Raw genomic sequence first — 57,671 nt, forward strand, 5'->3', positions numbered from 1 at the left:
AAAAGAAGATAAAAAAGAAGATAAAAAAGAAGATAAAAAAGAAGATAAAAAAACTTCGGCACAAAAAGAGCTTTTTATTCTTGATGTTAAAAAATTAGATAATGGTATTTTGCTTGATTTGAGTGAAAAAATTAGCCAAAAAGATATAAAAAATTTTACTTTAAAAGGTGATAATTTTCGTTATGTTGCAGATTTTGATGGAATTTTAAAAGGGCCAAAGAGAAATTTTGAATTTAAAGATTTTGATATTATTGTATCACAATTTAATCCAACTAGCATGCGTTTAGTTTTGAGTTCTAAAAAAGAGTTAAAAGTAAAAATAGAGCTTAAAGATCAAAGTCTTTTTATGGGACTTGAAAAAATAGAAAAAAAAGAAGAACCTAAACCTATAGTTAAAAAACAAAGCGAGATTAAAAAAACAGAAGTTAAAAAAGAAGTTGTTAGAAATGAACCTTTATATATTTTAAAATCAAGTAAAGATAAAAGTGGTGTTAATTTAAAATTAAATAATGATATTGATATTGAAGATATTAAAATCAACTCTTTTAAAGATGGTAAAATGTATCGCTCTATTGTGAGTTTTGAAGCCATTCTAGAAGGCGATAGAAAAAAAATTGATATTAATAAAAATCAATCTATCACAATAGTGCAGTTTAATAAAACTACAGTAAGAATTGTTTTAAATTCTACTAGTGATTTTAAGACTAGTCTTGATTTGGATGATGATGAGCTATTTGTAGGATTTGAGAAAAAGATTAAAAAAACGCCAGTAAAAAATACTTCAAAAGCAGCAAAAGCTACTATCAAAAAATCAGGCAAAATTATAGTAATTGACCCAGGTCATGGAGGTAAGGATCCAGGAACTTTAGGAGATAAGGGTGTTAGAGAAAAGGATGTAGTTTTAAGTGTGGCTTTAAAACTTGGAAATGAGCTAAAAAAAAGAGGATATAAAATTTATTACACAAGAAGTACTGATAAATTTATAAACCTTAGAGATAGAACTTCCATGGCTAATGAGAAAATGGCAGATTTGTTTATTTCTATCCATGCAAATGCAGCACCAAATAAACAAAGAGCTAAGACTTTACAAGGAATTGAAACTTTCTTTTTATCTCCTGCAAGAAGCGAAAGAAGTAAAAAAGCTGCTGAAGCAGAAAATCAATCAGATTTTGAAGAAATGAATTATTTTTCCAAGCAAACATTTTTAAATTTTTTAAATCGTGAAAAAATAGTTGCTTCAAATAAATTAGCTATCGATGTGCAGAAAAAAATTTTGAGCAATGTAAGAAAAAAATATAAAGTTGTTGATGGCGGGGTTAGAGAGGCTCCGTTTTGGGTTTTAGTAGGAGCACAAATGCCAGCGATTTTGATTGAAACAGGTTATATTAGTCATCCTAGTGAAAGAAATAGATTGACAAATAAAAATTTCCAAGAATTATTGGCCATTGGCATTGCCAATGGAATTGAAAGTTATTTTTATAAGAATCAATGAAAAAAGCAAATATTATTATAAAAAATAATGCGCCTTTTTCTTTGGATTTTGATGATTATTATTTTAATTCTAGTGATGGTTTAAGTGAAAGCAAATTTATATATACAAATGCTTTTGACTTTGAAAACAAACAAACTATTGTAGCAGAACTTGGTTTTGGTATAGGCTTAAATTTCTTTCTTACATTAAAGCGTTTTTTAAAAGAAAAAAAACACAATCAAAGACTTTTTTATCTTAGCTTTGAAAATTTTTATATAGAAAAAGATAAATTAAGAGAAATTTATAAAAAACTTGGTTTTTATGAGGAATTTAAAGAAGTTTTAGAGCAATTTTTAAATTTTTATCCTCCATGCAAGGATGGAGTTTATAGGTTTTATTTTCAAGATTGTTTTTTAGATTTGGTGTTTGGTGATGCTAAAGAAAATCTACAAAATTTAGACTTTAAGGCAAATATTTGGTATTTAGATGGTTTTTCACCTTCTAAAAATCAAGATATGTTTGATGATAATATTATAAACGATGTTGCTAAAAACTCAAAAATAAATGCTAAGATTTTAACTTTTTCTTCTGCTAGTGTTTTAAAAAAGGCTTTAATTAACAACAATTTTCAAGTGCAAAAGATAAAAGGTTTTAGAAAAAGAGAAATGATACAAGCCATTTTTAATGGTTTAGAATTTGAAGATAAATTTGCATATTTTAATACCCCATCTTTAAAAAAAGAGATTCAAAAAATAGCTATTATTGGAGCAGGTATAGCCGGAGCAAGCATGGCTTATGAGCTTTCTTTAAGAAATGTTCAAGTAGATGTTTTTGAAAAAGAAAATTCATTAGGAAAAGGCGCTTCTGGAAATATCAATGGAATTTTAAGCTCTTTGATTTTAAAACCCGATGTTTTATTGGGCGAGTTTTCACAATATGCTTTTTTAGAAGCAAGTAGATTTTATAGACAAATTTTAAATTTAATTCCACAAGGGGTTTATGAATTTGCTCATAATGAGCTTATGCAAGAGCGTTTTGATAGTCAAAAAGATAATGTTTTATTTGAAATTATTAACAATCAAGCCTTTTTAAAAGATGGATTTTGTATAAAACCTCAAGAGCTTGTGAAGACACTTTTGCAAAAAAGCAAGGCTAGAGTATTTTTTGAGTATGAATTTAAAGATTATTCTTATAAAAATGAAAAGTTTTTTTTAAATTTTAATAATCAAAAAATTTTAAAAGATTATGATGTGTTAATCTATGCTCAAGGTGCTGATGTTAAGAATTTTTTAGAGTATAAATATATGAAATTAAGTAGTGTAAGAGGTCAATGTACTCATTTAAAACCATTTTTAAAAAACCCGCATGCCTTATCTTCTAAAGGATATATTTGTCCTATTAATGAGGAGCTTAATTTACAACTTATTGGCGCAAGTTATGATAGGCTTAATCAAGATACAACGCTTTTAAAAAATGATGATTTACAAAATATTGAAAATGTAAAAGAGTTTTTACATGATGAAAATTTAGAGATAATGGGCGGTAAAGTAGGATTTAGATCATATTCTAGTGATAGATTTGCCATAGCAGGTCAAGCCTATGATGAAAATTTTTATATGCAAAATTATAAAGCACTTTTATGGCATAAAAATAAAAATCAAGTCATGCCAAATGATTTTATTCCTTTGTATTTTTCTATTGCTCATGGATCTAGAGCTTTTGCTAGTGCTATTGTTTGTGCTAGAGTGATGAGCTCATTGATTTTTGATGAGCCAAGAATAAAAAAAGAATTTTTACATGCCTTACATCCTGCAAGATTCTTAATTAGAAAGCTTAAAAAAGGACTTATTTAATCCTTGATTTATTAATTTTATATATTGGTATATTAAAATTAATATTTTAAGGAGGGTATATGAAAAGAAAAATTTTGCCAAATAATAATCAAAAATTTTTCAATGACGGACAAATGATTATTTCCAAAACAGATACTACAGGAAAAATCATATATTGCAATAGAATCTTTATTTCTCTTTCGGGCTATAGTGAGGAAGAATTATTGGGAAAACCTCATAACATAGTGCGTCATCCGGATATGCCAAAAGTTGTTTTTGAATTACTTTGGGAAAGACTTAAGAGTAAAAAAGAGATTATAGCTTATGTTAAGAATCTATCAAAAGATGGATCATTTTATTGGGTTTTGGCTTTTATCAGTCCTTCGTTTGATTCCAAAGGAGAAGTTGTTGGGTATTATTCTATGCGTTTAAAACCCAAAAAAGAAGCAGTTGAAAAAATAGAAAAATTATACAAAGAGCTTTTGATTGAAGAGCAAAAAGGTGGAAAAGGTGCATCAAGGAAGAAACTTGATGATTATTTAAATACAAAAGGGATGAGTTATGAAGAATTGGTTTTATCAATATAATATCAATCAATCTGTAAATTATTTTGCTTTATTTTTATTTTGTTTGATGGCAATCTTGGAAATAGTAGAAAATAATATTTTTGGTTTTATTTTTTGTGTGATTGGAACTTTAGTGGTGTTATTTGGGCTTGCTAGTGCTTATTATAGAAATAAAGAAGTTTTAAGGATTACTCAAGTTTTAAATGAGCTTACAAAAGGAAATTTGGAAGCAAGAATTACTCATATAGCTGTTCCAAAATCTGGAGTAGGAAAATTAAGTTGGGTTGTGAATGATTTAGCTGATCAAATGGAGGCTTTTAACAGAGAAATTCTTAATGCTATTTTAGCTGTAAAAGAACAAAGATTTTATAGAAAAGCAAGATTAGAAGGCTTAATGGGTACTTTCGCATATAATGCTAAAATTATTAATGAAGCTACTTTAGAAATAGAAAAAACTCAAAATTTATCCATAAGAAGTATTGTCGTTGAAAATGTTTCTAAGGATATGTCAGATTCTTTGCAAAAAGAATTAGCTTTGATTAATGTGAAATTAAATGATAATGCAAGCACTATGCATGATATATATGAGCAGGCAAATGATATTTCTACTCATTCTTCAAAAAGTGCCAAAAATGCAGAATTAATTTCAGTCGATTTGCAAAATTTAGGTGAAAATATCACTCAAATTCATACTTTAATGGATACTTTTTCACAGCAAATTAATAATGTTTCTTCTTTTATATCTATTATAGAAGATATTACAGAGCAAACCAATCTTTTAGCATTAAATGCAGCTATTGAGGCAGCTCGTGCAGGAGAGCATGGTAGAGGTTTTGCGGTAGTTGCAGATGAGGTAAGACATTTAGCTGAAAAAACTCAAGAGGCCGCCAAAGAAATTTCTGTGATGATTAAAGTATCAATAGAGCAAATGAGTAATATTAAAAACATAACTAATGAAGCTTATAAAGTTGCTAAAAAATCTAACTCAAGTTTAGAAGAATTCCAAGAGGTGTTTACCGGTGTTGATGAAAAAGCTAAAATTTTATTAGATGAGATTTCTAAGACAAGTGTTGATACTAATAAAATATTGCTTTATTTAGAGTGTTGTTTAAAAACATATTTAGCTTGCTCTTGTGTGATTAATTCCAAAATAGAAGATATAGAAGATAAAAATTTAGCCAAATTTGATTCTACAAGTAATATTTATGTTTTAAATCAAAATTTAAATTCTTATATAGAAAAATTATTTGATTGTATAAGAAACAATCAAATAGTCAAAGAGGAAAGAAAAATTTATGCACATATTAAGCAAATTCAAGATATAAATGAAAAAATGATAAGCGAAATAGAGCATAAAAAACATATTTAATAAGAGGTTAAATGAAAAAATACATTTTTTTAAGTTGTATATGTTTAAATGTGCTTGCTTCTAATTTAGAAGAAAGCTTAAGTGAGGGTGATGTTAATATAACTAAAGAACAAAAAACAAATGCAATTTCTAAACAAGTATTTTTTCAAAAACCACAAGAGTATCAAGCTCAAAATGTTGATTTTGGTACTTTTGCTAGTAATTCTTTAGCGCAGGTTTTAAATTTAAGCTCAAAGGACAAAACAGAAGCTAGTTTAGATTATAACGCTTTAAATGTAAATATTAAAAATATCAACTCAATTTTAGATTATGATAATGCTACTTTACTTTTAGAAAAACAAGCAAGAATAGGGCAGTTAGAGCAAGCTTATTCTTTGGGAATTATTAATCGTTATGAATTTGATGAAATCAATTTGGGTTTTAATTATTTTAATGATCAATATAAACAAGCTTATGCAAAAAATAGTTTTGGTGCTGAATTGCAATTTAGTCAATATTTTAAAGCATATGCCAATCATTATGATATAAAAGAAAATAATAGTGATGATAGTACAGAGTTTGGGGTTATATTTGATTTACCTTATTTAAGTGTTTTAAATGTAAATTCTAACATGAAAGAAACACAAAATCAGTATAACATTACTTATTCTCCAATTTCTATTTTGGATTTATCACTTAATTATCAAGATGAAAAAACAAGTGCAAAAGATCAAACGGCAATGTGGGTTAAGTTTAGACTAAATTATGAGCAAAGTTTAAGTAAGCAATTTTATAATAGCTTTTATCGTAAAAATAGTATAGCCGAGTTTAATCGCTATGATTTTGCTACTAGGACTTATTAATTGCTCATAAAACGAGTAATGTCATTGTAAGTTACAAATACCATTAAGCTTAAAAGCAAAGCCATGCCAAAATAACTAAGATATTCAAAACATACTTTTGGTACTTCTTTTTTAAAAATTAATTCATAAAGATTAAAAAGTATATGTCCTCCATCTAGTGCTGGTATCGGAAGTAAATTTAGTACTCCAAGATTGATGGAAATTAAAGCTGTGATTAAAAATAAAACTACTATACTAGTATTTGCTGCTTTGGAGGTTATATCCACCATAGTGATGATTCCACCCATATTTTTAGCATCTAATTCCCCACTGATGATTTTAGCAAGACCTTTAAAAATAAGCAAAGAAGCTTCTATGCTTTCTTCATAAGCATATTTTAAACTGCTAATTCCTGAGTGATAAATAGTAACAAACTCACCCTTAGGTGCTATACCAATAAGAGGTTTTTGAACTTTTTGATAAAACTCATTATAGCCTTGGTCAATTTGCGGTGTTAAAGTGATATTGATAAATTTATTATCGCGTTCTATGTCAAGCAGGGTTGGTTTTGCGTGAACAAGTTTGCCAATTTCTTCAAAACTTTGAATTTTAACTCCATCTATAGCTAGGATTTTATCTCCAATTTGTAAATTTGCTTTTTGTGCAGCTGAGTTTGGCGCTATATCTCCAACAACAGGTGCAAGTTTTTGAACCCCTAAAAAACCTATGGCTATATAAAGTAAAAATGCTAGAAAAAAGTTAAAAAATGGTCCCGCAAAAAGTATATAAATTCTAGCTAAAGGATTTAAAGTGTTATAGCTATTTGGCTCATAATTTTTTTCACTAGGATTTAAATCATCTTGTCCTTTAAGTTTAACATAACCACCAAAAGGTAGAGCAGATAAGCGATACTCTGTATTTTTGTAAGTTTTTTTAAAAATAGCTTTTCCAAAACCTATGCTAAAAATTTCTACATCAACCCTCATATGTTTTGCAGCTAAAAAATGTCCTAATTCGTGAAAAAAAATTAAAAAAGATATCACTAAAAGTGTTATTAAAAAACTAAAAGAATAAAATTTAAAGCCAATAGCTAAGATAATAAATAAAAATAAATATGATTTCAATTTATACCTTTTTTAAATGTTTTACATAAGCTAGTATGTATTCAAAAGCTGAATAAAGTGTAAGCACTAAAGCAATAAATAACAATGTATTAGCAAAAGGCCATTGCATGATTAAAAATATAATAGCTATCATTTGAAAAGTTGTTTTTATTTTGCCTGCAAAAGAAGCACTTACATCAAATTTTTCACTTATCATAACCACTCTAAAGCCGGTGATGAAAAATTCTCTTACTAAGATAATGTAAACCATCCATGGATCAGCTTTTTGCGTAAGTAATAACCCTAAAAATGCAGCTAGAATAAGCATTTTATCTGCTAAAGGATCTATAATAGCTCCAAGTTTAGTAGTTTGATTCCAAGTTCTTGCAATATAGCCATCGAAAAAATCAGTTAAAGCAGCTATGCTAAAAATAACACAAGCAAAATAATTTACCCAACTAGGATGGATATTTTCAAAATCATTAATAAGTAAAAAAAACAAAAGTGGAGCTAATAATATCCTTATAAAAGCTAAGATATTGGGTAAATTCATACTTTTAAAATCCTTTATAAAGCACCCTTAAGGTAATATTACTTAAAGGTGGTGCCACCATCTACGATCAAAGTATGGCCTGTGATCCAATTTGCCTTATCAGAGCATAAAAATAAACATGCGCCAGCTAGATCTTGTGGCTGTCCAATGCGGTTTAGCGGACTAAGATTGATAGTTGCATTTTTTACCTCTTCATAATTTGTAAATGCTTTAAGCGCGTCAGTATCAATTGGTCCACCGCTAACTACATTTACACGGATATTTTTAGAACCAAGCTCGGTTGCAGCATATCTTGCCATAGCTTCAACCGCTGCTTTAGCTGTACCATGACCAGCATAATTTTCAATATGAACTAAATTTCCTGTTGAAGAAATAGATAATATACTACCCCCACCAACTTTTTCCATTCTTTTTGCCGCTTCTTGTGCTCCAACAACAAAAGCATTTACGGTTGCTGTGAAAATATTATTAATACCTTTTGGCTTTAATTTCATAAATTTAGTATATCCACCTACAACGGCACGACCTGAAATGATAGCATTAGAGATGAAAAAATCTATTCTATCAAAATCTTGATCGATTTTTTCAAACAACTCTTTATATGTTTCTGGTTCAAGTATATTAAATTCATAAGCCTTTGCTTTGATTTTATAATTATTTTCTAAATCTTTCACAATTTCTTGAGCTAAATCTGCATTAGAATTATAAGTAAAAGCTACATTGGCTCCTGCTTTTGCAAACTCATATACAATAGCTTTACCAATCCCTCTTGTTCCACCGCTAATTACTAAAGTTTTATTTTGAAAAAAAGTATCCATTAAAATCCTTTTATGTTATAGTTTTTCATAATCGCTTCTATTTTTGTTAAATTGCAATCACTAGGTTTGCAAAGTGGCAAACGATATTCTAAAGTAGGGGTTAAACCTGCTATATACATTGCCGCTTTAATAGGTATAGGATTGCTTTCACAAAATAAAATTTTATTAATATTATATAACTCATCATTGATTTTTTTAGCTTCAATGTATTTTTCTTTTAAAGCTAGATGAGTTAATTTTGAAATCATATCAGGAAGTAAATTTGAAGTAACTGAAATCACACCCTTACCGCCATTTGAAAGTATAGGATAATTAATCGCATCTTCCCCGCTTAAAAGTATCATTCTAGGTTCATGCGCTAGCAAATCAACGCACTTATCAATGCTTCCACTAGCTTCTTTTACTCCGTAAATATTTTCACAATCTCTAAATAATCTTATAATAGTTTCTGTTTGAAGCTCACACCCTGTTCTTCCTGGGACATTATATAAAAGTACAGGTATATCTATACTTTTTGCTATTTCTTTATAATGAAGATATAAACCTTCTTGTGTGGGTTTGTTATAATATGGAGTAACGCTTAAAATTCCATCAGCTCCATGCTCTTGTGCAAACTTAGCTAAACTTACAGCTTCATGTGTGGCATTGCTTCCTGCTCCTGCTAAAACCTTACAAGAACTTCCTTTGCATGCATCTAGTGCTATTTCTATACAAATTCTATGCTCTTCATGGGTTAAGGTGGCACTTTCTCCGGTTGTTCCAACAGGCACTACTACATCAATTCCATTTGCGATTTGTCTTTTGATAAGTTTATGGTAAGTTTGCTCATCTAATTTTCCATTTTTAAATGGAGTTATTAAAGCTGTCATTGCTCCTATGATGATGTTATTGTCCATTTTCGCCCCTTTTTAAGATTATTGTTGTAGATTTGTCTTCATTGAAGTATTTTCTAGCACAATGAATTAAATCATCTTTGCTTAGATTTTCTATATTTTTTTCATAATCAAGCAAAGGTTTTAAATCACCCTTTGCAAGATAAGATCCATAAATATTTGCAACGCTACTTGCATTGCTTAGTGAAAAAATAAAATCACTTTTTACGGTATTTTTGATTTTTTCCATGATAGCATCATCAAATTTGGCATTTTTTACATCTTCAAGAATTTTCAAAAGCTCTTTTTCAACATCTTCTGCTTTTATACCTTCATTACAAACACAAATAAATATAAATAAATTCTCATCTATATTTTCACTTGCATAGGCATAAAATTCATTGATTAGTTCTAATTTATCAATTAAAATTTCACTTATTAAAGAACTTTTTCCATTTCCTAAAAGCTCACTCAATGCGCAAAGTTTTGGCATATCTTCATGATTAAATGCAGGAATTTTGTATGCAAGTGCTAGTAGTTGCGTATCGCTTTCTTTGTGCAAGATCACGCGTTTAGCACCATCTTGTTCAGGTTCTTTTTCATGAACTATAGGGATTTCTTTGGTGTTTTTTATATCTTGAAAATGTTTTTTAGCAAGATTGAAAACTTCATCTTCATTAATATCGCCACTCACAAGCAAAATAGCATTTTTGGGTTGATAAAAAGTTTGATGAAAATCTTGTATATCTCCTATTTTCCAATTTTGTATATCTTTAAAAAAGCCTATTGGAGTCCAATGATATGGATGATGTAAAAAGGCATGATTGTATAATCTAAAATATAAATATCCTAAAGGATTATTATCAGTTCTCCAACGCCTTTCTTCTAAAACTACATTTCTTTCAGGCTGAAACTCATCATCTTTTAAATTTAAATTACGCATTAATTCAGCAAAAAGCCACAAAGATTTGTCTAAATTTTCACTAGAGCATTTTATAAAATAATGCGTATAGTCAAAACCAGTACTTGCATTATCCACTCCACCAAAACCCTTGACTATCTCATCAAATTCGCCTGCTTTTAAATTTTTTGTACTTTTAAAATTTAAATGTTCAAGCATGTGAGCTATGCCGCTTTTTCCCATTTTTTCATTTCTTGAGCCAACTTTATAAAAAATATCTACACTTATAACCCCGCTTTTTTTATTTACAGGTAAAGTGTAAATTTCAAGTTCATTTTCAAGGGTGATTTTTTTATAATTAATCATTTAAAATTAACTCCTATAGCTTGACTAATATGATTAAAACCATCTTGTTTTAAAAGTTCAATTAATCCTTGATTGATATTTTTAACAATGCTTGGTCCTTTGAAAATCATAGCTGTATAAATTTGAACCAAACTAGCCCCATTTTTAATGCGTTCATAAGCAAGTTCAGCACTATCTATACCACCGCTTGCTATTAAAATAGTATCTTGATAAATTTCTTTAGCTACTTCTTTAAAAAATGTCGCACTTTTTTGAGTGATTAATCTACCACTAATTCCACCAAAGGTTCTTGTATTATCAATTAAAGAATAATCTATACTAGTATTTGCCATGATAATACCATCAGCTTTTGCACTAATAGCACTTTTGCAAAGTGAAATTGCACTATCTATACTCATATCTGGAGCAATTTTTAAAATCACAGGTTTTTTTGTGATTTCTTTTGCTTGATTAAATAGGGTGTTTACAAATTCCTCACTTTGTAAATCTCTTAAATTTTTGGTATTTGGAGAGGATATATTAATCACAAACAAATCGCACAAATCTTTAAATTCTTTTAATAAAATAATATAATCATTAATAGCTTCTTCATTTGGAGTGATTTTATTTTTGCCTATATTTGCTACTAAAGGTATGCTAAAAGGATAGACTTTTTTTACTTCTTTTGCGATAGCATCTTTACCTTTATTATTAAAACCCATAGCATTTTGAATACTTTCTTGTTCAACAAGTCTAAAAAGTCTAGGTTTTTCGTTGCCATTTTGAGGTTTTGGGGTGAAAGTTCCATATTCTAAAAAGCCAAAACCTAAAGCACTTAGCGGTCTTATCATAGTTGCATTTTTATCAAAGCCACCTGCTAAACCCACAGGATTGTAAAAATTTAAATTAAAAATTTCTTGATTTAAAATTTCATCATTTATTATACAATCTTTTGCAAAAAAACTAAGCCCTCCAGGAAATATACAATCTAGCGTTCGCATACTAAATTCAGCTAAAGCATGGGCATTTTCTGGATCTAATTTATATATTAAAGGTTTTAAACTTTCATAAGTCATATTTTTCCTTTTTTTTACAAAATAGCATATTTTACTAAAAAAATGATAATTCTTAGTTTTCATTTTCTTTAACTTTATCAGTTTTTTGTACTTTTTGTTTTAATTTTTGATAAATTTCACAATGTTGCATTAAATAAGCATCATTTCCTATAGAAGCTATTTTTCCTTTATCAAGCACAGCAATTTTGTCAGCATTTTCTATAGTGCTAAGCCTATGAGCGATGATGAGTATTAAGCGATCTTTTTTTAAGCTTTCTATAGTTCTTACTATGGCTTTTTCGCTTTCATTATCAAGTGCTGAAGTTGCTTCATCAAAAATTAAAATTTGAGGATTTTTATATAAAGCCCTTGCTATGGCAATGCGTTGTTTTTGTCCGCCGGAGAGATTTTTTCCATGTTCTTTTAATTCAGTATGTATACCACCAAGCTCTTGAACAAAATCATAAGCATTAGCTTGTTTTAAAACCTCTATCACGCGTGTTTCGTTATATTCTTTAGCATAAGCAATATTTTGAGCTATAGTGTCATTAAATATATAAATATTTTGAGTTACTAAAGAAATATTTTCTCTTAAACTAACAATATTAAAAGAACTAATATCTTTTTGATTGATTAAAATCTTACCACTATCTTTTTCAAAAAAATACATCAAAAGATTGATAATAGAAGATTTTCCTCCACCACTTGATCCAACTAAGGCTAGAATTTCTCCTTTATCAAAAGAAAAATTTACATCTTTTAATACCATTTTATCTTTTTGATAGCTTAAAGAGACATTTTTAAAATGAATATTTTGGATGTTTTCTGCAAGTTTTTCATTACCACCTTTAATTTGTGGTTCTAAATCAGTTAGATAAAAAGTTCTCTCACTAGCTGCTACTGCATTTTGCAATCTTGTATAAAGTGAAGAAAGTCTTTTAATAGGAGTATAAGCCATAAATAAAGCTGTAGTAAAGCTAAAAAAAGAACCTATAGTTAAACTTCCATCAATTACTTCTTTACCACCTATTATAATTACTATTGCAAAGCCAATTGAACCCATAGATTCCATTAAAGGGCTACTTAAAGCTTCAATTCTAATGCCTTTTAAGGAAAGTTTGCAAACTTCGCTATTAGTTTGGCTGAATTTTTGCATTTCATTTTTACCTGCATTAGAAGCTTTAATAAGTTCTATATTAGAAAAGATTTCACTTAATCTTGAAGTAAGATCAGAATTTTTTTCTTGAGTATTGCGTCCTATTTTTTTGATTTTTTTAGCAAAAATAGCAAGAGGGTAAATTGCTAAAGGTAAAATAACTAAAGCAAAAAAAGCAAGTTTTGGACTTTGATAAATTACCACACTTAAAAGTCCAATCGCGGTTAAACTTTCTCTTAAAATTTCAGGTATTATAGTAGAAACTATATTTTGTAAAGCTCCAATATCAGAAGTACATCTGCTGATTAATTCTCCACTTCTGTATTTATGAAAAAAGCTCATATCTAAGCGCAAAAGATTGCCAAGAACTAATTCTCTTAATCTTCTTAAAATATCTGTCCCAACATAAGATATATAATAAACTTGCATATAAGCACCAAGATTTTTTAAAGCATAAATTAAAACAACAAGCAAAGGCATATAATAAAGCAAATCAACATTTTTTTCTATAAAAATTTTATTTAAAATAGGCTCTATGATATATGCACTAGCTGCCGTTCCACCACTAGTTAAAAGCATACCAATAATAGCTAAAACAAAATAAAACCAATAATCTTTATAATAAGGCTTAAAGCGAGTAAAAACCTCTTTAAGCTTCATTTCTTTGTAATTTTTATCCATTTTTCTCCCATACCACACCATTTGGTGTATCCATTAAAAGAATATTCTCTTTAGCTAAATCATCACGAATTTGATCTGCTAAGGCATAGTTTTTTTCTTGCTTTGCCTTGTTGCGTAGAGCGATTTTTTCTTCTATTTCCTGGCATTTTTCTTCACTAATGCCAAATTGAAAATATTTTATAGTATCTATAAAACCTATACCAAAAATAAAAGCGAGTTCTTTTAAGGTTTTTTCTAATTGTATTTTATAAGCTTTGTCTTTTAGGTTTTGATCTAAGTAAATATTACTTTCATTGATAAACTCATCAAGTAAAGCCAAGGCTTTAGAGGCATTTAAATCATCATTTAAAACTTCTAAGATATTTTTAGCTACTTCGCTTTCTATGGTAGTTTTTTCATCTATAAAAGCATTTAAATTTAAGCGTTTTTTTAAACGATAAAATTTATCAAGTCTTTTTTTAGCAGCTTGTAAGTCTTCTAAAGCGTAGTTAAAATGCGCTCTATAATGCACACTTAAAAGATAAAATCTCAAAACCTCTCCGCTAAAAAGTTTTAAAGAATCTTTTAGAAAAAAGCTGTTTCCTAAGCTTTTGCTCATTTTTTCACCATTAATTTGCACAAAGCCATTATGCAGCCAAAAATTAGCCAGCTCATGATTGTTTTTACAACGACACTGACAAGCTTCATTTTCATGATGAGGAAAAAGTAAATCTATGCCTCCTGCATGAATATCAAGTTTATCTTTAAAAATACTTTCTATCATCACAACGCATTCTGTGTGCCAGCCTGGTCTTCCTTTGCCAAAACTTGCAGGATAAAATTTTTCATCAAATTTCCATAAAACAAAATCGCTATCATTTTTTTTAGCCACGCTTTCTTCTAGGCGTGATTGATTATCTTCTAAATTTCTTTTAGAGATATAAAAATATTTATCATCTTTGCTGGTATCAAAATAAATTCCATCTTCAAGTTTATAAGCTAGGTTTAATTCCGAAAGTTTTTCTATATATATAATCATTTGCTCAATATAAGCTGTAGCCTTTGGTTTAAAATCAGGTTCTAAGATATTAAGCGCTTGCATATCCTCATCATATCTTTTAATATAAAAATTTGTAATTTCTTCTAAGCTTTTACCACTTTCTTGCATTTTTTTTAAAATTTTATCATCAATATCAGTGTAATTTCTAGCAAAAATCACTTCATAATCACTTGCTAGTAAAACTCTTCTTAAAAAATCAAAACAAACACTACTTCTTGCATGTCCTAAATGTGCATCATCATATACAGTAGGTCCGCATAGATAAATGTTTGCTTTTTTTGCCTCATTTGGGATAAATTCGCATTTTTTCTTTAAAACACTATCAAAAAAAACCATTAAAATAAACCTTTAAAAAAATGATAAATTCCAATTAAAAATTGTATTAAAATATCTTTAATTTCAAATAAGCCTAGAGCAAATAAACTTAAAAATACTATACTAATAAGCCAAAATTTAACCCTAAAAATACCCCAAAGATTTTTAAAGCCAAATTCTTTAATATTAGCATATAATAAATAAAAAGCACTAATAGATGAAGCTAATGCAATGCCTAAACTCTTATAAGCTTCTTCTTTGATAAGTAAAATAATCACTATGCTAAAAAATGCTGATATAAAAAGTGTTTTAAAGGCGATTATAGCGGCTATTTTTTGTTTAAATTTAGCATAAAGCCATAAAGAAAAAAGTTTTTGCAAACCAAAAGGTAAAAGTCCTAAAAGATAAGCTTGTAATAAAAATGCAGTGATTTTTGTATCTTCTTGATTAAAATTTCCTCTTTGAAATAAAAACTCTACAATTTCTTTAGCTAAAATAATCCCTACTATACTAGCTAAAATCAAAAGCACGCTTAAATACTCAAAAGCTTTTTGCATAAAAGCTAAGGCTTTTTGTTCTTCATTTGCTTTTAAATGTCTTAGTATTTTTGGGAAGCTTACTTGACTTAGAGCGATTGCAAAAAGAGCTAAAGGAAGCTGAAAAACTCTGTTAGAATAATACAAATACGAAATACTTCCAGACATTAAAAAACTAGCTATAGTAGTATCTAATAATGAACTAATTTGATTTGCCGAAGAGCCTAAAAGTCCATGGGTAAAAGTAGAATGAAATTTATCTAAACTAGTCTTTGTTTTTTTAAGTTTTATGCTTAAATACATACTTTTTAAAATTCTAGTGTTTTTTAAAGCAAAAATATGCCATATAAGTTGAGCTAAACCACTTAAGACAGTCGCATATGAAAAATAATACAAGGCCTCTAAAGGCTCATCTTGATTGACAAAAAAACCTGCAATCACAACAAAAAGATTAAAAAATGAAGCAGAAAAAGAAGTGATGAAAAAATTTTGCTTATAATTTAATAAAGAGCCTAAAAAAGTTACTAAAAAAATAAAAAACAAATACCAAAAATTAATAGAAACTAAAGGCGCAGCTAGGATAATTGTTTCTTTACTAAAGCCAAAAGCAAAAATCTTTGTAAAAAATTCAGCAAAAAAACTCACTAAAATACAGGTTAAAAACACTATAATACTAAATTGCAATAAAACATTTATACAAAAAGCACCTTTTTTACTTGCTTTTAAAAAACTTGGTAAAAAAGCTTGTCCAAAGGCCCCTTCTGCAAAAATTCTTCTAAAAAAAGCAGGCATTTTTAAAGCCACAAAGAAAATATCGCTATAAATTCCAGCTCCTAAGTACAAAGCTAAAACAATATCTCTTAAAACGCCCATAATCCTAGAAAATAAAATTCCTAAGGCATTGATGATGAAATTTTTAAAAACAATATTTTTTCTCATTAGTTTTCATTCTTTAAACATTAGTTTGAGTATTATAAAATTTTTAATAGAGCTAATTTTAACTAAATTTTGATTTTATTTTTGCTAAAATCAAAATTTTATATATAATAAGGAAGCTTAAGCTATGGAAGAAAAGAAAATTTTATACACTAAAGACCCTTGTAGAGAGCTTTTAATATTTGCTTCTGAAAATAAATGTGAAGTTGATGAACTTGATTTTAGGTTGTTAAGTTTTAGTACTTCTTATACTTATGATAATCAAGAATGGATAAAAGTTAATGAAAAAGAGTTGAAAATTTTTGAAGAAGATGAGAAATTTTTAAATCATGAATTAAATATAGAACAAGAATATAAAATAGAAATTTATTTTAAAAAATTTGCACGCATTTCAACTTTTGAAGTTAGTTTATATACTAATGAGCTTTGTACTTTATTAAAAGCTAGCGTTAAAGCTAGTGAAACTATTGCTTTTCATGACAAATTAGCTCTAGAGCTTTTAGAAGCTATTTATAAAGCGATGATAAAAGAAAAATATTTGCTTGGGTTTAGAATTTTTGATTTTAAAAAGCAAATTATTGATTTTAATGCTAAGGTTAAAGAGAAGCAAAAATTTGATTTTGAAGTTGAATTTGAAGTATGTAAAGGAATTAATCCGCAAGAGCCTACAAATGAAGAAATAAAATATCATTATTTAGAAAATCTAAAAAAGTATAATGATGTGATGAATAGAAACTATGTAGCGCCTATAGGAAAAGATGAGGTGGCTATTGAGAGAATTAAGCCAAAAGAGGGTAGTGATGGCAAGGATTTAAGATTTAAAATTTTAAAAGCACTTCCACCAAAAATAAATAAAGAAAAAGTTATTTGTTCTGATAAATTTGAAGTTAAAGAAGATGATGAGAGTATAAAATATATTGCTAAAAAAGATGGTTTTATTATACAAAGAAAATCCATTTATGAGATAGAAAATTATTTAGAATTTAGTAAGGTTGATTTTAAAAGTACAGGTTCTATTTGGGCGGGTTTTGATAAGCAAGTTATTATTGTGATTAAAAATACAAACACTCTAGAAGATGCAATAGGTCCTAGAATTACTGTTGAGGCTCAGGAATTAGAAGTTACTGGTAATATGGCTCAAGATTCTGTTTTAAGAGGTAAAAAGATAATTCTTAAAGGCAATATGCATCATAAAAGCACTATTATAGGACAAAAGGTTGAGGTTAATATCTTAAGAGGATATTGTGAGGCTGAGGAGGTTTTTGCTGAAACTTTGGAAAATGGCTCTATCAAGGCTAAAAAAGTAAATATTAAAAAGGCTATGAGTGGAGAGATTATTGCTGATGAAATTTACATACAAGAACTCGGCGGAAATTGTTTATGTAGTGCTAAAAGTTTAATCCATGTTGAAAAAATTCAAGGCAGTGGAAATAAATTTATAATTCAAGATCTTAAAGCTTTTGGAGAAGAAAAAAGCGGAGAAGAGATACTAATACATGTTGATGGATTGAAAAAAGAACAAGAAAATTTAGTTAAAGAAATAGAAGAGACTAAACACACAATCAATATAAGTAAAGACTCCATACGAATTTTACAGCAAAAAGTAAAAGAATTAATGAGTGTAAAAAGAGCTATACCGCAAGCTTATAAAGCTACTATTAAAGATTTTAATCAAAAGATTGAAAATCTAAGTATTTTTGCCAATAAAATAGAATCTTTAAAAGAAGAAGAAAAAGCAAATATGGAAAAGCTTAAGAAAATTCAAGAAAAACTTTTAAAATCTAAGATTATTAATAAAAGTGGAAAATGGATGGATTTAAATGAAATTAAATTCATTTTGTTAAATCCTAGAAAAGAATTAAGCTATTATCCTCATGATGAAGAAAAAATTCAATGTTTTGAGCTTCAAAAAATTAATACAGAAAATGAGATGGAACTTTTTGAAATTCGTGCTATTAGTAATTACAAGGAAGAAACTAAATGATAGTGGCAATTGAAGGAATAGTGAGTAAAAAAGAACCTACTTTTGTAGTTTTGAAAACTTCAAGTGGGGTAAGTTATGGTGTTTTTGTTTCGCTTTTTTGCTCAAGTAATTTTGAAAAAGATCAAAAGGTTGAGTTTTTAATCACTCAAATTATCAAAGAAGACTCTCATAAATTATATGGATTTTTAGATATAAATGAGCAAAAAATGTTTGAGTTGTTGATTAAAATTAGTGGTATAGGAGCAACTACTGCTATGGCACTTTGCTCAAGCTTAGATACTAATACTTTTTATGCGGCTTTGCAAAGTGGCGATGAGAGTGTATTTAAAAAGGTTCCTGGTATTGGTCCAAAGAGTGCAAAAAGAATTATAGCTGAGTTAAGTGATGCAAAAATCAATATAGAAAATTCCAATCAAGACCAAGCACAAGCTTTGGCAGCTTTACTTTCACTTGGTTTTAAACAAGAAAATATTTTAAAGGTTTTAAGAACTTGTGAGAGTAAAAATACTAGTGAGCTTATTAAAGAGGCTTTGAAAAAATTAGCATAATAAAAGGAAAAATATAATGATATATGGTGTAATTTTTGGCGCAAATTCTTATGAGCATGAAATTAGCATTGTAAGTGCTGTGGTATTAAAAAAAGTACTCAAAGCACAAAAAAAATTTATATTTTGTGATAAAAATAAGGAATTTTTTCTTATAGATGAAGAAAAAATGAATGCAAAAACTTTTAGCAGCGGTGCTTATAAAAAAGAAAAAGCCTTGGTGTTAAAGCAGGGTGGGTTTTTTATAAAAACTATGTTAGGTGAGAAAAAACTTGACATTGATATAGCGATAAATATCATACATGGAAAAGATGGTGAAGATGGCAAAATAGCTGCTTTGCTTGATTTTTATGGTATAAAATACATAGGCCCACGCATAGAAGCTAGTGTTTTATCTTTTAATAAGGTTTTAACTAAACTTTATGCACAAAGCGTAGGGGTAAAAACACTTGATTATAAGGTTTTAAATTTGCATAAAGAGCAAAATGTATCTTTGGATTTTCCTTGTATTTTAAAGCCTGCAAGATTAGGTAGTAGTATAGGTATAAGCATAGTTAAAGATGAAAGCGAGCTTAAGTATGCCAAAGATGTTGCTTTTGAATTTGATGAGGATGTTGTGATAGAACAATTTGTAAGTAATATTAAAGAATATAACTTAGCAGGTTGTATAATAGATGAAAAAATGGAATTTTCTATTATTGAAGAGCCTAGAAAAAATGAAATTTTAGATTTTGAACAAAAATATTTAGGTTTTTCAGAAAGTTCTAAAGTAAGTGAAGCAAATATTAGTGAAGAATTAAAACAAAAATTAAGGGATAATTTTACTAGAATTTATAATCCTTTATTTAAAGGAGCTTTGATTCGCTGTGATTTTTTTGTGATAGATGATGAGGTTTATTTAAATGAGATCAATCCAAATCCAGGATCTTTAGCAAATTATTTATTTGAAGATTTTACTAATGTAATTAATAGTTTAGCTAAAAATATAGAATTTGAAAAGCAAATTAAGATTGATTATGCTTTTATTCATAGTATTAATGGACAAAAAGGTAAGCTATAATCATGGCTACTTTTAGCAAAGATGAAATTTATACTGCAACTGAAGTGGTAAGAAATTTCAGCACTATGCTTGAAAAAACAAAAAAAAGTGAAAATGGTAGAGTGGTGATTGTGAAAAACAATAAATTTGAAGCTGTACTTTTGAACTTTGAAGAATATGAGCGTTTAAATGAAGCTGTGATGCTTTTAGAAAAGATTTACAAAGATAAAAAAGGCTAGAAATGGCAAAAACTAGAGTATATTCTAATGGGTATTTTTATAATTTAAGTTATGAAATCATCAATCCAAAATGCGAAAAAACAATTCTTGTTTTGCATGGTTGGGGTGCTAATAAAGAGCTTATGAAACAAGCTTTTGAAAAGCCTTTGAGCGATTTTAAGCAAATTTATTTAGATTTACCTGGTTTTGGAAATTCAAGTATAGATGCACCTATGGATTCTTATGCTTATGCAAAGGTTGTAGAAGACTTTTTAACTACAATTGAGCAAAAAGCAGATTATTTAATGGGGCATTCTTTTGGCGGAAAAGTTGCGACTATTATGTGCCAAAATGCTAATTTTCAAGGTTTGATTTTGCTTTCTAGTGCAGGCGTGGTTTTACCAAAAAGTTTTAAAGTGAAGTTTAAAATAGCCTTGTTTAAAATTTTGAAAAATCTCCCTTATGGGGATTTTTGGAGGAAATTTTTTATTAGTAAAGACGCTCAAGGCATGAATGAAGTGATGTATGAAACCTTTAAAAAGGTTGTTAATGAAAATTTAGAAAATGAATTTCAAAAGCTTAAAAATCCTATTTTGATTTTTTGGGGTAATGAAGATAAGGCTACACCTTTAAAAAGCGGAGCAATTATCCATTCTTTAGCACAAAAAGGGAAATTTTTTGCATTAGATGGGGATCATTTTTTCTTTTTAAAACATGCTGATTTTATAAATGAAAAAATACATGAGGAATTTTTAAAAAATGATTAGTATGATAGCTTTTTTAAGTTTGAATTTTTTACTTGGATTTTATCTGATTTTAGCCTTACAATGGTACTCTTATAAATTTTCACGCATAATTTTACACTTTTCCAAACCCTTATGGCATTTGTATTTTTTAATAATTCCTTATTTTGCTTTTGTGTTTTCTTTGTATAGTGGAAATTTTTATTTATATTTTATAGTTTTTGCTCTATCTTTACTATATGGTGGATATTTATATAAAAATTTAGATAAAAAGCTAGTTTTTACTGCTAGGATTAAGCGTTATTTTTTATTTTTGTCACTTTTTAGCTTGATTTTTATACCATTTTTTTGGATAGGTTTAGAAGCTTTAGTAGTTACATTTTTATTAAGCTTTTTTGTGGAAAAAATTAATCAGAAAAGTTTTATAAAAAAAGCAAGTAAAAAGATTTGTGATAATCCAAATTTAAAAATCATTCTAATAACTGCAAGTTTTGGAAAAACAAGTATAAAAAATTTTTTATACGAACTTTTAAAAGATGAGTTTAAGTGCTATAAGACTCCAAGAAGTGTTAATACTTTTATGGGTATAGTAAAAGATATCAATGAAAATTTGGAAAATAATACTGAAATTTATATCGTAGAAGCTGGTGCAAGAGAGCAAAATGATATTTTAGAAATTACAGAGTTTTTAAATCCTCAAATTTGCATAGTAGGTGAGATTGGTTTGGCGCATTTGGAATATTTTAAAACTCAAGATAATATCCGCAAAGCTAAGTTGCAAGCTTTAAAATCCAAGCGTTTAGAAAAATACTTTTTACACTCAAGCACCTTATATGAAAATGAATTTTATGATGAGTATTTAAGTGATGTTAGGGCAAGTTTGGAAGGATTGGATTTTAAAATAAGATTAGATGATAGTATTTATGACTTTCATGCAAATTTACTAGGTGCTTTTAATGCTTATAATATTAGCGTGTGTATTTTGCTTGCACATTATTTAGGAATTAAAATAGAAAATATTACAAAAAGCGTATCGAATTTAAAGGCAGTAGAACATCGCTTGCAAGTGATTTCTAAAGAGCCTAAATTTATCATAGATGATGGCTTTAATGGAAATTTTAAGGGTATGAGTCAAAGCTATGAGCTTTGTAAAAGCTATCAAGGAAGAAGAGTTTTAGTAACTCCTGGTATAGTTGAAGTTAATGAAGAAGAAAATATAAAATTATGTAAAATTATTAATGAATGTTTTGATTTTGTGATTATTACTTCAGAGGCTAATAGCGCGATTTTACAAAAACATATCACATTAGATTTTTATGTATTAAAAGAAAAATCTCAACTTGTGCAAACTTTATCAAGATTAACTCAAAATGGGGATTTGATTTTATTTTCCAATGATGCGCCAAGTTTTATGTAAAACCATTTAGCTCAAAAAGGCCAAATGGTCTCCATAAATTTTGTCCCCCAAGGCTTGCGTGTAGATTTGTCTATATCGCCTTCGGTTTTATAAAGAATCTTTGCATCAGCTATATATTTACTATCTATCATATTATCTTGAGAAATATCATAAGGTCTTATAACCCCACTTAGTTGAATGATTTGTTTTTCTCCGTTGATTAAAAGCTCACGACTTCCTTCTATAAAATAATTTCCATTAGATAAAACCTTAATTACTCTAGCAGAAATTGTAGTTTGGAAATTTTCACTTCTAGTTTGGCTTCCTGTGCCTTGATATTGTGAAGTACTTGCTGTGGTATAGCCTATATTTGTATAGTCATTAACAAAATCTCTAACTTTGCTAAGTCCAGCACCTGTAGTTATTTGTCCACCGCCTAAATTTACATTGTTGTTTTTGCTTGTAGATTTAGAGCCTTGTGAATTTTGTGTAGCATTTTCTCTAATGACTACGGTTACCAAGTCATTTACATTCATTGCTTTTTTATCAGAAAATAAAGGGTTATCTCCTTTACCAAACAGCGATCCAGGATTGCTTTGAGTATTATGATTTTGCTTAGGAGCTAGTTCTTCTACATAAGTAGGTGGTTTCATATTAATATGTGGATCAACTGTGGCACTACAGCCAAACATTACAAAAGGTAACAAGTAAAAATTAACATTTTTAAATTTCATAGCTTTATAACCTTATATTATTATGATGAATTTTAAAATAATTATATTATAAAAAACAATTATTTTGTTAAATAAAGAGGAAAAAATGAAATCTATGTTTTTATTAAACTGCATTGATGAAAAATTTTTGCAGCAGTGTTTAGAAAAGGTACGAGGTAAAATAGCTTTTTACTTTCCTGTTTTTTGTGAAAAAAATAAAGAAAAAATTACTTCATTTTGCACAAAAAGAAATCTTAAAATAGATTTTTTTAGTAGTTTTGAAAAAAATGAGTATCAAGGTAAATTCACTCAAAATTTAAATGATTTTTTTAAAAAGATTATTGAAGATTTTGAGAAAACAAAAAAAGAAAATGATTTTACTATAGTAGTTGGAGTAGATGATTTTGGCTTGATGGGGGATTTAAGTTTAAATATAGCCTTAGCTAAAGAGCTAAACGCTCCATTGTATGCAAAAAGTCAAGATGAAAATCATACTATGTTAAATTTTTTACTAAGCCAAAAGCTTAGTGACTTTGTTTTGTTAAAAGAAAATGAAGATTTTATTCAAGATTTATTACAAGAATATACTTATAAAACTCAGGCAAGATTTTCTTATGAGCTTTTTGAAAAAGCAAAAGCAGATAAAAAAATAGTAGTTTTACCTGAAAGTTTTGATGAAAGAGTATTAAAAGCTAGTGAATTTTTAATACAAAATGAAATTGTTGATTTGATTTTGCTAGGTGATAGCAATGAAATTTGTGCGAAAGCCAATAGTTTAAATATCAATATCGATGGTGTGCGTATTATAAATCCTAAAAATTCTCAATATAATGAAGAATTTGAAGAGCTTTTATATGAAGCTAGAAAAAGCAAAGGTATGAGTAAAGAAGAAGCTAAAAAACTCGTGCAAGATAAAACTTATTTTGCGACTTTACTTGTACATACTCAAAAAGCCCATGCTATGGTAAGTGGTGCAAGTACAACTACTGCTGAAACTATTCGTCCTGCTTTGCAAATTATCAAAACAAAACCTGATGTGAGTTTGGTTTCTGGTATGTTTTTTATGTCTTTAGAAGATAAGGTTTTGGTTTTTGCTGATTGTGCTGTTATGCCAAATCCAACCCCTGAACAACTTGCTGAAATTGCTTATGTGAGTGCAAATAGTGCTAAAGCTTTTGGACTTGAACCTAAAGTGGCTTTACTTTCATATTCTAGTGGAGATAGTGGGAGTGGAGCTAGCGTGGATGCAATTAAAGAAGCTACTAAAATAGCTAAAGAAAAATATCCTCAACTTGAGCTAGAAGGTCCTATACAATTTGATGCAGCATATGATATGCTAACAGCAAAAAGTAAAATGCCAAATTCTAAAGTAGCAGGAAAGGCAAATGTATATGTGTTTCCTGATTTAAATGCGGCAAATATTTGCTATAAAGCAGTACAAAGAACAGCAAATTCTTTAGCTATTGGCCCGATTTTACAAGGTCTTAAAAAGCCAATTAATGATTTAAGTAGAGGTTGCTTGGTGGAAGATATTGTTAATACTGTGATTTTAAGTGCTATTCAAGCACAAGAATAAGGAGAAAAATGAAAATATTAGTTTTAAATTCAGGTTCATCTTCAATTAAATTTAAGCTTTTTGAAAAAGATGAAGCCCTAGCATCTGGTTTAGTGGAAAAAATAGGCGAGCAAAGCTCTAAAATAGAACTAAAAGATCTAAAAAGTGGTCAAAAATACCAAAAAGAATTAGCAATTAAAGATCATGAGCAAGGTATTGAATTAGTAAATGAATTATTTTCTCAAAGTGGAATTTTACATGATTTAAATGAGCTTGATGGGTGTGGACATAGGATAGTTCATGGAGGTCCAAATTTAACTAAACATTGTTTAGTAGATGATGAAATTTTAAAAGAAATTGATAGGGTTTCTCATATAGCACCTTTACATAATCCTGCACATTTAATAGGTATTAAAACTATGATAAAAGCAGCTCCAAAAGTTCCCAATGTGACAGTTTTTGACACAGCTTTTCATCAAAGCATGCCTGATTATGCTTATATGTATGCTTTGCCTTATGAGTTTTATGAAAAACACCAAGTTAGAAAATACGGCTTTCACGGTACTTCACATTCTTATGTAAGTAAACAAGCTGCACATATACTTGGTAAAAATATTAATGAATTTAATGCAATTAGCGCTCACCTTGGAAATGGTGCGAGTGTTTGTGCTATAGAAAATGGAAAATGCGTAGATACTTCTATGGGTTTTACTCCACTAGAAGGTTTGATTATGGGAACTAGATGTGGTGATATTGATCCTGCTGTATTGCCATTTTTAGCAAAAGAATTAAATTTAAATCCATCTGATTTAGATACTATAATGAATAAAAAAAGTGGTGTTTATGGAATTTGTGGGTTTAATGATTTTAGAGATATTGAAGCACAAATTGAAGAAAATAACGAAAAAGCAAGACTTGCTCTTGATATGTTTTGTTATCGTTTGAGTAAATATATTGGCTCATATTTTGCGATTTTACCTAGAGTCGATGCGTTGATTTTTACAGCTGGTATTGGAGAAAATGATAATATTGTTAGAGCAAAAGTTTGTCAAAGACTAGCGCATTTGGGATTTGATATAGATTTAGATAAAAATACACAACTTAGAAATGGTGAGATTAGTAAAAAAGACTCTAAAATTAAAATTTTAATTATTCCAACAGAAGAAGAATTAGAAATAGCTAAAATTACCACAGAACTTATTAAAAAATAAATAACCTTGAGTTTTAAACTCAAGGTTTGTTTTAAAATGCAGGAACTACAGCACCTTGGTATTTTTCATTGATAAAATCTTTTACTTTTTGACTTTGCAAAGCCTTTACTAAAGCTTTGATTTTAGGGTTGTCTTTATTATCTTGAGTGGTTACTAAGATATTTGCGTAAGGACTTTCTTTGCTTTCTATTAAAATAGAATCTTTTACAGGATTTAAATTTGCTGATAAAGCATAGTTTGAATTAATCACTGCAAAATCAACATCATCTAAAGCTCTTGGAAGTTGTGCTGCTTTTAACTCTTTAAATTTGATATTTTTTGGATTATCTTTAATATCAAGTGGAGTTTTTAATGCGATATTTTTAAAACTAACTAGTTTAGTACTAGCGATAATATCTAAAGCTCTGCTTTCATTTGTCGGATCATTTGGTACAGCTATAGTAGCATTTTGTGGAAGATCTTGGATATTTTTATATTTTTTAGAATAAACAGCCATTGGTTCGATGTGAACTTTTGCAACGCTAATTAATTTTGTGCCTTTATTGGCATTAAACTCATCCAAATAAGGTTGGTGTTGGAAGAAATTCGCATCAAGTTCTTTACTATCTGTACTAAGATTTGGTAAAACATAGTCATTAAATTCTTTAATTTCTAATGTGTAACCTTCTTTTTTTAATAAATCTTTAGTTTGTTCTAAAATTTCAGCGTGAGGAACAGGTGTTGCACCTACAGTGATAACTTCATTAGCAAATAAACTTGCACCTAAAATTGTGCTTGCAGTGAGCAGTTTTAACAATTTCATATTAACTCCTTTTTTATAGTTTTTTAAAATGTTTGATTATATTGTAAAAATATTAATAAGATGAGAAAAGTTTTATTTTTGTTTGTTTTTATATTCTTTAGAAAAGCATTTAAGTTCTTTTATAAATTTTATATAACCACCTTTATACCAACTTTTTTGAGCATTAATAAGGGCTTTTCCAATTTTATAAGAATAAGTATTTTGATTTTTAATACCTTCGCTTTTGTAATCATCATAGCTTGATAAAGGTGGAAGTTTAAGGTAAGGTTTTGTTTTTAAATCTTTTTGGTATTGTTTAGCTAGTTTTGTGTGTTTGTAATAAATCTTTAGTAGAGTAAAAGGTAAAAAAGGAATTTTTTTCTTATTCTTAGCACACTCTATAAAGGCATAACCTAGTTTGTATGATAAATGATATCTTGTGCGTTGGATGGATTGCTTGTTGTCTTTGTGAAAAGAGCCTATATATTTACTTCCTCCAAGTTTTAACCATTTTTCATAATATTCTTGCCATTTAGGCCATGTTTGATTGCAAAATTTACTATTCCAAAAACGACTGTTGGTGCCACAAGCATGAACTATAGAAGCATTTTGTGTAAGATTTGTAAGATAATGAGTACTTCCCGTGTATTTGTCTTTTAAATCTTTGACTTTAAAGTGATTTTCATAAACCATTAAGGAAAAAATTCCTTGATCTTGCCAATTTTTAGTATTTTGTGAAAGATAATTATAAATGAATTGATAACACTGTAAAGGATTTGGTATAAGATCGTTAAAGACTAAAATTCCTGTTTGATATACACGCTTATTGAAATATTTTTTTTCTAAAGGCAGTGCTGTGTGAATTAATGTTTTACCTAATCTTGCACCAAAATGATATTTTCTAGCTCTTAATTTACTAAGTTCATCTATACTTTTTAAAAGTAAAACATCAAAATCAAGATAGATAATACTTTCGCATTCATCTAAAAACTTAAAAGCTTCAAATCTTGCAAAAGCCATATGTGTCCATCTTTTTAAGAAAAATAAATTATTAATATCGTTTTGATTTTTATCAAGGGTGGTTAAAAAATCTTCTTGAGTAAAAGGAATAAATTTAATTATTTTATTTTTAACAATTTTTTGCATGATATTTTGATCATTCAAGCTAAAACCATCATGTAAAATGTAAAACACATCTACCTTTTCACCCATAACATCCATGATATTAATGAGCAAGGTTCCTATGGTAAAGCTTGAATTTTTAGTCGCAGCTAGTAAAATACCAAGTTTATGCTTCATTGTTTATCTTTTGGTGATTTTATAAAGAATATTTCCTATAAATTGTATGATTTGCACTAGTATAATTAAAATCACAACAGTTTGAATCATAATATCAGTTCTAAAGCGCTCATAACCATAGCGAATAGCCACATCACCCAAACCACCACCACCAACAGTTCCTGCCATAGCAGAAAAACCAATAACAATAATCAAAATTAAAGTAATACCATTAATAATACTTGGTAAAGCCTCGCTAAACATAACTTTAAAGATAATTTGTGCTTTACTAGCTCCATAAGATCTTGCTGCTTCAATGATAGCAGGATCAATTTCTTTAAAAGCACTTTCAATCATTTTGGCCAAATAAGGCGCAATTCCTATGGTAAGTGGTACTATGGTAGCAGTTGTTCCTATGCTAATACCAATGAGATATTTTGTAAAAGGACTTAAAACTATAATAAGTACTAAAAATGGAAAAGATCTTAAAATATTGATAATAAAATCAAGCACGCTATAAATGCTTTTATTTTCACATAAGCCACCTTTATCAGTAATAGTAAGCACAATTGCAGGGATAAGCGCGATTAAAAAGGCTAAAAAAGTGGCTGTAAAACTCATATAAAGAGTTTCTAGTAATGCTGGATAAAGTATATTTTCAAAATTTCTTAAAATTGTTTCTAAGTTCATTACACAAGCTCCCAAATAACGCCATTTTCTTGTAAATAATTTAAAACTCTTTCTTGATCTTTGGCTTCTATATTGATCACCAAATTTCCTAAAGCATTGTTGTTTAGTTTTTCTATCTTACCCCAAACTATATTAAAATCAATATTTAAACTTCTAGCCATATGAGTGATAATGCTTTGGTTTGCTTTTTCTTTGCAAAAGTATAAGCGCACATTAACTCCATTTAATGGTAAAAAATCACTTTCCCCTAGAAATTCACGCATTTTTTCACTTGGCTTTAAGAATAAATCCTCGATTTTCCCTTGACCTATGATTTGTCCATGCTCTAATAATACAGCCTTTTGTGCTATTTGTTTTACTGCTTCCATTTCATGGGTTACTAATACTACGCTGATGTTAAATTCTTGATTGATTTTAGCAATAAGTTCTAAAATATTATTTGTAGTATTTGGATCAAGTGCAGAAGTAGCTTCATCGCTTAGTAAAATTTTAGGATTTAAAGCAAGGGCTCTAGCTATGGCTACCCTTTGTTTTTGCCCACCACTTAGTTCATTTGGATAAGCCTTGCTTTTGGCTAAAAGCCCCACAAGATCTAAAAGCTCATTAACTCTTTTTTGAATTGTGCTTTTGTCAAAATTATGAATTTCTAAAGGCATAGCTACATTTTCAAATACATTTTTTCTACTCATAAGTGCAAAATGCTGAAAAATCATTCCTATATCTTTTCTAAATATTCTTAACTCTTTTTCTTTTAAGGTAGCTATTTCTTTACCAAAAACTTCTACACTACCACTTTGATAATTTTCCAAACCATTAATACATCTTAGCAAAGTTGATTTTCCTGCCCCACTGTGTCCAACAAGAGCATAAATTTCTCCTTCTTTAACTTCTAAAGAAACATCATTTATAACTAATTCTTTACCATAATATTTTTTAAGATTTTGTATTTTTATCACTTATTAGCCTTCTAAATTAGAAATTTCATCATTGATTTTTTCAAGTTGAGTTTTAATGCTTTCAAGTTGAGTTTTATTTTGCTCAACAACCGCAGCTGGTGCGTTAGAGATAAATTTTTCATTTTTCATCATAACATCTAGCTTGTTAAATTCTTTTTCAAGTTTTGTTTTTTGACTATTAAGTCTATTTAAAACACCGCTTAAATCAAGATCTTGAGTTGGTATAAATACTTCTAAATTCTCGCTTACATCTCTAATGGATTTTTCTAAATTTGTATTGACAAACTCGATGTTTTCACATTTTGCAAGTGTTGAGATGAAATTGGTGTAATTTTTTAACTCAGCCATTAAACTCTCATCGTTTAATTTTATACAAGCTTTTTGAATTTTTACATTTGCAAGCTCTACTAAGGTTTTTGCACGGCGTAAACTCACTATACTTTCTATAATGATATTGAATAATTTTTCTATTTTTTCATTTCTAGAATTAAATTTAGGATATTTTGAAATCATTATAGAATCATGAGTTTGGATAGAAGTTTTACTTAACTCATGGTATAAATACTCACTAATAAATGGCATAAAAGGATTTAAAAGTTTTAATGCTTCTTTAAAAATACTTCCAAGTTCTTTTATACTTGATTTTTCAGCCTTGCTAAGCTCAATCCCCCAATCACAAAATTCATCCCAGAAAAATCTATACAAAGTATTTGCCGCATCATTAAAACGGTAGTTGTCTAAATTTTCTCTTGTTTCTTTTACGCATACTTCAAAACGAGATAGCATGTATTTTGCCAAGTTAGTTTGAATTTTGCTTTTATCTAAATCTTCAAATTTTTCTTCATTTAAGAGTAAAAATTTACTTGCATTATAAAGCTTGTTGGTAAAATTTCTAACTTGTATGAGTTTGTCATTGCTTAACTTTATATCTCTACCTTGGATAGCTAAAAGAGCAAGAGTAAAACGCAAGATATCAGCACTATATTCATCCACGCTTTGCACAGGATCAATGACATTACCTAAAGACTTACTCATTTTTCTACCTTGCTCATCTTTAACCAAAGCATGCAAATATATATCTTTAAAAGGAAGTTCGCCTAAGGCATTAGTGCTTTGAAACATCATTCTAGCAACCCAGAAAAACAAAATATCAAAACCAGTGATTAATAAAGAATTTGGATAAAAATCTTTTAAATCATCTTCATGCCAAAGTGTATTTTTACCCCAGTCTTTATTACCCCAACCTAAAGTACTCATAGCCCAAAGACCTGAAGAAAACCAAGTATCTAAAACATCAGGATCTTGTTTGAAATTAGTGCTTTGGCATTTTGGGCATTGGCTTGGAGTTTCTTCGCTTGCCCATTCATGAGAGCATTCACAGTAATACACAGGAATTTGATGACCCCACCAAAGTTGTCTTGAAATACACCAATCTTTTAAATCCCTCATCCAAGCATTAAAACTATTAATCCAATGCGCAGGGTAGAATTTACTTCCACCAAGATTAACTTTTTCTATACTTTCTTTTGCGATTTCATTTTTTACAAACCATTGTTTAGAAATATATGGCTCAACCACATTTTTACAACGATAGCAATATCCTACTTGATTAGTATAATCTTCTATTTTTTCAACAAAACCTTTTTCTTGCAATTCTTTTATAATAACATCTCTTGCTTCTAATCTTTCTAAACCTTTAAAATGCAAGCAATATTCATTTAAGATACCTTTTTCATCAAAGATGGTAATAAATTCAAGTTTATGTCTTAAGCCTACTTCATAGTCATTATGATCATGTGCTGGGGTTACTTTCACAAAGCCTGTACCAAATTCCATATCTACATGCTCATCAGCAATAATAGGAATTTTTCTATCTATTAAAGGTAAAATGACATTTTTGCCTATTAAATGCTTAAATCTTTCATCGTTTGGATTAACCATCACAGCGCTATCACCAAAATAAGTTTCTGGTCTTGTGGTGGCTACTACGATATATTCTTGAGAATTTTCTAAGAAATATTTTAAATAATATAATTTTCCTTTATTTTCTTTGTGTTCTACTTCTATATCGCTTAATGCTCCATCATGAGTGCACCAATTTACCATGTAATTTCCACGCACAATAAGCTTTTTATCATAAAGATCCACAAAGGCTTTTTTTACTGCATTTACTAAACCTTCATCCATAGTAAAACGCAAACGACTCCAAGCGGGAGTGATACCCAAAATTCGCATTTGCTTAACTATGGTACCACCGCTTTGCTCTTTCCATTCCCATACCTTTTTTATAAATTCTTCTCTACCGAGTTCTTCTTTTTTAATGCCTTGAGCTAAAAGTTGTTTTTCTACAACATTTTGTGTTGCAATCCCTGCATGATCAAGTCCTGGCTGATAAAGAGTTTTGTAACCATCCATTCTTTTATAACGCGTTGTGATATCTTGTAGAGTACAAGTTAGAGCATGACCTATATGCAAAACACCTGTTACATTAGGTGGTGGCATCATAATACAAAAGTTTTTACCTTTTTCTTGAATTTTTTCATTACCATTGATTTCAAAATATCCGCGTTCTTCGCAAATTTTATAATATTCTTTTTCTAGTGATTTATCATACATAATTGCTACCTTGAGAATGAAAATAAATTGTTATGTTAGCTTAAAATTGTTAAAGAAGTTTTGAAATTTAGAAATTAGTTATAAAAACTAATTTCTACTTTACGATTATTTTGTCTTTGAGAATCAGACTTATCTTTAGTAGGATAGGTGTCTTTTCCCAAAGATTCTATTTCTATAACCTCAGTAAAACTAAAGAAATGTTTAGCCACATTCATTGCTCTATTTAATCCTATCATATAGTTTGCAAAAGTACTACCTCTATCGTCTGCATAACCTTGAATTTTAACTCTTTTGAGTATATCTTCTCTTGCTAGATTTTGATTGATTTTTTCAAGTAGATTTTCATTGCTGTATTCACTATATCCATTTCTTTCAAATAAAAATTTTAAATCAGAAATTTTAACATCTACATAATTGTATTTTTTCTTATTTTTAGCAAAAACAATATCTTTATTATATATGCTTAGTTTCATATTGTCATTTGAAAGCATATCGATAAAAATAGTTAAATTGTAATCTTGAGAATTAATTTTAACAGGATTAATCATTTCTTTTAACATATCAACCCTATAATCACTTAAACTTTTTCCATCCAATACATAAACTTTAACAAAATCATTACTTAATCTTGGTTCATATCTGCTAGTTTTACCTTTTGTAATGTATTCTTGCATAGTATTTTTATATTTTGTTGTTTTTTCTTTTTTTACACTTGTTTGTTTGTTGTTTTCAACGAGAACTTTTTGTTCTTCTTGGGCTACTTTAGGAGTAATAGTTTCATTTTTAGAAACTTCAGCTATATTTGTTTGGGTTGTTGGTGCGACTTCTTGAGTGCTTGTATTTTCATCTATGATAGGATTATTTTGTACCGGAGTTTCTTCTTTTAAAGACTCCGGATTTATTTGCTGTGATGGATAATAAGTATTATCACTTATATTATTTCTTTCTTGATTGTATTGAGTACTTGGCGGAGTGTAGCTTTGATAAGAACTACTTTTTTTATAATCATATACATAAGTATTTGAATCATCTTCAAAATACCACATATAAAAACCAATACTAGCGCCTATTAGCACCACAAAAGCTATACTAAAAGCAATAATACTTTTCATTTTTTATCCTTTGTGAAGTCCTCAAAAGGACTTTGATTATTTATAATTTTTAATAGAATTTTCTAAAATTTCACTTGCTTTTTCAATACCTGCAAATTCTTTTACTTTTACCCATTTGTTTGGCTCAAGCATTTTATATGTTTCAAAGAAATTTTTGATTTTATCTAGGCTTGCTTTTGGTAAATCATCTAAACATTTAATATTATCATATCTTGGATCTATTTTACTTACAGGAACAGCAAGTAATTTTTCATCCATACCGCTTTCATCTTCCATTAATAATACCCCTATTAAACGACAAGGAATCACAGCTCCTGCTTGGATAGGATATTCATTTAATACTAAAACATCAATAGGATCGCCATCGTCTGCAAGAGTATTTGGTATAAAACCATAGTTTGCTGGATAAAACATAGCTGAATACATCACGCGATCAACCATGATGGCTCCGCTTTCTTTGTCAAGTTCGTATTTAATGTTTGATCCATAAGGAATTTCAATAACTGCATTAAGTTTATTTGGTACTTCTCCAACTTTGATTTTGCTAATATCCATTTTTTATCCTTTATTTTAATAAATCATTGATTAAATTTTTCATATCGGCTACGATAGCTTCAATACTTCTTTCACCATTGATTACATGGTGGATATTTTCTTTAGTATAAAAATTTGTTATTTCTTCTAAAGGTTCTAAATAAACTTTCATTCTATTATTAAAAACTTCTTCGTTATCATCAGCACCTCTAGCACGCCCTAAAACTCTTTCTCTAGCAACTTCTTCGCTAACTTTAACTTCTATCACACCTTTTAAAATTACTTCACTTTGATTTTTTAATACCTTATCAAACTCAAGCATTTGTTCAACACTTCTTGGATAACCATCTATTAATATAGTATTAGTTGGTGCATTTTTTAAAGCAGTGATGATAGTATTAACTACCACTTCCAAAGGAACCAAATTTCCTTTAGAAATAAAACTATCAATAGTCTTTCCAAGTTCGCTTCCACTAGCTACTTCTGCTCTTAGCAAATCACCTGTAGAATAATGAGTAATGCTTGCATCATCTGTAGCTATGATGCTTGCATCAGTTGTTTTACCACTACCTGGTGCACCTATGATTAAAAATAATTGTTTCATTTAGTATTCTCCCTTAATCTTATACCTAGTTCTCTCATTTGTTCATTGCTTACTTCACTTGGAGCTTGAGTCATAAGACATTGCGCTCTTTGTGTTTTAGGAAATGCTATAACTTCTCTAATACTTGAAGATTTTGTTAAAAGCATGATAAGTCTATCAAGGCCTATTGCTATACCACCATGTGGTGGTGCTCCAAAACTTAATGCATCAAGTAAGAAGCCAAATTTCTTTCTTTGTTCTTCTTCATCAATATTTAAAAGCTTAAATACTTTTTGTTGGATAGGACTTTTGTGAATTCTTATACTACCACCACCTAATTCTACACCATTTAACACTACATCATGTGCAATAGAATTAATTTCTTCTAAGTCTTGCTCATCAATATTTTTTGGCATAGTAAATGGATGGTGCATTGCAGAATAGCTTCCATCATCATTTTGCTCAAACATAGGAAAATCAATAACCCACAAGAATTCTAATTTATCCTCATCGATAATTTTCATTTCATCAGCAAGGAATAATCTAAATCTACCCATATAATCAAGCACAGTTTTTTTAATCCCTGCGCCAAAAAATACTACATCACCAACTTCTAATTCACATCTTTGGATTAAAGCATTTAAGTCCTCTTCGCTAAAGAATTTACAAAGTGGACCCTTAGGACCATCTTCTTTCATTTGTATAAATGCAAGCCCTGCTGCTCCAAATTTACGCACAAATTCTTCAAATCTTTGCATTTGGCGTTTAGAAAAAATCGTATCGCCTTTTGGAACTCTTAAAGCTTTAATACGATTTTTCTTCGTGTCTTTTGCGATATTTGCAAAAATTTCATTATTTGATTTTGCAAAAATATCAATCACATCAATAAATTTCATATCAAATCTTAAATCAGGCTTATCAGAGCCATAATTTTCCATAGCTTCTTTGTAACTCATTTGCCTAAAAGGTATGCTAATTTCTTTTCCGCAAGCTTTGAAAATATCTTTAAGTAAATTTTCTGCCATGGCTATGATATCTTTTTGCTCACAAAAACTCATTTCTATGTCTATTTGAGTAAATTCAGGTTGGCGATCTGCTCTTAAATCCTCATCTCTAAAACATTTTGCAATTTGAAAATATCTATCAAATCCTGAACACATTAAAAGTTGTTTGAAAAGTTGAGGGCTTTGAGGTAGGGCATAAAATTCACCTTGATGTACGCGTGATGGTACTAAATAATCCCTTGCGCCTTCTGGGGTAGCTTTGGTTAAAATAGGGGTTTCAACTTCTAAAAATCCCATTTTTGCTAAAGAATTTCTTGTTGCTATACAAGCAGTTGATCTTAGAGCAAAATTATCATAAAGTTTTTTGCTTCTTAAATCTAAAAATCTATATTTCAATCTTAATTCTTCATTTACACTTTCATCGCCTATAGCAAAAGGTACTACAGCACTTTCATTTTCAATAGTAAGTTTATTTATAACAACTTCTATTTCTCCGGTTTTTAATTTTGGATTTACAAGTCCTTCACCGCGTGGGCGAATTTTTCCTTGTGCTATTAAAACATATTCATTTCTTACTGATGAAGCTATATTATGTGCTTCTTGATTATCTGCTGGATCACATACTAATTGTATAAGTCCGCTACGATCTCTAAGATCGATAAAAATTACACCTCCATGATCACGGTAAGAATTTACCCAACCACATAATGTTACTTCCTCGCCAACATTTTGTATGTTAAGCTCTGTATTATAATGAGTTCTCAAAATTTTTCCTTAGCTTAATTTTGTTCAATTTTGTTATTATAGTATTTTATTCTTTTGCTTAGCTAAGTTTTGTTATAATTTTTTTATGAAAAAATGTATAAATATAGAAAAAATTCAAAAAGTAGGCTTATTTTGCAGGTTAAATACAAATTTAAATGAGCAAATTGCTTTTTTAAAAACAATTTTTTTGCAAAAAAATATAGAGCTTGTGTTATTAGATCAGAAAAAAAATAATCTTAAAGATTTACAGAAATTAGATTTTTTAATTTCTCTAGGTGGGGACGGCACGCTTTTGTCTTTATGTAGGCAAGCTTATCAAGCAAAAAAGCCTATTTTAGGGATAAATGCAGGAAATTTAGGTTTTTTAACTGCTTTTTCTTTTAATGAAGTAGAAAGTTTTTTTAAAGAGTTTTTTAAAAATGATTTTAAAATAGAAAAAGCTAAAATGCTTCAAATAATGCTTTGTAAAAAGAATAAAATCATTAAAAAATTTGCTTTTAATGACGCGGTTTTTTCTCGCGATAATGCTTTAATGGCAAATGTGGAAGTTTTTTTTGAAAATAAACTTTTTAATGCTTATTATGGAGATGGTTTAATCATAGCTAGTTCAAGTGGTTCAACTGCTTATAATATTAGTGCAGGTGGACCTATAGTACATCCTTGGAGTGAAATTTTTGTTCTAACTCCGGTTTGTTCTCATTCTCTAACTCAAAGGCCTATAGTTTTGCCTTATGGTTTTGAGCTTGAATTAAAAGTTGAGCATTGTTTATTGTATTTAGATGGGCAAGAAGTGGTTGATCCTAAAGAATATGATAGAATTCTTATAGGGCTTAGCAAGAAAGAACTTAGTTTTATACATAAAAAAGATAGAGATTATTTCCAAGTTTTAAAAGAAAAGTTAAATTGGGGTAAGTGATGATAGAAAGTATTTTAATCAAAGAAAATTTAGGTTTTAAACAAGCAAAATTAGACTTAGAAGCGGGACTTACTGTCTTTACTGGTTTAAGTGGTGCTGGAAAGTCTGTGCTTTTTAAGGCCATTTTGGCAGCTTTTGCTTTAAGTGAGAGTGAAGCTAAAATGGTGGAAGTTTTATTAAACGATGAGCTTGAATTAGATGAGTTTGGCATTGAAAATGAAGAATTAAATGTATTTAAACTTTTAAAAGATAAAAGCTCGCGTTATTTTGTCAATAATCAACTTATTTCAAAAAAGAATTTAGCCTTACTTTCTAAGAAATTTGTAAAATATCTTTCAGCTAAGGAAAATAATGAGTTTTCAAATGAAAGATTTTTAAACTTACTTGATTTTATGCAATCAAAAGAAGATAAGAAATTTAAAGATTTTTTAAATGAATATAAAAATGTTTATAAAGAATATATAGAAAATAAAATTAAATTAGAAAAAATTCAAGAAGAAGAAAAAAAGGTAGAAGAATTAAAAGAATTTACAAGCTTTGAAATACAAAAAATCCAAAGTATTAACCCAAAAATAGGCGAATTTGATGAGTTGATGAGTTTAAAAAAAAGGCTTTCTAAAAAAGACAAAATTGATGCAGCTTGGAACAGGGCAAGCAAAATTTTTGAATTAGAATCAGCAGTGATTGAAGCTTTGCAAATTAGTGATGTTGATAGTTCATTTTTTTCAGAGTGTTTAAATGAACTAAGGGTGGTGTGGGAAAATCAAAGTTTTGATGATTTTGATTTTGATATAGAAGAAGTGCTTGATAGGATAGAAAAACTTTCTTCTTTGATTTCAAAATATGGAAGTATAGAAGAAGCTTTAGAAGCTTTAGAGAAGAAAAAAGCAGAATTAGCTCATTATGAAAATTTAAGTTTTGAAAAAAAAGAATTAGAAGAGAAAGTGCAAAATGCTAAAATACTTTTAGATGAGAAAAGCCAAAAATTAAGTACTTTGCGCAAAAAAAGATTAAAAGAGCTTGAGAAATTACTTAATTTTTATCTTGAAAAACTTTATATGAAAGAGATTAAATTAGAGCTTAAAGATTGTGCTTTGAGTATTTTAGGTAAAGATGAAGTGAATTTAAATATAAATGAAGCTAGTTTGAAAAATTTAAGCTCAGGTGAGATAAATCGTTTAAGACTTTCTTTTATTGCAACTGAATGTAATGTTACTAATAAAGCTAGCGGGATAATATTTTTAGATGAAATTGATGCAAATTTAAGTGGTAAAGAAGCAATGAGTATAGCTGAAGTTTTAAAAGAGCTTGCTAAGTTTTATCAAATTTTTGCAATTTCACACTTACCACAGCTTTCATCAAAAGCAAGCAATCACTTCCTAGTAGAAAAAATAGGAAATGAAAGTAAGGTAAGAAAGATAGAAAAAGAAGAAAGAGTAAAAGAACTTGCTAGAATGGTAAGCGGGGAAAATATTACCCAAGAAGCTTTAGAATTTACTAGAACTTTGCTTTAAAAACAAAAAGTAAATTTCAATATGATATAATTAGTTTTTTAAAATTATTTAAAGAGAGTGTTTTACCATGGAAGAAAAAATTTTAATCATTGATGATAATAAAATGCTAACTAAACTTTTAGCAAAAAAAGTAGAAAATACTTTAGGATTAAAGGTAGATGTTGCTTTTGATATGAATAGTGCAAAAGATTTATTAAAAAATGATTATTTTATGGCTTTTGTAGATCTTTGTTTACCAGATGCTCCTAATGGTGAAGTGGTTGATGTAGTTTTAGAAAAAAATATCCCCGCTATTGTTCTTACGGGAAGTAATGACGGACAAACTCGTAAAAAATTTATGGAAAAAGATATTATTAATTATATTCAAAAAGAAAGTGAAGATTGTATTAATGAAATGTTAAATTCTATTAGAATGCTTCAAAAAAATAATAAAACTAAGATAATTTTAGCAATTGCAAATGTAACTTTACGCGCAGAAATGAAGAAAAACTTAAACAATCAGCTTTTTAATGTTTTAGCAGCAGCTCATGGGGAAGAGGCACTAAGCTATTTAAGTGATCATCCTGATACAAAATTAGTAATTTGCGATGCTACTATGCCGGTAATTAATGGGGAAGATTTACTTGTAGAAATTCGCTCAAAATATTCTAAAATAGAACTTGGTGTGATTATGGTTGGGGATAAAGATGATGCATTAGAAGCAAGAGCTTTTAGAAAAGGTGTGAATGATTATGTGATTAGACCTTTCCAAAAAGAATCACTAAATTGTAGAGTAAATAATTGTTTAGATTATATGCAAAAGTGTGTTTTGCTAGATGAGTATAGTTTAGGTAAAGATTTATTAACAGGACTTGATGATTATGCTACTTTTGAAAAAAGATTTTTAGATTATTTAGAAGATATACAAGAAAATGAAGAAATGGCGTTGGCTTTGATTGATATTGATAATCTTGCAACAATTAATTATGAATTAAGTTATGATTGCGGTGATGGAGTGATAAAACATACAGCCGAAAAGATTAAAGATCAAATTCGTGGTATGGATTTAGCTACTAGAATTGAAGATGGTAAATTCTACATTGCTTTAAAAAATATAAGCAATAAAGAGGCTTTAAAAGCTTTTTCAAATATAAGAGTTAATATTTCCAAAGAAAGCGTTTTGATAGCTTTAGACGAGGTTGATTATAGCATCTCTGTGGGGGTTGCTTTTGGTAGCAAAGGAAGCCAAATGCAAGATTTGCTCAATAACGCACAAAAGGCATTAGATTTAGCTAAGGCTAATGGAAAAAATAGGGTAGAGGTATGTTTTTAGATTGTGATTTTAGTGAAAAAATCATAGATACTCATTGTCATCTAGATAGCCAAGCTTATTTTGGATATTTAGATGAGATGTTAACGCATGCATTTGAAAATGGTGTAGATAAAATCATTATACCAGGTGCAGATATAAAAGATCTACCAAGAGCAAGAGAGATAGCACATACTTATGATAATGTGTATTTTTCTTGTGGGGTGCATCCTTATGATATAGATGATTTTGATTTAGAAGTTTTAAAAGAATTTATAGATGATAAAAAATGTATCGCAGTGGGTGAGTGCGGACTTGATTATTATCGTTTAAATACTAATGATGATACTATTAAAACAAGACAAAAAGAAGTTTTTATAGCTCAAATACAACTAGCTATTGAATATAAAAAGCCATTGATTGTGCATGTGCGTGAAGCTAATGAAGACAGCTTTAATATTCTAAAAACATACTCAAAAGAATTACAAGGCGGTGTTTTGCATTGCTTTAATGCAAGTGAGCTTTTACTTCAACTAGCAGATGAAGGATTTTATTTTGGTATAGGCGGGGTTTTAACTTTTAAAAATGCAAAAAAAATAGTGGAAATTTTACCTAAAATTCCAAAAGATAAACTTGTTTTGGAAACAGATGGGCCTTATTTAACTCCAGAACCACATCGTGGTAAAGTAAATGATCCTATTTTAACGCATTTTGTAGCACAAAAAATATCTGATCTTTTAAAATTATCTAAAGTTGAAGTAGTAAAACTTACGAATTTAAATGCTAATCGTTTGTTTTTTCAAGGTTTATAATGAAAAAAAACTTTATATTTTTTATATTAGTATTATTATGTTTAAATGCTAAAGCCTTGCAGGTAACTCCTGAATATTATACTCAGCAAGCTCAAATTCTAAGAAATTTAGACATAGAAGCAAGCTATCTTAGTGATATGTTATTTTTAGAATTTAAAGAATCTTCTTTAAATATGCATTCTAAAACTTTAGTTGATACTATGAGAGAATTTTATAAAATCACTCCAATTATCCGTAAAATTTTAGAAAAAGAAAATATTCCTCAAGAATTTTTATATTTGGCAATTGTAGAATCTGGTTTAAAAATTCATAGTGTTTCTAGAACTAAAGCAGTAGGTGTTTGGCAGTTTATGAAGCCAACAGCACAAACTTTAGGTTTAAGGATAGATCCTTATGTAGATGAAAGAAGAGATTTAGTCAAATCAACTTATGCAGCCATTGTTTATTTAAAGCAATTAAAAGAGCAGTTTGGAAAATGGTATTTAGCAATTTTAGCTTATAATTGTGGTGATGGTAAATTACGCCAAGCCATAAAAAAAGCAAAAAGTGATGATTTAAGAATCTTGCTTGATCCTGATAAAAAATATTTACCATTAGAAACTAGAATTTTTATTAGAAAAATTCTTACTATGGCATTTTTGGCTAATAATAATGATTTTTTGATTTCACAAGATAGTGCTTTGCTTAATTATGCTCTATCGAGTGAAGTTAAAAAAATACCTGTTCCGCCAAGTGTTTCTTTAAGAGAGCTTGCTAAAGTAGCTAAGATGTCTTATAATGAATTTAAGCGTTATAATCCACATTTTAATTATGACTTTACTCCGCCTGATAAAAAAGATTATTATATGTATATTCCTTTAAGCAAAAGTGTGGCTGTGGAAAATGCATTAGAGAATGTAAAGCTAGCTAAAGTGGATACAACTATTCCGCATACAAAAATTTATATAGTAAAAAAGGGTGATAGTCTTTATACTATTGCAAAAAAACATAAAATTAGTGTTGAAAGCATTAAAGAATATAATAAAATCAAAGGAAACTTGATTAATATTAATCAAAAACTTGTGTTAAAAATTAAGGAGAATAACAATGCAAAAATCAAAACTACTCAAAAATTACCAAAAAACTCTCATACAAAAGTCGTTAGTCGTTAGTTGTGTAGGGGTTTTATTTAGTGCTTGTAGTATGGTGCCTATTAGCACACCTACTGTGTATTATCCAGAAAGAGATTTTAAAAGTATAAAGCATAATAATACAGGCTTAAAAGGCACTATGAAACCTTATACTATTAATGGTAAAACATATTATCCAACCGTAGTAGAAGTAGGTGAGACTGCTGATGGTATAGCTAGTTGGTATGGACCGGGCTTTCATGGTAAAAAAACTTCCAATGGTGAAACTTATGATCAACATGCTTATACAGCAGCTCATAAAACTTTACCTATGAATACTATAGTAAAGGTAACTAATTTAAAAAATCATCTTCAAACTACCGTAAGAATAAATGATAGAGGACCTTTTGTAGCAGGTAGGATTATAGATTTATCTAATATGGCCGCAAGAGATATTGATATGATTCAAGCAGGAACAGCTCCTGTAAGACTTGAAGTAATTGGTTTTGGAACAAGTGCAAATTCAGGTTCAGTGCATACTAATTCTAATTTAGGTAGCAGTGGGGAGATTGCTGATAGTGGCCATATTTTCCAAGGTGGAGCTTTTATGGTGCAAATTGGGGCATTTAGAAATAAAAGTGGCGCAGAGTTAATAGCAAGTAGATATAAAAATTATAATTCTTATACTTCAACAATACAAACAAGTGCTAAAGATGGTTTACATAGAGTATTTTTAAAAGGCTTTAGAAGTGAGCAAGAAGCAAGGGATTTTGTTGATGGTGGTTCTTTTCCTGGTGCGTTTATAGTAAGAGAGTAAAATTATGATAGAGCTTATTTTTTTAGATGTAGATGGTTGTCTAACAGATGGTAAAATCATCTACACACAAAATTATGGTGAAATTAAAGAGTTTAATGTAAAAGATGGTGCAGCAATTGAGGCTTGGCAAAAGCTTGGCAAAAAAGTTGCTATTATTACAGGCAGGACTAGCGAATGTGTATATTTTAGAGCTAGAGATTTAAAAATTGATCTAGTATATCAAGGTATTAGTGATAAATTAACTTGCGCTAAAGAAATTTTAGAAAAATTAAATTTAGACTTTTCTCAATGTGCTGCTATTGGGGATTATTATAATGATATGAGTTTACTTGAAGCAGTTGCTTATAGTTTTAAACCAAAAGATGCACATAAGGCTTTAAAAACTGATAAAGTTTTAAATAGAAAAGGTGGCAATGGGGCGGTAAGTGAGATGATAGAAATTTTAATTGAACATAATAATATGCAAGCTCAATGGGATAAACTTTGGCGATAAAAATTTTTGCTATATTAATGAGTTTATTTGCCTTTGTTATGGTGATTTTAAGTACTCAAGATCCTTATTTGTTTGCAATAAAACCGCAAAAGGTAGATGTGGCAAATATGCAAGCTTTTGATGTGCTTGATTATGAGCTTAATACATCTGTTACAAAAGCTAGTTATCAAGCAAGTCGTTGGATAAAATACCAAGATAAAGATATTTTTGATGATTTTAAAGTGCAAGCACTTGATTATAATTTAAGTTCGGATTTATTAGTAAGAAATGATGAAAAATCCATTTTAGAAGGTAATGTAAGTTATTTTGATCAAAATCAAACTTCTATTTTTACTCAAAAAGCAATTTATGATATGAAAAATAAAATTTTATTTTCCAATGAAAAATTTAAGGCATATATAGGGTTGAATGAGGTTTTTGGGGATAATTTTTTATATGATGTAAATCAAAAAGAATTAAAAATTCAAGGAATAAAAGCATGGTTTTTAGAGCAATAATTTTTTTGTGTTTGTTAAATTTATTTGCATTTAGTGCTCAAAAAATAGAAGTTTATGCTAAAGATTTTTATTTGGATGAGAAAAATGAAACGAGCATATTAACCGGTGATGTGGAAGTAAAAAAAGGTAAAGATATTTTAAATTCGCAAAAATTAGTCATTTATATGAAAAATAAACAACCTATTAAGTATATAGCTACTAAAGATGCTAAATTTAAAATTATGATGAAAGATAAGATTTATCATGGAAGTGGTGATGAGTTTGTTTATAATGTAGCTAAAGATACATATGAAATTAATGGTAATGCAAAAATTATAGAAGTGCAGTCAAAAAAAGAGCTTATAGGTGATAAAATCATAGTAGATAGAAAAAATATGACTTATAGAGTAGTTAGTAAAGATAAAAAACCTGCTAAATTTGTATTTGAAGTAAAAGAATGATATTAAATGCTAAATTTTTAACTTCTGCTTCTAAAATAAATGAAGCTCCACAGCCTATATATACTGAAATTGCATTTTTAGGTCGCTCTAATGTAGGAAAAAGTTCTTTGATTAATACTCTTTGTAAGAATAAAAATTTAGCAAAAAGTTCTTCAACTCCAGGCAAAACCCAACTCATTAATTTTTTTGAAGTTGATTGTAAAAAAGATGAGGATAAATTTAAATTGATGTTTATCGATTTACCTGGTTTTGGCTATGCTAAAGTGAGCAAAAAAACTAAGGCTATTTGGAATAAAAATTTAGATGAGTTTTTAAAAGAGCGTAGTTCTATCAAGCTTTTTATTCATCTAATAGATTCAAGACATGAAAATTTAGATATTGATGCAAATTTGGATTTGTATTTAGATTCTTTTATTAGAGCTGATCAAAAAAAAATAATAGTTTATACAAAAGCAGATAAGCTCAATCAAAGTCAAAAAGCAAAAATTTTAAATGTAAATAAAAATGCCATTTTAGTTTCAAATTTGAAAAAAAGTGGTATTGATAAATTAGAACAAAAAATTATTTTAGAGAGCTTAGGTTTTAATGAGGAGTAGAAATTTAGTAAAAAATAGATTTGATTTTTCTTATTTATTTTTTTATTTATCTTTGATTTTTTATCAAGTGCTAAGCTCTGTTTATTATTGGATGCCTCCTTTGTTTGGGGTGTTTTTTTGTTATATGATAGTGCTTTTAAAAGAAAAAGAAAGAACTCTTAATAAGCTTGATTTTAGATGGTATTTTTCTTTGTTTTATCTTTTATTAATTGATATTATCCATGGATTTTATCTTTTTAGTTCTTGGATAGCTTTTTTCGTTTTTTATCATCTTTTTGTTGATTGGTTTAAAAGTAAATTAAAACTAGGCCATTATTTGCTCGTTATATTTACCTTTTGTGCTTATATTTTTATCTATCTTTTTGATGTATTTTTGGCATATTTAGATAATAGTCAAATTTTAAAATTTGGTATTGAATATCTATGGTTTTTTGTCGTTGAAGCTTTGATTTCTTTTGTTATTTTTAAAGGGAAAATCTAATATGCGTATGCGTTTGGTGATGGGATTTATAGCTTGTTTTTTTATACTTTTACTTGCTAGAGTGTATTATATAAGCATTAAATCTAATGTTTATTATGAAGAAATAGCTAAACAAAATGCCATTAAAACGCAATTTTTAGCACCTGTAAGAGGGCAAATTTTAGATGTTAAAGGTAGGCCCTTAGCAGTAAATAAATTAGGTTTTTCAATCTCTATAAAGCCATATTTGTATATAAAAAAGAAAAACAGAAATCTTTTAGAGCAGGAATTGCAAGTTATAGTAGATGCTTTTCCTGATTTAAACATAACTAAATTAAAACGAAATTATATAAAAGCAGATTCTTATTATAATCAAGATTATATAGAAGTAGTTCCATTTATAGAATATGATGCTATGATTAAGCATTTTACTAAGCTTAATTTGCGTGAAAATATGCAAGTTAAATCTACTACTCAAAGATTTTATCCTTATGATGCTTTAGCTAGCCATGTTATAGGTTATGTTGGAAAAGCAAATTTAAACGATATGAATGAAAATGAAATTGCAAGATTAACTAGCTATGTAGGGCGTAGCGGTATAGAGCGTTCTTATAATGAAATTTTGCAAGGTCAAAAGGGTGAAAAAGTTAGCAAAGTAAATGCGTTAAATAAAGAAATAGAAGAACTTTCTTATAAAAAACCTACTTCAAGTAATATCACTTTAAGCATTGATCTTGATTTGCAAGAATACTTGGCTAGTATTTTTGAAAATTTAGCAGGCGCTGCTATAGTAATGGATGTAAAAAGTGGAGCTATTTTAGCAGCGGGTAGTTTTCCTGAATATAATCTCAATCCTTTTGTTACCGGTATTAGTCAAGAAGAATGGGATAAACTTTCTAATGATTTAAACCATCCTTTTACTAATAAACTCATTAATGGTCTTTATCCTCCAGGTTCAGTTATAAAAATGGGAACAGCTTTAGCATTTTTAGATAGTGGAAAAGTGAATGAAAATCATAAATATTTGTGTGATTCTAACTTTGAACTTGGTGGTAGAAAATTTAGATGTTGGAAGGCTATAGGTCATGGTTATGTAGATATGACAGATGCTATTAGAGAAAGCTGTGATGTATATTTTTATAAAGGAGCTTTGGAGGTTGGTATTGACATTATTAGTTCTGTTTTTGAAAGAATAGGTTTTGGTACAAAAACAGGAGTAGATTTACCTAATGAATTTATAGGAACAGTTCCTAATAGAATTTGGAAAAAAGAAAAATACAATCAACCTTGGTATCAAGGTGAAACTTTAAATACAAGCATAGGTCAAGGTGATTTTCTTGCTACTCCTATGCAAGTGGCTAAATTTACAGCTATGATTGCTACGGCTAAAAATATCACACCGCATTTTTTACATAGTATTGATGATAATGTTACTAAGGTAAATTTTGACAATAATGAAAGTGTTTTTACGACTTTTGAATTATCAAAACTTCCACTTTTAAGGCGTGCGATGTATGAGGTGGCCAATGTTGATGGTGGAACTACGGCAAGATTTTTAAGAAATTCTCCTATTACTATAGCAGCCAAGACAGGAACAGCTCAAGTAGTTGGAATTTCCCAAAGTGAAAAAAAGCGTATTAAAGAAGAGGATTTAGAGTATTTTTTAAGATCTCATGCTTGGATTACTTCTTATGCGCCTTATGAAAAACCTCAATATGTAGTAGTAGTTTTAATCGAACATGGAAAAAGTGGTAGTAGCGCAGGCGGACCTGTACTTGCTAAAATTTATCAAAAACTTATAGATTTGGGTTATATTGATAAAAAATATATTAAGAAAAAAGCTAAATGATTAGCATTCCATCGCCATAAGAATAAAAACGATATTTGTTTTTTATAGCTTCATGGTAAAGTTCTAAAGTTTTTTCTCTGCCTATAAAAGAAGCCACAAGCATAATAAGAGTTGATTTTGGCAAGTGAAAATTAGTGAGTAAAAAATCAAGTCTTTGTGGGGTATTTTGTGGGTGTAAAAACAAATCACAAAAACCTTCTTTTAATTTTTTTCTATGATAATACTCTATACAACGAGTAACTGTGGTGCCTACACCAAGTATTTTTTTAGAAGAATTAATCAAAGCACAAGTTTCATCATCAACATAGAAAAATTCTGAATGCATTTTATGCTCGCGTATATCTTCGCATTCTACACCTTTAAAAGTTCCCGCACCAACATGAAGTGTGATAGTATGGATATTATGATTTTTTTTAAGTTCTTTTATCATTGCTTCATCAAAGTGCAAGCTTGCAGTGGGTGCAGCAACCGCACCTTGATTTTTGGCAAAAATGCTTTGATAGTTAATGTTATCTTGTGCTTCATCTGCTCTTTTAATATATGGTGGTAAAGGTATATGGCCTATTTTTTCTAAAATTTCAAAAACTTCATGATGATTGAATTTTTTTTCATCATTAAAAAATTCTACTTCTCTTGTGCCATCATCGTGTAATTTTTTGATTTTAGCTTTTAAAGAATTTTCAAAATATAAAATTTGTCCTTCTTTAACCTTGCCACGAATTTGAACCAAAAAATCATTATTTTTTAAAGGGTGATTAATGAAAAGTTCTATTTTGCTACCACTTTCTTTAAATCCATAAATTCTTGCTTTTATTACTTTAGTGTCATTAAAGATAATTTCACAAGGTGGTAAAATTTTAGCTAAGTCCTTAAAATGTAAATGTAAAATTTGATCTTTACATCTTTCATAAACTAAAAGTTTAGCATTCTCCTTGGGTAAAATAGGAAAATTTGCTATAAGTTCATTAGGTAAATCATAATCATAACTAGAAAGCAAAAGATCTTTATCAATCGTTTTCATCATTTTCTTTTTGACTAGGATTAACTTTTTTGGCTATGTAAATAGAAATTCCATAAAGTCCGCACAAAGGAACGGCCATTAAAAATTGTGAGATTATATCAGGTGGTGTCATCATAGCTGAAAAAACAAAAATTACTAAAACTGAAACCCTAAAGTGTTTTTTTAAAAATGCATCATCAATAAGTCCAAGTTTGGCAAAGAAAAAGGTTATCACAGGCATTTCAAACGCTAAACCAAAGGCAACTACAAGTTTAGTAAAAAATCCCACATATAAGCCTATGCTGATTAAAGGTTTAAAATCTTGAGTTTGCACCCCAAAATCAATTAAAAATTTAAAAGCCAAAGGTATGACTATATAATAACAAAATAAAGCTCCAAGCGCAAACATAATGCTAGCAAAGCTTACAAAAGGCACTACTAATCTTTTTTCATTATCATAAAGTCCTGGTGCTACGAATTTCCAAAACTGCCAAAAAATAACCGGTAAAGAAATCAAAAAAGCTGTAAAAAATGAAACTTTCATTGCAGTAAATAAAGGCTCTTGTAATTCAACGAAAGTCATTTGTTTTGAAATTTCAGGTAAAGCTGCTTCAACGGGTGCTTTTAGTATATCTATGATATAACTATTAAAACTAAAGCATACAAAAAACATTACAACAACACAAGCTACGCTTATAAATAATCTTTTTCTAAGTTCTACTAAATGTGGTTTTAATTCTTCAAACATTCTTAGCTTTCCATTTTTTGAGTATTTTTTTCATCTTTTTGAGTTTTTTCTTCTACACGCGAAAGTTCTTGTATATCTTTTTCTAAATCATTAATTTCACTTTTTAACTCTTTGGTATTATTTAAAATATCTTCTTTGAGTTGATCAAATTCTTCAAAACTCAGTTTTTTTCTGATATTTTCGTTAGTTTGTGAAAATTCATCTTTGTATTTTTGTGCTTCATCTTTTAACTCTGCTATTTTTAATTCTTTATTGATACTTGCTTTTGCTTCATCAATATTACTTTTAATGGCTTTTAAAATTTTTGCAATTTCAACTATAGTTGAAGGTAGTTTTTCAGGCCCAAGAACTAAAATAGCTATAACTAAAATAACTAAAATTTCTCCAAAACTCATTATTTTATCTTCTTTCGCTTAAATATATAGTTTGCATTTTACATAAAAATACTTAAAAATACTATTACTTTTATAATATTAATATATAAAGATATATTGATATATTAATATATTTTAGTTATAATCACAAAAATTAAAATATTGAAAGGAAAAATATGTGGGACAAAATTTTAACTATTTTACAAGAATTTCTGTTTCTTTTTAGCGAAATTTCAATTTTGTTTATTTTGGTAAGTATGCTTGTTGCTTTTGTGAATGAAAAGTATTCTAAATTTTTTGAGACTCACCTAAAAAGTGATGGATTTGGAAGCTATATAAAAGCTATATTTTTAGGTGCTTTAACACCTTTTTGTTCGTGTTCAAGTATACCACTTTTAAATGCTTTTTTAAGAGCAGGCGTTCCTTTAGGTGTATGTATAGCTTATCTTAGCACCTCGCCTTTAATTAATCCTATTATTTTAGTGATGTTTATAGCGAGTTTTGGAGTTAAGATAACCTTGCTTTATGTAGGATTTTTATTTGGGATTATTTTATTGCTTGCTTTTGGGATTTCAAAAACCAACACAAGAGTATTTTTCAATGAAAATTTTTTAAATAATGAACTTCAAGAAGGACAAACAAAATCTTGTTGTTCTAGTGTTAAGTCACAACCTACTACGCAAACTTCATGTTGTTCCAGCACTAAACCTAGTCAGTTTTTCACTCAAAGTTCATGTTGTTTAGGCTCTAAAATAACTCAGTCGGCTATGCAAAGTTCTTGTTGCTCGTCAAATAATTCATTACTTAAATTTGCAAAACCTGAAAGTAGATTAAAAAAATACTTCACTCAAAGTTTAAAAGAATACAAAAAAATCTTACCTTATATTATTATTGGTATGGCTATAGGAGCTACAATACACGGTGCTTTCCCGCAAAATTTCTTTGAGGAATATCTTAAAGATTATGGAATTTTGGGTGTGATTATAGCTGCTTTTATAGGGGTTTTGCTTTATATGAATTGCACTGCTATGATTCCAGTTGCCTTGTCTTTGACTCAAGCTGGTGTACCTTTAGGGATTATGATGAGTTTTCTAATAGCAGGAGCAGGGTGTTCTTTACCTGAACTTATTTTGCTTAAAAGAATTTTTAAAACAAGCTTTTTGTTTTTATTTGCAGGTATGATTGTTTTTATTGCAATTAGTTTTGGGCTTTTAATATTTTTTATATAAGGAATTTTATGCAAGAATTTTTAAAAATAACAAGTGCAATTAACGATGAAAGCAGGATTTTAATCCTAGCTTTTTTACAAAAATATGGAAAACTTTGTGTGTGTGATTTGCAAAGCTCTTTAAATATGAGTCAATCAAGGCTTTCAAGACATTTAAAAATTTTAAAAGAAGCTAATTTTTTAGAAGTAGATAGACAGGGTGTTTGGGCGTATTATGGAGTAAAAGAAAATTTAAATAATTTTTGCAGCGATATATTAAAAAATATCAATGAACTTTCTATAAAGCTTCCTGAATTTAAAAGAATTTCTTGTGAATGCAAAGCTTAAGTGCTAATATACAAAGCTAGTTCATCGCTTAAAAGATAATTAGTATTATAAAAAATTCCATTTTTATATACTAATTTCCCTTTTTTGCTAAGAAACATTGCCTTTTCTTTTTCTAAAGGTTCTAGCTTTGTTTCATCCACTCCTATAATGCTTCTAAGTCCTAGAAAAATATGCTCTAAACACAAATCTTGTAAATTTAAATTTTCAACCTCCCTAAAACAAGGATTTGCTATATAATCTTTTAAACTTTTTTTAGTATAAAATCTTTGATTTTTTGAAAATCCTACTGCACTTAAACCACATCCTATATAGTCTTTTCCTTGCCAATAAGCAAGATTATGTTTGCAAATTTGTCCAAAATTACTGATTTCATATTGTTTATAACCAAGATTTTCAATTGCTTTGATAAAATGTTTTGCAAGGCGTGGAGCGTTTTTTTTATAATGAAATTTTTTAGCAAATCTTGTCTTTTCTTCTATAGTTAAATTATAAGCACTCACATGGCTAATATCAATTAAAGCGAGTTTAGAAATTTCATAATCAAGCATTTTACCATCATCGAGTTTTGTATCATAAATTAAGTCTAAATTTATATTATTAAATCCTGCTTTTTTTGCATTTTCTATACTTGTAAAAATGCTTTTTTGATCATGAATACGCCCAAGGAATTGTAATTTTTTTTCATGAAAACTTTGCACCCCAAAAGAAATGCGGTTAAAACCTAAATTTTTTATCTCTTTAAGCCAAGAAAAATTGCTTGAGTTAGGATTTGCTTCTATGCTTATTTCATTATTTTTTTGTAAATAACTTTGCAAAAAAATAAAAATTTTTTCATAAAAATTAACACTCATTAAACTAGGAGTACCACCGCCTATAAAAATAGTTTTTATGGAATTTTTATCAAGCTTGAAAAAATCTAATTGATATTTTATATCTTGCATTAATGCGTTTAGATAATCTTTTTCAAAATCTTTTTTTTTAAGTGAAGTAAAAGAACAATAAAAACATTTACTTTCGCAAAATGGTATATGTATATATAAATGCATAAAACTTCTTTAAAATGTGATTATAAATTCGTATTTTTTTGTTAGAATTATATTATTAAAAAGTCAAGGATAAGAAAATCATGGAAAAAGAAAAAAAATATAGGCCAAATGTAGCCGCAATAGTGCTATCATCAGCTTATCCTTTTGAATGTAAAATTTTACTCGCTAAACGCAATGATATGGAAAATATATGGCAGTTTCCTCAAGGTGGAATAGATGAGGGAGAGGATGCTAAAAGTGCGTTATTTAGAGAATTAAAAGAAGAAATAGGTACAGATGAGATTGAAATTTTAGCCGAACATCCTGAATGGATTAGTTATGATTTTCCACCTAAGGTTGCACAAAAAATGTATCCTTATGATGGTCAAAATCAAAAATATTTTTTAGTTAGATTAAAAAACAAAGCTATTGTTAATCTAAATACTAAAAATCCTGAATTTGATGCTTATAAATTTGCTTCATTAGAAGATGTGTATGATATGATTAATCATTTTAAAAAGCCTATATATATTAGAGTTTTAAAATATTTTAAAGAAAGGGGGTATATTTAATGCTGGTCGTACAAAAATATGGGGGAACGAGTGTAGGAACGCTTGAGCGTATCGATGAAGTTGCTAAAAGAGTGGCAAAAAGTAAAAAAACTTGCGATAAATTAGTTGTAGTAGTTTCTGCAATGAGTGGAGTTACCAATGAGCTTATTGATTTTGCACATCATTTTAGTAAAAATCCTTCAGGTCGTGAGATGGATATGCTTTTAAGTAGTGGTGAGCGTGTAACTTCATCTTTACTTGCTATTGCATTAAATGAAATGGGTTTAAAAGCTACTGCATTTTCCGGACGCAATGCAGGGATTATTACAGATGATGTTTATACTAAAGCAAGAATTGAACACATTGATACTGCAAATATCAATACAGCTTTAGATGAGGGGTATATTGTAGTAGTTGCTGGCTTTCAAGGTATCGACAAAATGGGTAATGTTACTACTTTGGGTCGTGGTGGAAGTGACTTAAGTGCAGTTGCATTAGCAGGAGCTTTAAATGCTGATTTGTGTGAAATTTATACTGATGTAGATGGGGTATATACTACCGATCCTAGAATTGAGCCAAAGGCTAAAAAGCTAGATAAAATTTCTTATGAAGAAATGCTAGAGCTTGCAAGTTTGGGAGCTAAAGTTTTACAAAATCGCTCTGTAGAGCTTGCTAAAAAATTAAATGTAAAATTAGTTACTAGAAGTAGCTTTAATGAAAATGAAGGGACGATCATTACTAAGGAGGAAAATATGGAACAAGCTTTGGTTAGTGGTATAGCACTAGATAAAAACCAAGCAAGGGTTACTTTAAGAAATATTGATGATAAGCCAGGAATTGCTGCTGAAATTTTTGGGACTTTAGCAAATGAAAATATCAATGTAGATATGATTATCCAAAATGTAGGTGTAGATGGAGCTACAAATTTGGGCTTTACTGTGCCTGAAAACGAGCTTGATTTAGCAACTAATGCTATGAAAAAAGTTTTAGGTGCTAATGCTAATATAGAAACAGATAGTGCAGTGGTAAAAGTTTCAGTTGTGGGTGTGGGTATGAAATCACATTCTGGAGTAGCTTCAGCAGCTTTTAAAGCATTGGCAAATGAAAATATTAACATACAAATGATTTCTACAAGTGAAATTAAAATTTCAGTCATCGTGCATGAAAAATATGGCGAATTAGCTGTAAGAGTATTGCATGAAGTTTATAAACTAGATGTATAAATGAGCAATAGTTTTTTAAAATTTACCCTAGAGCAAATCCGAGAAAATGGCACTTATACAAGTTGGTTAGAAGAAAGGCGTCTTGAATGGTCGCCTTTGATAGCTTCTAAATTAGCTTTGCTTTTACAAGGTTATACTTTTATTGTGATTACTGATGAGCAAAGAACATGGTTTGAAGAGTATTTTTTAAGCCAAATCAATGCTAGTACCACAAGACCTTTAGTGCCTTTTGTGTCTTTAAAAGGAATTTATAATAAGGCTTGCAATACCCAAGAAGATATAGATTTGCTAAATGATCTTTTGAGTATTTCTTTTCCCAATGGTTATGCTTTTTTTTATATAGGAACTAATACAGGATTTAAATTTAAAATCGCTAATTCTAAAGCAGAAAGTATGCTTTGGCTTTTTGATGAGCAATTGCAAAATAGCTTTTATCTTTCCTCACGCGATAAGGAATTAGACTATAAACTTATTTCTTTATATAAAGTATTTGAGCAAAGCTTAGAGGCTGTGCTTTTTTCTAAGGTAGAAATTTGAATCTAAGAAATAAAATCATTATCCATAATGATTTTGAGTTTATGCAAGAAAAACTCACAGAAGAATATGGAACAAAAAATCTTAGATTTTTCATACCTAAAAACCCTGATTTAGAATTAAGATTAAATGACTTAACTTATGACAAAAACGCTCAAGCAACGGCAAGGGCTATTATGAAAGAAAGTTATATGGCTGAAGCACAAGCTAAAATTATTGTTATACTAGCTAAGTCTTTTCGTGAAGAAGCACAAAATTTTTTATTAAAACTTTTTGAAGAGCCACCAAAAAATGTATATTTTATTATCGTAGCTCCTTCAAAAAATGTTTTTTTACCTACTATACTTTCAAGATTTATCATAGAAAAGCATAAAATTCAAAAAGAAAAGATGTCTTTAAATTTAGATCTTAAAAAAATGGATCTAGCTCAAATTGCTTCATTATTAAAACAATATGAAAATATAGACAAGCATGAGTGTTTAGAGTTAATTAGCACTTTAAGTCATGAATGTTTTAAACAAGATATAAAATTAAACGATGAAGAAATTGAATTTTTTTATAAAGCTTATGAGCTAGCTAAATTAAATGCAAAGCCAACTATTTTACTAAGCACCATAGCTTTAATTTTACACGAGAGAAAAAATGAAAATCATTAAAATCAATCCCAACACAGACTTTGAGCAAATTTCTAAATATATAAAGCCACATAAAGCAGGTGAGAAAATTATGAGTGAAAAAACTCAAATTCATTTTTTTCTTATTAAAGAGTTAAGAGCACCTGCTGCAAATATACTTAAACAAGACGCACTAAGGGTTGGAGCTGAACTTGTAACACATAAAGAAGTTATACTAGGTAAAGAACATACTAATGCCTTACTTATGGTAACACAAGATCAAGCTAAAAAGCTTATAGAAAAAGAAAAACTACAAGATTTTAAGCTTAAAAATTTAGCACTATTTTTAAAGTCTAATTTCGCTAAACCAAAATATGCAAAAATTATGGGTGTGATTAATATTAATGAAGATAGTTTTAACGCTCAAAGTAGGGTTAAAGAAAATGAAGTTTTAGAAAAAATCGAACTCATGATTTCTCAAGGGGCTGATTATATAGATATAGGCGGGGTTTCTTCAAGGCCTGGAAGTGTGTATTGTGGGAAAGAAGAAGAGTTTAAACGCTTAAAAAATACCCTAGATTTAATCTATAAAGAAAAACTTTATGAAAAATGTATTTTTAGTTTAGATAGTTTTGATGAGTATTGTTTAGAATATGCTTTAAATAAAGGCTTTAAGCTTATTAATGATATCACCGGTTTTAAAAATGAAAATTTAGCCAAACTAGCTTTAAAATACAAAGCCACTTATACACTCATGCATATACAAAATACCCCACAAAATATGCAAGATAACCCGCATTATGAAGATGTACTCGCTGAGCTTGATGATTTTTTTACACAAAAGCTAGAAAGGCTAAGTGAGCTTGGTTTAGAAGATGTGATTTTAGATGTTGGTATTGGTTTTGGTAAAAGCCCTTGGCATAATATGATGTTAATCAAACATTTAGAGCATTTTTTACGCTTTGAAAAAGAACTTTTAATCGGAGCTAGTAGGAAAAGTATGATAAATGCTTATTTTAACTCAAGTGTTGAGCAAAGACTAGCAGGTACGCTTTATTTACATTTAGAGGCTTTTAAAAATGGTGCAAGTATTATAAGAGTGCATGATGTGTATGAACATAAGCAAATGTTTGAACTTGCAAAAGCTATGGATGAACTTTCTTTGGAGTAATGATGACTTATCAAGAGTATTTAGAAAAGGTAAAATTAGCAAAAGAATGGATGAGGGCTTATTATGAAGATGATGAGCCTTTAGCAAGCGATGAAGAATATGATAAACTTATAAGAGAGTTAAAAGCATTTGAAATGCTTCATCAAGAAAAGATTTCTAAAGATTCTCCTACGCAAAATATCGCCCCAACTATACAAAGTGAGTTTCATAAACTTGCACATAGTGCAAAAATGTGGTCTATGGAAGATGTTTTTGATGAAGCTGAGCTTAGAGCTTGGGCAAAAAGAGCTAAATGTGAGTTTGATTTTTTCATAGAACCTAAATTTGATGGAGCGAGTTTAAATCTTACTTATGAAAATGGTATTTTAATCAGCGGTGCTACAAGGGGTGATGGAGAAGTGGGCGAGGATATTACTTTAAATGTAAAAGAAATATCAAACATACCCCAAAAAATTCCTTATAAAGACAAGATAGAAATTCGTGGCGAAGTAGTGATTTTAAAAGAAGATTTTGAAAAAATCAATGAAAAAAGAGCTAAAGATGGCTTAAGTTTATTTGCAAACCCACGCAACGCAGCAAGTGGTTCACTAAGACAGCTTGATACAAGCATTACAAAAGAAAGAAATTTAAAATTTTATCCTTGGGGAGTGGGGGAGAATTCTTTAGAATTTAGCAAACACTCTGAAGTGATGGAGTTTGTAAGAAGTCTTGGCTTTTTAAAAGATGATTTTGTTTTTTGTGTGAAAACTTTAGATGAGGTTTTAGAAAAATATCATGAGCTTTTAGAAAAAAGAGATCAAAAACCTATGATGATGGATGGTATGGTTGTAAGGGTAGATGATTTAGCTCATTGTAAGCTTTTGGGTTATACTGTGAAATTTCCAAAATTTATGGCTGCATTTAAATTTCCTGCTTTAGAAAAAACTACAACATTGCTTGGGGTTAATTTACAAGTTGGAAGAAGCGGAGTGATCACTCCTGTGGCAGTGCTAGAACCTGTAAATTTAGATGGGGTTGTAGTAAAGTCTGCAACCTTGCATAATTTTGATGAGATAGCTAGACTTGGAGTGATGATAGGCGATAGTGTAAGTGTGATAAGAAGTGGCGATGTCATACCTAAAATCACTAAAGTTTTTACCCAAAGGCGTGATGGTTTAGAAAGTAAGATTACTAAACCAACTCTTTGTCCTGAGTGTTTTAGTGAGCTTTTAGATGAGGGTGCTTTTTTAAAATGCCAAAACTTAGATTGCAAGGCAAGACTTGTAAATTCCATTATACATTTTGTATCCAAAAAGTGTTTGAATATAGACGGTCTTGGAGAAAATATCGTCGAGCTTTTATTTAAAGAAGGAAAAATCACTAATATAGAAAGCATATTTTTCTTAAAATACAGCGATTTTGAAGGATTGGAAGGTTTTAAAGAGAAAAAAATCAACAATCTTCTAAGCGCTATTGAAAATGCAAAAAAATGCCCTTTATCAAGGTTTATCACTGCTTTGGGTATAGAGCATATCGGAGAAGTAGCAGCTAAAAAACTAGCGCAATCTTTTGGCTTTGAATGGTTTATGCAAAGCTATGAAGCTTATGCAAATTTAGAAGGCTTTGGTGAGCAAATGGCTAAAAGCTTAGAAGAATTTACCCATGTCAATGCAAATCGCATTAAACATTTTTACGAAATTTTACATTTAGAAGATGAGAAAAAAGAGCTTATTATAAATGAAAATATTTCTAATAAAACCTTTGTTATCACAGGTACTTTAAGCAAATCACGCGATCATTTTAAAGAACTAATCGAAAGCTTTGGAGCAAAAGTAAGTTCAAGCGTATCTAAAAAAACCGACTTTGTATTATATGGAAGCGAAGCAGGCTCAAAGCTTGAAAAGGCTCAAAGCTTAGGAGTTAAATGTATTGATGAGGCTGAGTTTAATGCTCTTTTAGGTGGTGCTGATGAGGTATGATGTCTTTGTAAGTGCAAAGTTAAACATTTCTCGCA

General features: G+C 29.0%; 56 protein-coding genes and 1 pseudogene (1 of these 57 running past the window's edge). 34 read left to right on the forward strand and 23 right to left on the reverse strand.

Annotation, left to right across the window (positions count from 1 at the left end):
• From L8X50_RS01965 to L8X50_RS01985, 5 genes are all read left to right on the forward strand, one after another.
• The coding region (locus L8X50_RS01965) for an N-acetylmuramoyl-L-alanine amidase family protein (protein ID WP_263659585.1) at positions 1-1,492 on the forward strand (1,492 nt) is incomplete at its 5' end.
• Positions 1,489-3,324: a bifunctional tRNA (5-methylaminomethyl-2-thiouridine)(34)-methyltransferase MnmD/FAD-dependent 5-carboxymethylaminomethyl-2-thiouridine(34) oxidoreductase MnmC gene (gene mnmC, locus L8X50_RS01970; protein ID WP_263660260.1), complete on the forward strand. Its 1,836-nt coding sequence runs from the start codon at positions 1,489-1,491 to the stop codon at positions 3,322-3,324. The genes L8X50_RS01965 and mnmC, both read left to right, overlap by 4 nt.
• Before the next feature lie 59 nt (positions 3,325-3,383).
• The gene (locus L8X50_RS01975) at positions 3,384-3,890 is read left to right on the forward strand and encodes a PAS domain-containing protein (protein WP_133319244.1); all 507 of its coding nucleotides are present in this window, start codon (positions 3,384-3,386) and stop codon (positions 3,888-3,890) included.
• 550 nt (positions 3,891-4,440) lie between these two features.
• Entirely contained in the window at positions 4,441-5,238 is a 798-nt protein-coding gene (locus L8X50_RS08300; protein ID WP_259443340.1) for a methyl-accepting chemotaxis protein, read from the forward strand.
• An 11-nt stretch (positions 5,239-5,249) separates the two neighbouring features.
• Positions 5,250-6,080, forward strand: coding sequence for a hypothetical protein (locus L8X50_RS01985; protein WP_263660261.1), 831 nt, complete (start codon positions 5,250-5,252; stop codon positions 6,078-6,080).
• Here L8X50_RS01985 and rseP read toward each other — a convergent pair.
• The 9 genes from rseP to murJ are packed head-to-tail and all read right to left on the reverse strand — an operon-like array spanning position 6,077 to position 16,372.
• Positions 6,077-7,183, reverse strand: a complete 1,107-nt coding sequence (rseP, locus tag L8X50_RS01990; protein ID WP_263660262.1) for an RIP metalloprotease RseP — start codon at positions 7,181-7,183, stop codon at positions 6,077-6,079. The two genes, L8X50_RS01985 and rseP, sit on opposite strands and share 4 nt — an antisense overlap.
• Position 7,184: 1 nt before the next feature.
• Positions 7,185-7,715 carry a CDP-diacylglycerol--glycerol-3-phosphate 3-phosphatidyltransferase gene (gene pgsA, locus L8X50_RS01995; protein ID WP_263660263.1) on the reverse strand — a complete coding sequence of 177 codons (531 nt, stop codon included), beginning with the start codon at positions 7,713-7,715 and terminating at the stop codon, positions 7,185-7,187.
• A gap of 38 nt (positions 7,716-7,753) precedes the next feature.
• Positions 7,754-8,533 carry an enoyl-ACP reductase gene (locus L8X50_RS02000; RefSeq protein ID WP_087689753.1) on the reverse strand — a complete coding sequence of 260 codons (780 nt, stop codon included), beginning with the start codon at positions 8,531-8,533 and terminating at the stop codon, positions 7,754-7,756.
• Positions 8,533-9,429 carry a 4-hydroxy-tetrahydrodipicolinate synthase gene (dapA, locus tag L8X50_RS02005; RefSeq protein WP_133319239.1) on the reverse strand — a complete coding sequence of 299 codons (897 nt, stop codon included), beginning with the start codon at positions 9,427-9,429 and terminating at the stop codon, positions 8,533-8,535. Before dapA ends, L8X50_RS02000 begins: the two co-directional genes overlap by 1 nt.
• Positions 9,419-10,672 (reverse strand): M16 family metallopeptidase, encoded by a 1,254-nt coding sequence (locus L8X50_RS02010; RefSeq protein WP_263660264.1) that lies wholly within the window; start codon positions 10,670-10,672, stop codon positions 9,419-9,421. The genes dapA and L8X50_RS02010 overlap by 11 nt, the downstream gene beginning before the upstream one ends.
• Positions 10,669-11,727, reverse strand: a complete 1,059-nt coding sequence (locus L8X50_RS02015; RefSeq protein WP_133319237.1) for a quinone-dependent dihydroorotate dehydrogenase — start codon at positions 11,725-11,727, stop codon at positions 10,669-10,671. Before L8X50_RS02015 ends, L8X50_RS02010 begins: the two co-directional genes overlap by 4 nt.
• A gap of 52 nt (positions 11,728-11,779) precedes the next feature.
• A complete protein-coding gene (locus tag L8X50_RS02020) occupies positions 11,780-13,543 on the reverse strand; it encodes an ABC transporter ATP-binding protein (protein ID WP_263660350.1) in 1,764 nt (587 codons plus the stop codon).
• Positions 13,536-14,918: a cysteine--tRNA ligase gene (gene cysS / locus L8X50_RS02025; RefSeq protein ID WP_263660265.1), complete on the reverse strand. Its 1,383-nt coding sequence runs from the start codon at positions 14,916-14,918 to the stop codon at positions 13,536-13,538. Before cysS ends, L8X50_RS02020 begins: the two co-directional genes overlap by 8 nt.
• The gene (murJ, locus tag L8X50_RS02030) at positions 14,918-16,372 is read right to left on the reverse strand and encodes a murein biosynthesis integral membrane protein MurJ (RefSeq protein WP_263660266.1); all 1,455 of its coding nucleotides are present in this window, start codon (positions 16,370-16,372) and stop codon (positions 14,918-14,920) included. The genes cysS and murJ overlap by 1 nt, the downstream gene beginning before the upstream one ends.
• 124 nt (positions 16,373-16,496) lie before the next feature.
• Between murJ and L8X50_RS02035 the strand changes: the two genes are divergently transcribed.
• From L8X50_RS02035 to L8X50_RS02060, 6 genes are read left to right on the forward strand one after another with little or no spacing between them, the layout of a single operon-like run.
• A complete protein-coding gene (locus tag L8X50_RS02035) occupies positions 16,497-18,353 on the forward strand; it encodes a FapA family protein (protein ID WP_263660267.1) in 1,857 nt (618 codons plus the stop codon).
• Positions 18,350-18,901: a Holliday junction branch migration protein RuvA gene (ruvA, locus tag L8X50_RS02040; protein ID WP_220566641.1), complete on the forward strand. Its 552-nt coding sequence runs from the start codon at positions 18,350-18,352 to the stop codon at positions 18,899-18,901. Before L8X50_RS02035 ends, ruvA begins: the two co-directional genes overlap by 4 nt.
• A gap of 16 nt (positions 18,902-18,917) precedes the next feature.
• On the forward strand, positions 18,918-19,958 hold the full coding sequence (locus L8X50_RS02045; RefSeq protein WP_263660268.1) for a D-alanine--D-alanine ligase: 1,041 nt from the start codon (positions 18,918-18,920) through the stop codon (positions 19,956-19,958).
• A gap of 2 nt (positions 19,959-19,960) precedes the next feature.
• Positions 19,961-20,176 (forward strand): type II toxin-antitoxin system Phd/YefM family antitoxin, encoded by a 216-nt coding sequence (locus tag L8X50_RS02050; RefSeq protein WP_087699049.1) that lies wholly within the window; start codon positions 19,961-19,963, stop codon positions 20,174-20,176.
• Positions 20,177-20,178: 2 nt separating this feature from the next.
• Positions 20,179-20,922, forward strand: coding sequence for an alpha/beta fold hydrolase (locus L8X50_RS02055; RefSeq protein ID WP_263660269.1), 744 nt, complete (start codon positions 20,179-20,181; stop codon positions 20,920-20,922).
• Complete coding sequence (locus L8X50_RS02060; protein ID WP_263660270.1) at positions 20,915-22,315, forward strand: Mur ligase family protein; 1,401 nt, start codon at positions 20,915-20,917, stop codon at positions 22,313-22,315. Before L8X50_RS02055 ends, L8X50_RS02060 begins: the two co-directional genes overlap by 8 nt.
• Positions 22,316-22,326: 11 nt before the next feature.
• Here L8X50_RS02060 and flgH read toward each other — a convergent pair whose 3' ends face one another.
• Entirely contained in the window at positions 22,327-23,028 is a 702-nt protein-coding gene (flgH, locus tag L8X50_RS02065; protein WP_133319229.1) for a flagellar basal body L-ring protein FlgH, read from the reverse strand.
• A gap of 85 nt (positions 23,029-23,113) precedes the next feature.
• Here flgH and pta point away from each other — a divergent pair, with 85 nt between their 5' ends.
• Positions 23,114-24,583 (forward strand): phosphate acetyltransferase, encoded by a 1,470-nt coding sequence (pta, locus tag L8X50_RS02070; protein ID WP_318529821.1) that lies wholly within the window; start codon positions 23,114-23,116, stop codon positions 24,581-24,583.
• A gap of 8 nt (positions 24,584-24,591) precedes the next feature.
• Positions 24,592-25,773: an acetate kinase gene (locus tag L8X50_RS02075; RefSeq protein ID WP_263660271.1), complete on the forward strand. Its 1,182-nt coding sequence runs from the start codon at positions 24,592-24,594 to the stop codon at positions 25,771-25,773.
• 31 nt (positions 25,774-25,804) lie between these two features.
• Here the strand turns inward: L8X50_RS02075 and L8X50_RS02080 are convergent, their stop codons facing one another.
• The 9 genes and pseudogenes from L8X50_RS02080 to aspS all read right to left on the reverse strand — a co-directional run bounded on the left by L8X50_RS02080 (position 25,805) and on the right by aspS (position 36,092).
• Positions 25,805-26,575: a MetQ/NlpA family ABC transporter substrate-binding protein gene (locus tag L8X50_RS02080; protein ID WP_263660272.1), complete on the reverse strand. Its 771-nt coding sequence runs from the start codon at positions 26,573-26,575 to the stop codon at positions 25,805-25,807.
• 72 nt (positions 26,576-26,647) lie between these two features.
• Positions 26,648-27,853, reverse strand: a complete 1,206-nt coding sequence (locus L8X50_RS02085) for a glycosyltransferase (RefSeq protein ID WP_263660273.1) — start codon at positions 27,851-27,853, stop codon at positions 26,648-26,650.
• A gap of 9 nt (positions 27,854-27,862) precedes the next feature.
• Positions 27,863-28,498, reverse strand: a pseudogene (locus L8X50_RS02090) (methionine ABC transporter permease); the annotation flags it as partial.
• Between the two features lie 23 nt (positions 28,499-28,521).
• Positions 28,522-29,478: a methionine ABC transporter ATP-binding protein gene (locus tag L8X50_RS02095; protein WP_263660274.1), complete on the reverse strand. Its 957-nt coding sequence runs from the start codon at positions 29,476-29,478 to the stop codon at positions 28,522-28,524.
• Between the two features lie 3 nt (positions 29,479-29,481).
• Positions 29,482-32,094 (reverse strand): valine--tRNA ligase, encoded by a 2,613-nt coding sequence (locus L8X50_RS02100; RefSeq protein WP_263660275.1) that lies wholly within the window; start codon positions 32,092-32,094, stop codon positions 29,482-29,484.
• Positions 32,095-32,168: 74 nt separating this feature from the next.
• Positions 32,169-33,206 carry an OmpA family protein gene (locus L8X50_RS02105; RefSeq protein WP_133319221.1) on the reverse strand — a complete coding sequence of 346 codons (1,038 nt, stop codon included), beginning with the start codon at positions 33,204-33,206 and terminating at the stop codon, positions 32,169-32,171.
• 36 nt (positions 33,207-33,242) lie between these two features.
• The gene (gene ppa, locus L8X50_RS02110) at positions 33,243-33,761 is read right to left on the reverse strand and encodes an inorganic diphosphatase (RefSeq protein ID WP_039668281.1); all 519 of its coding nucleotides are present in this window, start codon (positions 33,759-33,761) and stop codon (positions 33,243-33,245) included.
• Positions 33,762-33,771: 10 nt separating this feature from the next.
• Positions 33,772-34,344 (reverse strand): adenylate kinase, encoded by a 573-nt coding sequence (locus L8X50_RS02115; RefSeq protein ID WP_220566653.1) that lies wholly within the window; start codon positions 34,342-34,344, stop codon positions 33,772-33,774.
• A complete protein-coding gene (aspS, locus tag L8X50_RS02120; protein ID WP_133319218.1) occupies positions 34,341-36,092 on the reverse strand; it encodes an aspartate--tRNA ligase in 1,752 nt (583 codons plus the stop codon). Before aspS ends, L8X50_RS02115 begins: the two co-directional genes overlap by 4 nt.
• Before the next feature lie 85 nt (positions 36,093-36,177).
• On the opposite strand from aspS, the gene L8X50_RS02125 reads away from it, so the two are divergent.
• The 12 genes from L8X50_RS02125 (at position 36,178) to mrdA (ending at position 46,883) form a co-directional block, all read left to right on the forward strand.
• Entirely contained in the window at positions 36,178-37,008 is an 831-nt protein-coding gene (locus L8X50_RS02125) for an NAD(+)/NADH kinase (RefSeq protein WP_263660276.1), read from the forward strand.
• On the forward strand, positions 37,008-38,522 hold the full coding sequence (locus L8X50_RS02130) for an AAA family ATPase (RefSeq protein WP_263660277.1): 1,515 nt from the start codon (positions 37,008-37,010) through the stop codon (positions 38,520-38,522). Before L8X50_RS02125 ends, L8X50_RS02130 begins: the two co-directional genes overlap by 1 nt.
• A 67-nt stretch (positions 38,523-38,589) precedes the next feature.
• Positions 38,590-39,834, forward strand: a complete 1,245-nt coding sequence (locus tag L8X50_RS02135; RefSeq protein ID WP_133319215.1) for a diguanylate cyclase — start codon at positions 38,590-38,592, stop codon at positions 39,832-39,834.
• Positions 39,825-40,622 carry a TatD family hydrolase gene (locus L8X50_RS02140; RefSeq protein WP_263660278.1) on the forward strand — a complete coding sequence of 266 codons (798 nt, stop codon included), beginning with the start codon at positions 39,825-39,827 and terminating at the stop codon, positions 40,620-40,622. The genes L8X50_RS02135 and L8X50_RS02140 overlap by 10 nt, the downstream gene beginning before the upstream one ends.
• Positions 40,622-41,773 carry a lytic transglycosylase domain-containing protein gene (locus L8X50_RS02145; protein WP_263660279.1) on the forward strand — a complete coding sequence of 384 codons (1,152 nt, stop codon included), beginning with the start codon at positions 40,622-40,624 and terminating at the stop codon, positions 41,771-41,773. Before L8X50_RS02140 ends, L8X50_RS02145 begins: the two co-directional genes overlap by 1 nt.
• Positions 41,709-42,548, forward strand: a complete 840-nt coding sequence (locus L8X50_RS02150; RefSeq protein WP_412175481.1) for a septal ring lytic transglycosylase RlpA family protein — start codon at positions 41,709-41,711, stop codon at positions 42,546-42,548. The genes L8X50_RS02145 and L8X50_RS02150 overlap by 65 nt, the downstream gene beginning before the upstream one ends.
• A 4-nt stretch (positions 42,549-42,552) precedes the next feature.
• Positions 42,553-43,041: an HAD hydrolase family protein gene (locus tag L8X50_RS02155; RefSeq protein ID WP_133319211.1), complete on the forward strand. Its 489-nt coding sequence runs from the start codon at positions 42,553-42,555 to the stop codon at positions 43,039-43,041.
• The gene (locus tag L8X50_RS02160; RefSeq protein WP_263659606.1) at positions 43,032-43,538 is read left to right on the forward strand and encodes a hypothetical protein; all 507 of its coding nucleotides are present in this window, start codon (positions 43,032-43,034) and stop codon (positions 43,536-43,538) included. The genes L8X50_RS02155 and L8X50_RS02160 overlap by 10 nt, the downstream gene beginning before the upstream one ends.
• Entirely contained in the window at positions 43,520-43,978 is a 459-nt protein-coding gene (gene lptA / locus L8X50_RS02165; RefSeq protein WP_133319209.1) for a lipopolysaccharide transport periplasmic protein LptA, read from the forward strand. Before L8X50_RS02160 ends, lptA begins: the two co-directional genes overlap by 19 nt.
• Positions 43,975-44,574: a ribosome biogenesis GTP-binding protein YihA/YsxC gene (gene yihA / locus L8X50_RS02170; protein WP_133319208.1), complete on the forward strand. Its 600-nt coding sequence runs from the start codon at positions 43,975-43,977 to the stop codon at positions 44,572-44,574. Before lptA ends, yihA begins: the two co-directional genes overlap by 4 nt.
• On the forward strand, positions 44,564-45,055 hold the full coding sequence (locus L8X50_RS02175; RefSeq protein ID WP_133319207.1) for a hypothetical protein: 492 nt from the start codon (positions 44,564-44,566) through the stop codon (positions 45,053-45,055). The genes yihA and L8X50_RS02175 overlap by 11 nt, the downstream gene beginning before the upstream one ends.
• Before the next feature lies 1 nt (position 45,056).
• Positions 45,057-46,883, forward strand: a complete 1,827-nt coding sequence (gene mrdA / locus L8X50_RS02180; RefSeq protein ID WP_220566662.1) for a penicillin-binding protein 2 — start codon at positions 45,057-45,059, stop codon at positions 46,881-46,883.
• Here mrdA and queA read toward each other — a convergent pair.
• The 3 genes from queA to tatB are packed head-to-tail and all read right to left on the reverse strand — an operon-like array spanning position 46,876 to position 49,026.
• Positions 46,876-47,904, reverse strand: a complete 1,029-nt coding sequence (queA, locus tag L8X50_RS02185; protein WP_133319205.1) for a tRNA preQ1(34) S-adenosylmethionine ribosyltransferase-isomerase QueA — start codon at positions 47,902-47,904, stop codon at positions 46,876-46,878. The genes mrdA and queA overlap by 8 nt on opposite strands.
• Positions 47,891-48,631 (reverse strand): twin-arginine translocase subunit TatC, encoded by a 741-nt coding sequence (tatC, locus tag L8X50_RS02190; protein ID WP_133319204.1) that lies wholly within the window; start codon positions 48,629-48,631, stop codon positions 47,891-47,893. The genes queA and tatC overlap by 14 nt, the downstream gene beginning before the upstream one ends.
• Before the next feature lie 2 nt (positions 48,632-48,633).
• Positions 48,634-49,026: a Sec-independent protein translocase protein TatB gene (gene tatB, locus L8X50_RS02195; RefSeq protein ID WP_133319203.1), complete on the reverse strand. Its 393-nt coding sequence runs from the start codon at positions 49,024-49,026 to the stop codon at positions 48,634-48,636.
• Between the two features lie 155 nt (positions 49,027-49,181).
• Between tatB and L8X50_RS02200 the strand changes: the two genes are divergently transcribed.
• Complete coding sequence (locus tag L8X50_RS02200) at positions 49,182-50,234, forward strand: permease (RefSeq protein WP_263660280.1); 1,053 nt, start codon at positions 49,182-49,184, stop codon at positions 50,232-50,234.
• A gap of 8 nt (positions 50,235-50,242) precedes the next feature.
• The gene (locus tag L8X50_RS02205; RefSeq protein WP_133319201.1) at positions 50,243-50,560 is read left to right on the forward strand and encodes an ArsR/SmtB family transcription factor; all 318 of its coding nucleotides are present in this window, start codon (positions 50,243-50,245) and stop codon (positions 50,558-50,560) included.
• Here L8X50_RS02205 and hemW read toward each other — a convergent pair.
• Positions 50,557-51,606 carry a radical SAM family heme chaperone HemW gene (gene hemW, locus L8X50_RS02210; RefSeq protein WP_263660281.1) on the reverse strand — a complete coding sequence of 350 codons (1,050 nt, stop codon included), beginning with the start codon at positions 51,604-51,606 and terminating at the stop codon, positions 50,557-50,559. The genes L8X50_RS02205 and hemW overlap by 4 nt on opposite strands.
• An 80-nt stretch (positions 51,607-51,686) precedes the next feature.
• Here hemW and L8X50_RS02215 point away from each other — a divergent pair, with 80 nt between their 5' ends.
• The 7 genes in view from L8X50_RS02215 to L8X50_RS02245 are tightly spaced (at most 41 nt apart) and all read left to right on the forward strand, a layout consistent with a single transcriptional unit that may run on beyond the window.
• Positions 51,687-52,157 (forward strand): RNA pyrophosphohydrolase, encoded by a 471-nt coding sequence (locus L8X50_RS02215; RefSeq protein ID WP_133319199.1) that lies wholly within the window; start codon positions 51,687-51,689, stop codon positions 52,155-52,157.
• Positions 52,157-53,359 carry an aspartate kinase gene (locus tag L8X50_RS02220; RefSeq protein ID WP_220566666.1) on the forward strand — a complete coding sequence of 401 codons (1,203 nt, stop codon included), beginning with the start codon at positions 52,157-52,159 and terminating at the stop codon, positions 53,357-53,359. Before L8X50_RS02215 ends, L8X50_RS02220 begins: the two co-directional genes overlap by 1 nt.
• Positions 53,360-53,896 carry a HobA family DNA replication regulator gene (locus L8X50_RS02225; protein ID WP_263660282.1) on the forward strand — a complete coding sequence of 179 codons (537 nt, stop codon included), beginning with the start codon at positions 53,360-53,362 and terminating at the stop codon, positions 53,894-53,896.
• Between the two features lie 41 nt (positions 53,897-53,937).
• Positions 53,938-54,549 (forward strand): DNA polymerase III subunit delta', encoded by a 612-nt coding sequence (locus tag L8X50_RS02230; protein WP_263660352.1) that lies wholly within the window; start codon positions 53,938-53,940, stop codon positions 54,547-54,549.
• Positions 54,536-55,678 carry a dihydropteroate synthase gene (folP, locus tag L8X50_RS02235; protein ID WP_263660283.1) on the forward strand — a complete coding sequence of 381 codons (1,143 nt, stop codon included), beginning with the start codon at positions 54,536-54,538 and terminating at the stop codon, positions 55,676-55,678. The genes L8X50_RS02230 and folP overlap by 14 nt, the downstream gene beginning before the upstream one ends.
• 2 nt (positions 55,679-55,680) lie before the next feature.
• On the forward strand, positions 55,681-57,636 hold the full coding sequence (ligA, locus tag L8X50_RS02240; protein ID WP_263660284.1) for an NAD-dependent DNA ligase LigA: 1,956 nt from the start codon (positions 55,681-55,683) through the stop codon (positions 57,634-57,636).
• Positions 57,626-57,671, forward strand: the 5' portion of a protein-coding gene (locus L8X50_RS02245) for a TlyA family RNA methyltransferase (RefSeq protein ID WP_263660285.1). Its footprint extends 677 nt past the window's final position; the window shows 46 of its 723 coding nt (coding positions 1-46); the start codon lies at positions 57,626-57,628; its stop codon lies beyond the right edge, outside the window. Before ligA ends, L8X50_RS02245 begins: the two co-directional genes overlap by 11 nt.

The organism is Campylobacter sp. CNRCH_2013_0898h, from assembly GCF_025772965.1.
GTDB lineage: Bacteria > Campylobacterota > Campylobacteria > Campylobacterales > Campylobacteraceae > Campylobacter_D > Campylobacter_D lari_D.

What these genes read in the sequence shown, in the direction of transcription:
- murJ (WP_263660266.1), bottom strand. Translation starts at nt 16,372, where the DNA reads ATGAGAAAAAATATTGTTTTTAAAAATTTCATCATCAATGCCTTAGGA.
- L8X50_RS02150 (WP_412175481.1), top strand. Translation starts at nt 41,709, where the DNA reads ATGCAAAAATCAAAACTACTCAAAAATTACCAAAAAACTCTCATACAA.
- L8X50_RS02140 (WP_263660278.1), top strand. Translation starts at nt 39,825, where the DNA reads ATGTTTTTAGATTGTGATTTTAGTGAAAAAATCATAGATACTCATTGT.
- L8X50_RS02105 (WP_133319221.1), bottom strand. Translation starts at nt 33,206, where the DNA reads ATGAAAAGTATTATTGCTTTTAGTATAGCTTTTGTGGTGCTAATAGGC.
- L8X50_RS02225 (WP_263660282.1), top strand. Translation starts at nt 53,360, where the DNA reads ATGAGCAATAGTTTTTTAAAATTTACCCTAGAGCAAATCCGAGAAAAT.
- L8X50_RS02020 (WP_263660350.1), bottom strand. Translation starts at nt 13,543, where the DNA reads ATGGATAAAAATTACAAAGAAATGAAGCTTAAAGAGGTTTTTACTCGC.
- L8X50_RS02050 (WP_087699049.1), top strand. Translation starts at nt 19,961, where the DNA reads ATGGCTACTTTTAGCAAAGATGAAATTTATACTGCAACTGAAGTGGTA.
- flgH (WP_133319229.1), bottom strand. Translation starts at nt 23,028, where the DNA reads ATGAAATTTAAAAATGTTAATTTTTACTTGTTACCTTTTGTAATGTTT.
- L8X50_RS02080 (WP_263660272.1), bottom strand. Translation starts at nt 26,575, where the DNA reads ATGAAATTGTTAAAACTGCTCACTGCAAGCACAATTTTAGGTGCAAGT.
- ligA (WP_263660284.1), top strand. Translation starts at nt 55,681, where the DNA reads ATGACTTATCAAGAGTATTTAGAAAAGGTAAAATTAGCAAAAGAATGG.
- mnmC (WP_263660260.1), top strand. Translation starts at nt 1,489, where the DNA reads ATGAAAAAAGCAAATATTATTATAAAAAATAATGCGCCTTTTTCTTTG.
- L8X50_RS02155 (WP_133319211.1), top strand. Translation starts at nt 42,553, where the DNA reads ATGATAGAGCTTATTTTTTTAGATGTAGATGGTTGTCTAACAGATGGT.
- pta (WP_318529821.1), top strand. Translation starts at nt 23,114, where the DNA reads ATGAAATCTATGTTTTTATTAAACTGCATTGATGAAAAATTTTTGCAG.
- L8X50_RS02200 (WP_263660280.1), top strand. Translation starts at nt 49,182, where the DNA reads ATGTGGGACAAAATTTTAACTATTTTACAAGAATTTCTGTTTCTTTTT.
- L8X50_RS02100 (WP_263660275.1), bottom strand. Translation starts at nt 32,094, where the DNA reads ATGTATGATAAATCACTAGAAAAAGAATATTATAAAATTTGCGAAGAA.
- L8X50_RS02135 (WP_133319215.1), top strand. Translation starts at nt 38,590, where the DNA reads ATGGAAGAAAAAATTTTAATCATTGATGATAATAAAATGCTAACTAAA.
- L8X50_RS02060 (WP_263660270.1), top strand. Translation starts at nt 20,915, where the DNA reads ATGATTAGTATGATAGCTTTTTTAAGTTTGAATTTTTTACTTGGATTT.
- L8X50_RS02125 (WP_263660276.1), top strand. Translation starts at nt 36,178, where the DNA reads ATGAAAAAATGTATAAATATAGAAAAAATTCAAAAAGTAGGCTTATTT.
- L8X50_RS02115 (WP_220566653.1), bottom strand. Translation starts at nt 34,344, where the DNA reads ATGAAACAATTATTTTTAATCATAGGTGCACCAGGTAGTGGTAAAACA.
- dapA (WP_133319239.1), bottom strand. Translation starts at nt 9,429, where the DNA reads ATGGACAATAACATCATCATAGGAGCAATGACAGCTTTAATAACTCCA.
- L8X50_RS02130 (WP_263660277.1), top strand. Translation starts at nt 37,008, where the DNA reads ATGATAGAAAGTATTTTAATCAAAGAAAATTTAGGTTTTAAACAAGCA.
- yihA (WP_133319208.1), top strand. Translation starts at nt 43,975, where the DNA reads ATGATATTAAATGCTAAATTTTTAACTTCTGCTTCTAAAATAAATGAA.
- L8X50_RS02230 (WP_263660352.1), top strand. Translation starts at nt 53,938, where the DNA reads ATGCAAGAAAAACTCACAGAAGAATATGGAACAAAAAATCTTAGATTT.
- folP (WP_263660283.1), top strand. Translation starts at nt 54,536, where the DNA reads ATGAAAATCATTAAAATCAATCCCAACACAGACTTTGAGCAAATTTCT.
- queA (WP_133319205.1), bottom strand. Translation starts at nt 47,904, where the DNA reads ATGAAAACGATTGATAAAGATCTTTTGCTTTCTAGTTATGATTATGAT.
- L8X50_RS02000 (WP_087689753.1), bottom strand. Translation starts at nt 8,533, where the DNA reads ATGGATACTTTTTTTCAAAATAAAACTTTAGTAATTAGCGGTGGAACA.
- cysS (WP_263660265.1), bottom strand. Translation starts at nt 14,918, where the DNA reads ATGGTTTTTTTTGATAGTGTTTTAAAGAAAAAATGCGAATTTATCCCA.
- hemW (WP_263660281.1), bottom strand. Translation starts at nt 51,606, where the DNA reads ATGCATTTATATATACATATACCATTTTGCGAAAGTAAATGTTTTTAT.
- L8X50_RS02045 (WP_263660268.1), top strand. Translation starts at nt 18,918, where the DNA reads ATGATATATGGTGTAATTTTTGGCGCAAATTCTTATGAGCATGAAATT.
- L8X50_RS02085 (WP_263660273.1), bottom strand. Translation starts at nt 27,853, where the DNA reads ATGAAGCATAAACTTGGTATTTTACTAGCTGCGACTAAAAATTCAAGC.
- tatC (WP_133319204.1), bottom strand. Translation starts at nt 48,631, where the DNA reads ATGTTTGAAGAATTAAAACCACATTTAGTAGAACTTAGAAAAAGATTA.
- ruvA (WP_220566641.1), top strand. Translation starts at nt 18,350, where the DNA reads ATGATAGTGGCAATTGAAGGAATAGTGAGTAAAAAAGAACCTACTTTT.
- lptA (WP_133319209.1), top strand. Translation starts at nt 43,520, where the DNA reads ATGGTTTTTAGAGCAATAATTTTTTTGTGTTTGTTAAATTTATTTGCA.
- L8X50_RS01975 (WP_133319244.1), top strand. Translation starts at nt 3,384, where the DNA reads ATGAAAAGAAAAATTTTGCCAAATAATAATCAAAAATTTTTCAATGAC.
- L8X50_RS01985 (WP_263660261.1), top strand. Translation starts at nt 5,250, where the DNA reads ATGAAAAAATACATTTTTTTAAGTTGTATATGTTTAAATGTGCTTGCT.
- L8X50_RS02015 (WP_133319237.1), bottom strand. Translation starts at nt 11,727, where the DNA reads ATGACTTATGAAAGTTTAAAACCTTTAATATATAAATTAGATCCAGAA.
- L8X50_RS02220 (WP_220566666.1), top strand. Translation starts at nt 52,157, where the DNA reads ATGCTGGTCGTACAAAAATATGGGGGAACGAGTGTAGGAACGCTTGAG.
- L8X50_RS02145 (WP_263660279.1), top strand. Translation starts at nt 40,622, where the DNA reads ATGAAAAAAAACTTTATATTTTTTATATTAGTATTATTATGTTTAAAT.
- pgsA (WP_263660263.1), bottom strand. Translation starts at nt 7,715, where the DNA reads ATGAATTTACCCAATATCTTAGCTTTTATAAGGATATTATTAGCTCCA.
- mrdA (WP_220566662.1), top strand. Translation starts at nt 45,057, where the DNA reads ATGCGTATGCGTTTGGTGATGGGATTTATAGCTTGTTTTTTTATACTT.
- L8X50_RS02055 (WP_263660269.1), top strand. Translation starts at nt 20,179, where the DNA reads ATGGCAAAAACTAGAGTATATTCTAATGGGTATTTTTATAATTTAAGT.
- L8X50_RS02205 (WP_133319201.1), top strand. Translation starts at nt 50,243, where the DNA reads ATGCAAGAATTTTTAAAAATAACAAGTGCAATTAACGATGAAAGCAGG.
- tatB (WP_133319203.1), bottom strand. Translation starts at nt 49,026, where the DNA reads ATGAGTTTTGGAGAAATTTTAGTTATTTTAGTTATAGCTATTTTAGTT.
- L8X50_RS02175 (WP_133319207.1), top strand. Translation starts at nt 44,564, where the DNA reads ATGAGGAGTAGAAATTTAGTAAAAAATAGATTTGATTTTTCTTATTTA.
- L8X50_RS02075 (WP_263660271.1), top strand. Translation starts at nt 24,592, where the DNA reads ATGAAAATATTAGTTTTAAATTCAGGTTCATCTTCAATTAAATTTAAG.
- L8X50_RS02010 (WP_263660264.1), bottom strand. Translation starts at nt 10,672, where the DNA reads ATGATTAATTATAAAAAAATCACCCTTGAAAATGAACTTGAAATTTAC.
- L8X50_RS02215 (WP_133319199.1), top strand. Translation starts at nt 51,687, where the DNA reads ATGGAAAAAGAAAAAAAATATAGGCCAAATGTAGCCGCAATAGTGCTA.
- ppa (WP_039668281.1), bottom strand. Translation starts at nt 33,761, where the DNA reads ATGGATATTAGCAAAATCAAAGTTGGAGAAGTACCAAATAAACTTAAT.
- L8X50_RS08300 (WP_259443340.1), top strand. Translation starts at nt 4,441, where the DNA reads ATGCATGATATATATGAGCAGGCAAATGATATTTCTACTCATTCTTCA.
- L8X50_RS02035 (WP_263660267.1), top strand. Translation starts at nt 16,497, where the DNA reads ATGGAAGAAAAGAAAATTTTATACACTAAAGACCCTTGTAGAGAGCTT.